Raw genomic sequence first — 57,671 nt, forward strand, 5'->3', positions numbered from 1 at the left:
CCCCGCGAGCAACAAGCCGAGATTGATGAGCGAGACAGCGACCAGCTGTGCGAAGCCCTGTCTGGCATAATCGGCATAGGCCGCCCCTTCGGGTAGTAAGCCCGATGCAGCTCCGAACAGATAAGAGAACTGAATGATGGCGAACACCACATAGACGAAATTAAAGCTCATGAGCAGTGTTGTCGCTGTAATCGAATCGAGTCTTTTGCCAGATCGAACGGATGGCGTCTGTATCTGAACCTCCGTCCTGAGGAACAGCAGCGTCCATAAGTAGCAGAAAGCGTACAGCCCGATCGCAATTGCGAAGATTAGTCTCACGATTCCGTTCCCGATGGAGACATCGCCAAACAAGCTCGGTATCCTGTTCAGTAAACTTTGGAAGATTGTATCAGCAGACGCAAGCAGCAGGATGACAACAAGCAGCAGCGGTGCAGCGAGCAGCAGCCCGAGCATGACACGTCTGAACTTGCTCGCAGCAGGACTGTTCCCTCCTTGAGTGACGAATTCAGGCAAGAATCGTGCAGCTAACAGTCCGAACGGAACTGACATATACGTAATCGGTTTAAACAAAGCCACGTATAAGACATCATGGTAAAAGGCCGTTCTATACCATGGTTTCGTGCTGCTTCTGGTGAGCAGCACGGTCTGGGCAGCTGCAAGTGCCGGAAGAATGAGGATGTTAAGCTTTTGAAACATCGAATTCGCGAAGAGCACATAGGAAAGTGACAATAGCGCGATTGGCAGGCAGAGCAGCCAGCCGGATTTCGACTGGCCACGCCACTTATCGAACCCGCCGATCCTCCCTTTCACGGCATAGAAGAATAATCCGTAGAACAGAGCCGTAAACAGAGCTACATTGAGGCCAAATGAATGCCCGACTAATAAATATTGACTAATTAAGCCAAACAACAAGGACAGCAGAGCGATTCGCTCGTATCTTCGCTGCCATGGTGCCGGATCTCTCATGCTCTCACTCCTAAAGGTTCGCTGCGCTCGCAGCAAATTGTAATTTACTCCCTTTTATTGTAGCCTATAAAATAAGAACAAAAAGTGTAAGATTTTCATAAGAAATTTCGTATTTTAGGCACTTGCTTGGTTAGGAGGAAAAAAATGAAGATTCGGCAGCATTATCTAGCGCTCCGAAATTACTATTCTCAATATAAAGAGCAGGAGCCGCTTGAGATTACAACGCTTGAGCTTGCTGAGGCGCTGGATTGCACGCACCGCAATATGGTCCTACTGCTCAAGCGGATGCAGCAGGAACAGTGGCTGAGCTGGGAATCAAGGCGCGGGCGCGGCAATCGCTCGGTGCTCCAATTTCTCGCGCGCAAGGAAGATATCGCGCTGCAAGAAGCGCAGGAAATCGTCGAGAAGCAGGATTTGCAATCTGCGATCTCTTACTTGCAGACGATGGATGAAGGTACGCATGGCCTGCGGCAGCAATTTCAGGAGTGGCTGTCAGGACGGTTCGGCTTTCATTCTGAGCTGCAAGGTGAGCGACGCTTGGATATTTTGCGGTTCCCGCTGCCCCAGACGATTCACTCGCTTGATCCGGCTAGCATCCATTATTCCGGTGAGAGCCATCTGGCGAATCAGCTTTATGACGGGCTTGTCCGGATGAGCGCTGCCGGGGATGCCATTCAGCCGCATCTGGCACATGCATGGGAAGTGGACGAGAGCCGCACGGTATGGACCTTCTATCTCCGCAAAGGCGTCTTGTTTCACCATGGTGCAGAGATGCTCGCAGGCGATGTGAAATACGCGCTGGAACGGCTGCAGGCTCTCGCTCCTAAAGGCTTATTCAACTGGGTCTACATGAAGATTATTCGCATCGAAACCCCGGATGAGCGAACGGTGCGCATGACGTTGTCCGAGCCGAATGAGCTCTTTCTCGCCTTCCTGACGACGAATCGCGCCTCCATTGTTCCGGCGCCAACTCGCATTGAAGACGATGCCAAGCAGTCATACAGCAGTATCGGAATGAATCCGATAGGCACGGGCCCGTTCCGGCTTATTGAGCAAGTAAACGGTGTATTCGTGCTCGAAGCATTCCCCTCTTACTTCCAAGGTCGCGGCTTCCTCGACCGGGTTGAAGTGTGGACGGAGCCTGAGGGCAAGCCGCTGGACGAAGCCGCGGAACTGGGGGCCTCGTTCCAAGTGATGCACAATGTCCGGCTGTCGAAGTCTGCCGCAAGCCGGTGGCAGCAGGTTAGGCAATCCGGCATGACCTGTAAATTCATTACCGTCAACGAGCTGCGCGACGGGCCGCTCTCGAACGCTGCTGTTCGCGAAGCGCTTGATCTCGCGCTAGATCGTTCAGAGCTCATCACTCGCCTCTCAGGCGATGTCATTGAGCGAGCGGACAGCTTCTGGCCGCTAGCCGATGAGAAGAAGAATGAAGAGCCGGCGAGCAGTGACGCTATTGCGATCACCATCGCAGATACAGCGATCATACGAGAGCGAGTAAGCAGCTCTGGCTACCAAGGTGAGCCCATTGTTCTCGCTACCATTCCGCAGTATGAGACCGATGCTCTCATGGTGCAGCAAGTCTGCGAGGACGCTGGTATCACCATTGCGATTAAGCTCATCGCAGCGGAGCAGTTCAAAGGCGAAGAACGCTTAAGCGCCGATCTGCTTCTGTTCGCCATCATGCTCGATGAGCATCGTGAGCTGCGGCTCATTGATCTGTATACAAGCATGCAGCATCACAGGAAGCCGCAGATGCAGCTGCTGCTGCAGAAGCAGATCGCGGACATCTTGACCGAGCGCTCGCCTTCAAGCCGAGCAGCTGCCTTCCTGGAGCTTGAGAAACAGCTATTGGAGTCGCATAGCCTGCTCTTTCTTTACCGGAAGCATCTGAAGACCGCGTTCCATCCGTCGATCCGCGGCATTTCGCTTGAATCGCTCGGCTGGGTAAGATTCCGCGATCTATGGTTTACGCGCTAAACAAAGAAGCAAGAAGCGTTAACCTCCTCTCAGGCGAGAGTGAGGCCAAGCTTCTTGCTTTTTTTTTCATTATTTAAGCACTATCCACGCTGAAGCACGTACCGCTCACCCGCTGCAGTATCAAACGCGATACGGTTTGCGTCAACAGCTCGTGTCAACAATTCTCCAGCTGTACCTGTTACCTTCAGCCGTGCTGACACAACAGTTGCAACAGAATCGTCCGCATTCCATGCAATTACGCATGGTTCACCGCTAAGCGAGACAATTTCCACTTCGCTCCATGCCCCATCCTGCCACTGCAGATTAACTTCGAATCCGCCGCGTGCGCGCAGCCCCCGCACGGAGCCGGTACTCCATGCGCTCGGAAGCGCAGGAAGCAGCTGCAAGGCTCCTTGATGCGATTGCAGCAGCATCTCCGCAATACCCGCCGTCGCTGCGAAATTGCCGTCGATCTGGAACGGCGGATGCGCATCGAATAGATTCGGATAAACGCCGCCGCCATGATAGCGAAGCGGGTCGTTCTCACGAACGACAGTAAGCAAATTCGAGATCAACCGCAGTGCGCGGTCTCCATCGCCGAAGCGCGCCCATAGCGAGATTTTCCAGCCTAAGCTCCACCCTGTCCCATTATCGCCGCGGCGCTCAAGCGACCGCTTCGCAGCTTCGAACAGCTCCGGCTCACCTTGCTGCGTCAGCTGCCGTCCTGGGTAAACGCCGAACAGATGGGACACATGACGATGATGGACGTCCTCATCCTCGAAGTCGCCGCTCGTCCACTCCTGCAGCTGCCCATGCCGCCCGATCTGAAGCGGCATCATGCGCTCTTTCGCTTCAGCCAGCTGCGCGCTGAATTCGGCTTCGATGCCTAGAACTGCCGCTGCTTCCTGACAGTTCGTGAACAAGTCCCAGATGATCTCCAGATCCATCGCTGTGCCTGCACTAACGGCAGCCAGCCCGTCTGCTGTCTGGAACTTATGCTCAGGAGAAGTCGAAGGGCTTGTAACGAGCCGTCCCTCGCCATTATCGATCAGCCAATCGAGGAAGAACAGGGCCGCACCCTTCATAATCGGGTAGGCTTGGTCGCGCAAATAATCAACATCTTGTCCATATGCGTAATGCTCCCATAGATGCTGGGCGAGCCAAGCGCCGCCCAGCGGCCAGCTCACCCAGATCGGGTCGCCATGCCCGAAGTCTCCTACCGGGTCGGCGCCTGCCCATAGGTCCGAATTGTGATGCGCTGTCCAGCCGCGCGCGCCATAATTGACTGAAGCTGTCCGCGCACCGTTCTCGGCTAGATGGCTGACAAAGGAGAGCAGCGGCTCATGGCATTCCGCAAGATTACAGCTTTCTGCAGGCCAATAGTTCATCTGCGTATTAATATTGATCGTATAATTGCTGCTCCATGGCGCCCGCGTTTCCTTATTCCAGATACCCTGCAAATTCGAAGGCTGCGTTCCTTCCCGCGAGCTTGCGATCATTAAGTATCGTCCATACTGGAAGAGCAATTCCACTAAAGCAGGATCTTGCGCTCCATACGCTTCAATTTGCTCATCTGTCGCCATACCGGACGGTGCGGCTGCTGGACCAAGCTTCAGCTCCACGCGATCGTAAAGCGCCTGATAATCGGCAACATGCCGTGCTCGAAGCTCCTCATAAGTCATCGCAGCTGCCGCATCTAAAGCAGCAGCAACAATAGGTCCAGGCCGGCGACCGCCACTGCCTGGCACAAGATTGAACCGTTCAAAGCTCGTCGCCGCGCTCCAATACAGCGTGACCGTCGTTGCTCCTAGGACATGAAGTCCGTTCGCATCAATCGACCACTGACCGCCACCGTTGCCAAGACTGACGCTTAGTCCGCCTTCCCAAGCGACCGCCCGAGACGAAGCGGGATCTTCCGCATAGACAATCGGATGATCGACGGGATAATAGCTTGGCGCAACATGCTCCGGCGCTACGCCTGCTATCACATAACGGTCGCCGTCCCGCTTCGTTTCGTATCGCAGCAGGCTGTCTAGCCGCGCATGGAAGTGCAAGCGACCAGGCTCGCTTACCTCTAATCGCATCACGATGACGCCATCCGGATTCGATGCGAATATTTCGCGCGTATATTGGACTGATCCGATTGAATAACGAACGCGCGAAATGCCTTCCTCGAGCTCTAACGAACGCTCATATGAGGTCCAGCAATGTCCATGCTCGAACGCAAGGCGCAATGACCCCAGCGGCAAATACGACTGCGTATAAGGACCCATCATTTCTTTGGTTAGCTGATCTGCCTCTTCATAACGTCCTTCGGCAATCAACCTACGCACCTCAGGAAGCACCTCAAGCGCACGCGGATTCGTCCCGTCCTTCGGATACCCGGACCATAACGTGTCTTCATTCAACTGCAATTCTTCCTGCTCGACACCGCCATAGATCATCGCGCCGAGACGGCCGTTTCCGACTGGAAGCGCTTCCGTCCAGACGTTCGCTGGCCTGCCATATTGTAGCTTCAAGTCACTCATCCCCTCTCCATATAATGACAATGTAGCTTTTTGCTCAATGGACCGTCAAGATAATCAACAAAAAAAGCTCCGAAAAACCCAGCCATTCGGGCCAGGTTATCGGAGCTGCTGCTGCTTGCTTCAAATTTAGAATGCCTTCGTCGTCCAAGATTCGCAGTTCCACACCTCAGTGACAACTTCACGATAGAATTCCGGTTCATGGGAAATCATCAGGATGCTGCCTTTGTACGCCTTAAGCGCGCGCTTCAGCTCATCTTTCGCATCAACGTCCAAGTGGTTCGTCGGCTCATCGAGCACAAGCAGATTCGTCTCGCGGTTGATCAGCTTGCAGAGGCGCACTTTCGCCTTCTCGCCACCGCTCAGAACCGCGATTTTGCTCTCGATATGTTTGGTCGTCAGACCGCACTTCGCGAGTGCCGCACGAACTTCGAACTGATTGAAGGATGGGAACTCGTTCCAAATCTCGTCAATACATGTATTGTAATTCGCATCCTTCGCTTCCTGCTCGAAGTAACCGATGTGCAGCGTCTCGCCTAGTTGTACCGTACCCGAGAGCGCCTTGATCTCGCCGAGGATACTGCGAAGCAAAGTCGTCTTACCGATACCGTTGGCACCGACAAGGGCAATCTTCTGTCCGCGCTCCATACGCAGGTTGAGCTGATTGGATAGCGGCGAATCGTAGCCGATTACAAGATCATTCGTCTCGAAGATCAAGCGGCCGGAAGTCCGCGCATCCTTGAAGTTGAACTGCGGCTTCGGCTTTTCTTTGGCGAGCTCGATAACATCCATCTTATCAAGCTTCTTCTGGCGGGACATTGCCATATTACGCGTCGCTACGCTCGCTTTGTTGCGGGCAACGAAGTCTTTCAGATCGGCGATTTCCTGCTGCTGGCGCTTGAACGCGGACTCCAGCTGCTGCTTCTTCATATCATGTACGTTCATGAAGTGGTCGTAATCGCCTACGTATCGGTTCAACTCTTGATTCTCCATATGGTAGATCAAGTTAATTACGCTGTTAAGGAAAGGAATATCGTGAGAGATCAGAATGAACGCATTCTCATACTCGTTCAGATAACGCTTCAACCACTCGATATGCTGCTCATCGAGATAGTTCGTAGGCTCATCGAGAAGAAGAATATCCGGTTTCTCAAGAAGAAGCTTCGCAAGCAATACTTTCGTCCGCTGACCGCCTGAGAGGTCATGCACGTCACGGTCAAGTCCGATATCAGTGAGGCCGAGACCGCGCGCCGTCTCTTCGATCTTCGCATCGATCATATAGAAATCCTGGTTCGTCAGCGTATCTTGAATGGTACCGACATCCTCAAGCATCTGCTCAAGCTCTTCCGGCGTTACTTCGCCCATGCGGCCGTACATGTCGTTCATCTCTTGTTCCATGTCGAACAAATATTGGAAAGCGCCTTTGAGCACATCGCGGATCGTCATTCCTTTGTTCAGAACCGCGTGCTGATCGAGGTAGCCGACACGCATCCGTTTGGACCATTCGACCTTGCCGTCATCCGGCTGAAGCTTGCCTGTGATAATGTTCATGAAAGTGGACTTTCCTTCGCCGTTTGCTCCGATCAGTCCGATATGCTCACCCTTCAACAGACGGAACGAGACGTCATTGAAGATCGCCCGATCGCCGAAGCCGTGGCTGAGTCGTTCTACGTTTAATATGCTCATAATTGCACCTTTTCTGCTTAGACTTTTTAGAAATTCACCCTTTTTCTCGTACTATTATAGCGTCATGTGCTTGGCAACTCAATAATGAGAATCGCGATCTATGTCGAAAATACGGCCCAAACCGCACAGATCCCCTCTGCTGCGTATTTTGGACCGTTTGCTGACTATTTAATCTCACCATAATCTTTAATACTCGTGTGAACGCGCACCTCTATCTTTGCTTTCGCGAAAGCTTCTGGCCAATCGTTCTGGACCTTCTTCCAATTGCGGTATTGATACGCCCGAGCGAAGATCCCTAGTCCAATCGGGTCCACTTTGTTCTTCTGCAGCTTGTTCACCAGCATCGTCATTCTTTCATTCAACTGTACATTAATCATCTTCTCCAGCTTCTCCGGCGCATCTTGAACATTATAATCAAATAACCGCTCCGTAATATGAATCGGCAGGTTAAAGTCAAATTGGAATTGGAACTGTCCGTCCTTGTGAGACGTCTTGATCTTGCGATTTACTTTCTTGATGTAGAAGCTCAGCGTCCCCATATGAAATACAGTCCCCGGTTTGTCTTTCTCCGGAAGAACGACTGTCAAGGTCAAGTCTTGGAATTTCTCATCCTGCAAAATTTGCAGCAGCTCGTTCTCCGCCAGACTGAGGCTTGTGACGTACTTCCCTTGATTATCGAGCAGCGCCGTACCTATTAATCGAATTTCTTTCGGTTCTTTGCGCAGCTCTGTAAGATAAGGGGTAACTCCTTTCTCATAGATCAGCTTCTGCATCGTGAATAACGTCGTTACTTCAACAAGATTGCGCATATGGGCCGTATCGAGCAATTTCGCGATATGAAGCGGGAGCCTGCGTTTGTCCTCGGGCTCGAAGAACATGACGTCTTTCACGTCGCCGTCCACCATAATGATTCTTGCATTCGCCCGCACTTTCGCGTCACGGAATAAGACGTCAAGCAGCTTATACCAGTACGGATTCTGCAGCAGCTTCTTGCTAACGAGCAAGTTCTGAAGCTTCCCGGTGCTGACTAATGCAGATACTTTCGCTTCGAAGAAGCCGCGAGCGTCGCGTGGCGACATCGCTTTAACAACGGTGTTCTCATTCTTCTTCTTCGCTTCCTTGCTAAAGACTGGGCTAGACATATAGATAAGCAGGTTATTGTCTCTATCAAGGTCGATTCCTTCCATGAGGATTAGCGTTACATTCTCTAGATCCAGACGATCTTTGCAGCTCGTTAGCAGTAAGCTAATTGAAATAAGCATCAATAGCGTTCGCATCACGCGGCTCAATTCTGCCACCTCTTGAATTGCGACATGGTAACGATGATGAGCCATAGAAATACTGGGGTGATAAAAGCAACCCAAAGTCCGATTTTGCTAAACATCGCTGCTACTTCAATACTCTCCACCCAACCATCGTCCCAAATGTAGTTAAACACCACCATTGCGAACATGAGAATGGCAGCGTGGATATAGAACTTTCCGATGAATAGCCTGCTCGTACAATAAACCGACATATACAGAGCTGGAATCCATGTCTTGGCGATTACGATCAAGTAACAAGACAAAATCACGAGATCGAACCGTTCAATGAATCGGAATTCAATTATCTTCACAGCAGAGATAACCGTATCATTGAAGAAGGTAATCTCATCTGGGCTGAACACGATAAAACAAATAATGGTAATAAAAAGGTAGATTAACATCGTGAACGTATTGGCTGCGATAACGCCCATGGTTGCTGACTGCTTCTTCTCGAGATATGGATAGATGAAGAACACGCACTCGAAGCCGAGAAAAGAGATGATTGTCGTGTTGATCGAACGAATGACCGGCATCCAGCCTTCCTTGAGCACAGGCAGCAAATACAGCCAATTGCCATCATTAAACAAAGTAGCTACGACGAGCACCATCCAAATTGAAGCAAGAAATGTTATCTCCGAGAAACGACCGATATCTCGAACGCCGCCTTTGATTAGCATATAAGCAGGTATCACGAATAGAAGCATGATGACCCAAGTCTGGGTCTGCTGCATAATCCAGCTCTGTGTCAGCAGTGCCATGCGACTATAGATTAAGTATGCATAGAAGAGGAAATAGAAGCCGTACGCGAGCATTGCTAGCTTGCCGATCCATTTGCCAAAATAATGCGTAATGAGCTCAATGATTGTGCCATTGGGATACTTCTTCATAATCTGCACGATGATTAAGCTGCCTGTGGTGGACAGTAACCATCCCAGAATAATGGCTATCCAGCCGTCTGTACCGCTAATATCAGCAAGGTCCTTTGGCATAGAGATGACGCCGACCCCGAGCTGCACGCTGTGAATGATGAGTATAAACTGCAGCGTCGTAATTTGAGCGCTTTTGCCCGGTTTCAGTACTGCCTCCATCTATTCATCATCACCTTTAAGCTGATGTTTTGGACCAATTCTCGTTTTTTGCAGCGAACGGACACTTTCCGGTCGTTTCTTCATGCTCCATAGCGGCAAGCGGATGAACACGTCCTTCCAGTCCTTGATGCGCATTGGCGCAATTGGCGCACTGTAGGATTCGCCAAGCGATCGCATCTGGACGAGATGGATAAGAAGCGTCATAAAGCAGACAACAATCCCAATAATTCCGAACAAAGAGGCTAATAACATGACTGGAAAACGGATGAGCCGAATGGAAGCAGCCATATCATAGTTCGGCAAGATAAAGGATGCTACCGCGGTTGACGCTACGATGACGACCATCAAGTTGCTTACGATTCCTGCTTGAACAGCTGCTTGTCCAATGACGATACCGCCGACAATGCCGACGGTTTGACCGACAGGCGCTGGCAGCCGTATACCTGCTTCGCGAAGCATCTCCAGCATAAGCTCCATTAATAGCGCTTCAATGAACGGCGGGAATGGAACAGCTGCCCTGAACTGGCCGATCGACAAGATCAGGTCAAGCGGGATGACCTCCACATTGAAAGAGATACAAGCGATATAGATCCCAGGCAGGAAAGCCGCGACGAAACAGGCGATGAATCGCAATAATCGCATGAAGGTCGCTACCGGCCAGCGCGTGCTGTAGTCGTCAATCCCTTGGAAGAAAGCGGCGATGCCGACCGGTGCGATCATCACGCTCGATGAACGGTCAACGACAACGCATATCCGCCCTTGAAGCAGCTGCGATGCCGCGGTATCTGGCCGCTCCGTTGTTATGAATTGCGGCAGCAGCGAGAATGGATTGTCTTCCAGATATTCGGCAAGCTCGCCGGTATTGATGATGCAATCGACGTTTAATGCCATTAATCGTTTTTGAAGCTCCTCTATGAGCCGCGGCTGGGTTACGTCCTCCAGATACAGGATCGTTACTTTGCTGCGTACCCTGCTGCCGACGTAGAGCTCCAGCATCTTTAGTTCTCTTGTACTGATGATGCGGCGCAGCAAGGCGACGTTCTGCCACCCGGACTCGATGAAGCCCTGATGCGCGCCTTTAAGCGACGCTTCAATCTGAGAGTCGGTAATGGCGCGCTGCGGCCAGCCTTGCGTATCGAGTGAGTAAGCTAAGTCACTGCCTTCCAGAAACAGAATGCTATGCCCTTCCAGCAGCATGAGTTCAATGTTGCTCCAATGCTGCGTCGATTTCAGATCGCCGACCGTGATAGGCAGATTGCTCATTTGCTCGTTGTCTGCCATAGGCTCGAACATCAGCTGATAGAGCACATTGTTGTTGATTGAATTCTTATCCACGAGGCCGCACAGATAGACGAGCGCCGCCTTCTGCCCGGTTTGCTTATAAATAAACGTTCGGATAATCAAATCTGGCGCTTTGCTGAAGATGGCCTGCAATTCAGCCAGATTCGCCTTTAAGCTTGTTTCAACGGTGCCACGCTCAGGCGTATGATCTTCTTTGGATTGTCTCATCATGATGATCTGGCGGTGAGTGAGTAACTTAAATAAACGAAATAATAATTCCACTTGTACCTCCACCGGCTTTCATGTTGGATCATTCGATTCGTTTCCTCATTGTGCCAATTGGAGCTGGAAATTATTCTTAAAATGAGATGCGGAAAATTAACGCGGTGACGTGGTAAAATCGTTAGACATTAAAAAGGCTGTCGAGAATTTCTCGACAGCCTTGACGATAACGATGGCAGAGCTGTGAGTACAAAATTCGAAATCTCAGAAAGAAAATCGGCAGACTGCTGCTCTTGAACTATTCATGCATAAACCGAGCGTAGAGCTGCTCAAAGGTTTCGAAGCGCTCTACCTCTCTGCCGACTTTCACATACTCCTCTAGATATTCATCCATAATCCCGAGGAACTTCTCTTCCATAACTTGCAAATGACTCGCATCAAAATACTGCATCAGATCAAACTTTGGCGTCCCTCGATCCGCAGCCATTTCATCGAGATAATCTTGAGCTCCTGCAGCCGCGAGAAAAGCATACGAAGGATCGTTAGTCTCAACACTGTTCAAGATTTTGTTCCGACAGTTGCACCATAACTCCTCGAATGTGCCTCTAAGGTTATCGAAAGTCGGAGTTGGTTTCACGATGAGGCGATCACACATTGAACGGTGCAACTCGGTAACGCTTCTCAGAATCGCTAAAGAGGATTGCCGAATCTCTTCCGCGGTATTTGCTTCGATAACTGACATGTAGAGGGTCTCAAAATCCTCCGGCATATACGGATACGTTCTGATCTCATCCAAATACCGCTTGATCCCCCGCTTGATGCAAGCGTTATTCATGCTGACCAAGGCATTGACCAGATTGTACAGAACACCTGCAGATGCATGGCGCACTGAACCGATATCATCACTCAGCATCGTATTGCTATATTCTTGCTTTGCAGTATCGATCCATTTTCTAGCTCGATTCAAGCTCTCTTCTCCGATTGGGCTCGCAAGCGCATCAAGAGCTTTTTGCCTGAATGCGTTAAGCTTCTCCAAATCCTCCGGCTTTGCGTAATACAGAATCTGCAGCTCGGTTAGGCTCGAAACGCCAGGACTTTCCAAGGTCGATTGTGCTTGTATTCTCGTATCCCAAGGGGTGCAATAGATATCATAGCCGACATCATCTAGTATAAAAGAAGAGGAGATTCCCCAAGCACGGTCCGTGTTATTAATGATGATTAAATCAAGATCGCTCTTCTCGTGAAAGTCTCCGGTACGCATAGAACCAGTAAGCCCAATGATGGCAATATCGTCCGGAAAATCTCTCTTCGCGCGTTCAATCACCATGTTGATTAGCCGTTCATTCTTCTCCATCAGCTGCTTCTTTATCTGCTCGTTCATTCGTTACCCCCACCTTTTAAGTGATCCGTCTTTCTGAGGCACAAAACTACTTCAACTTCGAGTCTAACGATTCAGTGGTTCGGTTGCTATGTAAAAGTTGGTTTAATTCATCTTCTGCACAAAAATCCGCCAAACCGTTTGCTGCACGGTTCGACGGATTCGATTGAACGGGCATTATTACCCCGATTTCTTGTTGTTTAACTGTTTGTGCACCATGTCTCTCATAGCGGATACGGTTGTTCTCTTATATTGAAGTCCGAGCCGAAGCACCTGCAGCTGCTCCCTGCGTGAGAGACTCTTGAACCGCGGCTCCTGCTTCATGAATCTCCGGATGATCGCCCAGCTGCTTGCCGGTGTCCGTTCCTTCTTGATGTACGGCACCTCATACGGTAAATTCGGTTTGCGTATGCGGTGAATCCATGCATTCAGCTTCGCTGACGCTTTAGACTCATCTACAAGACAAGGCACGGACGTTTTCCTCGTATGCTTCTTGAAGTAATCATAGTGACTGTTGCCGCTCACCAGGACGTATCCGCCAGCCTTCTTGCTCTTGCGGACAATCATGAGCTGCATGCAATCCTGCGCGGTTCGTTTAAGATCCTTGATCCGATTCGTTAGCGCAGTCGTTAATCCGGGCTTGATCTTGCTAAGGGGGATATATTGTACTGTATATCTCATAGCAGTCACCCCTTCAAGTTTTTCTTATTTATATGCAAGACGATCCGCTCGAGCCACCTTTGCGCCCAAAAAACAACGGAATCCATCGGCTGCCATGGATTCCGTTGTTGGTTCAGTACTTTATTTGGCGGTCATGCTGGCACCCGAGCTTACTTTAATGTTTCTACGAGAGATTCGACCGGCAGCTAAGAAAGCAGCAGTCGTAGCGCCTAGCCCAGCAGCTACAGCTAGGAACACGCTGCGCGTCGAATCCGTCTGCAGCAGAAGTTCAACTCCTCTTATGAAGAGCGGGCTTAGAAATTGACAGATATACACGCATGCCAGCAGCAGAGAAATAGCCGAGGTCAACCTTGCCTTCGGCGCCACTATCGCTGTCTTGACGAATGATAGAGGGAAGAGCATTCCCTCAGCGAAGCCGATCAAAAACACGCCTGATGCGAGTGTCCACACCGAGTGTGCGGATCCGACGAGTAGGAACCCGATGGCCATCACGGCCAGATTCAATGGTGTTAGCATTTTTTTGAACATCTCGGCCATTCGAGTAATCAAGACGCCGCCGACAAATACGCCGATCAAGGCGAAAGCGATTAAGTAGCCTACAGATGCCACGTTTCCGATCCCGTATTGGGCCATGAACAACGAAAGGTTCGTCGGAAGCAATGCGAACATCATGGTGTGCAGTCCTCCCGCTATGGCAATCGCGTAGAAGAACGTTGGAAGCTTGACCCTTACCTTAGAAGCCGCTTGATCTAGTTTGAGCGGCGGGAATTTCGGAAGCCACAAGATAACCAGTATCAATAAAATGACCGCATATAAATACGTTAAGAAGATTTCTCTCCACCCGAGCGTAGCAATGATGCCACCGATGGATAGGAAGATCGCTCCGCCGATGCCGTTAATCGAAGTTTGGTAACCATTCATCCTTGAACGTGCCTGACCTTGGAAATTCTCCGCAATCAACGAGTTAAACGTGGGCGAGATAAGTCCGATGCTGAGCCCCAATATGGCCCGGCAAACTAATATCATCGTGAACGACTGCATGAAAGCCGGACCGACTCCTCCGACCAGATACAAAAGCAAACCGAAGATCAGTATGCTTTTCCGGTTAAAGCGTCTTCCGAGTTTCTCGGCCATAAACAACGTCGGCAATATAAACAAGGATGAGAGCGTAACGACCCATTGCACCAATAACGCGTTCGTGTCCGGGAAGGCGACCGCCAGCAGCTTAACTGCCGGCGCCGCCATCATTGTGCCGAAGGTTGTACTTACAGCCAATGATAAAAGCGTGACGTTAGCGCTTGTTTTCAAGGTCGCACCTCAATGTCGGTCGATCGGCTAAGTGCTTCCCAGCGCTTCGTTTCTTCCAGCTTGCTGTTGTCCATCGCGTTCGCGAGTTCGACGGCATCACTGCCGAGCAGCAAGCGAAGCGGTGGATTAGATTCATTGGCGATCGTAAGGATCGCTTGCGCGGCTTTGGCCGGATCTCCTTTTTCATTGCCGGTGTTTTCTCGGAAATAATTCGCCATGTAGCCGACCGTATTCTTATAAGGCTCGCTAGGCTCTGCTTGCTGCATGGAGGAACCAGCCCAATCGGTTCTGAAGCCGCCCGGCTCGATCAGCGTTACCTTGATGCCAAGCGGAGCCACTTCCTTGTTCAGCACTTCGGAGAAGCCTTCCACTGCCCATTTGGCCGCTTGATATGGGGCCAAGCCTGGAGCGCCGATGCGTCCTCCGATGGAAGAGAATTGAATGATATGGCCGCTTCCTTGTTCTCTGAGCAATGGCAGCGCGGCTTTCGTTACATTGATGACGCCCCACAGATTCGTTTCCACTTGCGCTCGGAAATCTTCCATGGACGTATCTTCGATAGCGGAAACGTTGCCGTATCCCGCATTGTTCACGAGTACGTCTAATCGTCCGAATGTTTCGAACGCGACTTTAACAGCGGCTTCCGCCTGCTCGTAGCGATTGACGTCGAGCTGTACGATCTGGACTTGTTCGCCATACCGCTGTTTGAGATCGGCAATTTGCTCTGTGTTACGGGCAGTTGCGACTAGGCGGTCGCCATTAGCCAGTACTGCTTCTGCAAGCTTGCGGCCGAAACCGCGGGAGCTGCCGGTAATGAACCATACTTTAGACTTAGACATGTTATTGTCCTCCTAATATCATGTGATTATGATGCGCGAAACAAAGTAAGATTGGAATATATATTCCATGTTAATCAAAATAGAGCGTGCGGGTTGCGGAGTGTATTGGAACAATCATTCCATAAAACTCTGCTTAACCAGTCACAATTCATCTACGTGAGCGTTTGTTATGCGTGATGGCCGTTATGATTATTATTCTTTCGTATGCTCAAATGTTTTGACGACTTCATACATCCCCGATTCGAATGTAGCTATAGTGAGTGCTTCTTGGAAGTAAGGGAGCGGTCTAGGATCGTCTCTCATCGCTTGGTAATGATCCATGCTTTGCCACTGTGCGTACATCGTGACCATTTTTCCGTCAATGCTTTTGTGCAGTGCGCATGAAATAAACCCTGGCGCGTATTTAACCGATACATCCGTGGCTTGAGTAAGCAGCTCGACAACGCGATCCTGGTTTTCGGGTTCGTTGACTTTAAACACATTGATAAATGTCAGAATAGAGTCATTTGCATTAATTTGTGTCATTAGGTTTCTCTCCTCCAAGTGTAATTGATTATAGGTTAATCCCTTTTAGCTCGAGATATGCAGACAATCCTGCAGCGCCGAATTCACGGCCGATGCCGCTCGCTTTGTAGCCGCCGAAAGGCGCTTCGTACGAAGCCATCGCACCGTTCACAACGAGGTAACCGGAACGGATTTGCCGCGCAATCTCGAGGCCATGCTCGCGAGATCCGGACCAAACGCCGCCGCCGAGACCATAAGGGGAATCGTTCGCGATACGCACAGCATCAGCTTCATCTTCGTAAGGAATGACGACGAGTACCGGGCCAAAGATCTCCTCCTGCGCGATACGCATGCTGTTATCGACATCTGCGAAGACGGTAGGCTTGACGTAATATCCGCCCTCCAGCCCTGCAGGCACTTCCGCACCGCCGGTTACTAGGCGCGCGCCTTCTTGAATTCCAAGCTCGATATATGATTGAACCCGTTTTTGTTGATCGGCTCTCACCATTGGACCGATAAATGTCGCAGGATCCGCAGGGTTGCTGACAACTAAGCTTTCCGTCATTGTTCTGATCAAGGCAACCGCTTCTTCATAACGATTCTTGGAGACAAGCACGCGGGTATGGGCAACGCAGCTCTCTCCGTTATTCACGAAGGACGAATACTTCAAGCCCTGAACTGCGGCTTCCAGATCCGCGTCGTCGAGTATGATTGTCGCGGATTTGCCGCCAAGCTCCAGACTCACGCGTTTGAGCTGTTCGCCCGCAATCGATGCAATGCGTCGCCCAGCACCGGTTGATCCCGTAAACGCGATTTTGTCGACACCTGAATGGGAGACGAGGTATTCGCTCGTTTCGCGACCTGCCGGCACGATGCTGACGACGCCTTGCGGAAAACCGGCTTCGGCGAATATCTCGCCGAGCAGCAGCGCGTCAAGGGATGTTTCCGGCGATGCTTTCAGAATGACCGCACACCCTGCCAGCAAGGCAGGAATCAATTTGGCGAGTGCCGACTGGTTGGGCGCATTCCATGGAATGACAGCGGCAACGACGCCGACCGCTTCTCGACGAATGATTGGTCCCTTGCCATCGTTTAGCGTTTCTTCCCATTGCAGTTTCTCAGCCGAACGAATATAAGCGTTCGTTTGCTCCGCCAAGGAATGCTGCAAGCCGTTCGTGAACCAGTTTGGCGTGCCATTCTCGGACGTAATCAAAGCCGCGATCTCGTCTGCTCGCGCCGCGTGCAATTCATTAAAACGTTTGACGATAGCTTGACGCTCACCCGGTGTCATTCGCGGCCATGGACCTTGATCGAAAGCAGTTCTTGCCTCCGCAACAGCGGCATCAATATCAGCCGCTGTCGCTTGAGCCGCGCGCCCGACGATCGACAGGTCGTGTGGTGAACGAATGTTTAGCAATTCCTGCGACGATGGTGTTTTCCACTGACCGCCGATAAACAATTTATCATATATCTTCATGAGTTATTCTCTCCTTCGTGGTTTGGAATGTTTGTTTCATAGTCAGTATAGATCCAATCACAATCGCGGTCAATACAATTTGGAATGTATATTCCAACCAATTGAAGATAAGAGCCCATGGATCACATATGCGTCCTATGGACTCCTTGTTACACGAGTATCGCTTTCCAGGATGCCTCGATCATTTGCTGAATTTGCATTTCGCTCAAAGGATATTTATTTACATAGTAACCCTTCAAGATGGATGAGATGATGCCGTGAATGAGCTGATGGCACAGATGCGAGTCCATTTCTTTGATAACGCCTTGCTTCTGCCCTTCAACAATTAGATCCTTCACGACTTTACTGGAATTATAGCTATCCTCTGTACTTCGCAGCTCGGGCGATATATACGGCGAGAAGGAATAGCTGTCAATAAACAGAAACCGCTTCGGAAAGTGCATGCCGAACCGCAGCCGGTTCATCTGGAGACATTTAAACCGTTCGTACAAGCTCGCGCCGGGATCGTAACCTTGCAGGAGGTATTCCCCCATTTGGTTGCGCGACTCTTTATATACTTCATTCACCAAGTCTTCTTTGTTCGCGAAGTAATTATAGATCGTGCCCGACCCGACATTCGCTCGCTTGAATAATTTGGCGAAAGTAACCGACTGTAGTCCCTCTTCGTGTATCAAGTCGAGCGTCGCCATCATGATGTCTTGCTTCTTGCTCATATCCCCACCTCTACCCCTTATTGTACACTCCTTTTCCCGATTTCGTACAAACAAAAAAAAGTAACCCGCTGCGTGAGCGGGTTCAAGGTCTTGCTATATGTTAAATGGGGGGTCATTGAAACCAAGTATACGCGTGCAACCTTAAATCAATCTGAAATCTATCTTATTCTATCATTAAGATTGTTCACGCATAGTTTGACGCAATCGTCTCCAGATATTGCTCGATCGGAACCGAATTCCGAAGCGCCAAAAGGTTTCTTCCCGCCTCGCCGACCACTGTCCGGAATTGATTGCTCTCACCCGTTGCTTGCGCCGCAATAGCATCGACAATCGTTTGCGGATCATCGAGTTGATCCTCGGGCCGGCTTGCCATTAAGCTCGATACTTTGTTGGTCAGGTCATCGTAGTCCTTGATATTCTCATCCTTATTCCAGATGATGCTGTCGACGAAATTGTTCCCCTTGGAGCCGCCTTGCTCGATCAGCCGAAGCTCGATATTGAGCGGTTTAAGCTCGTAATAGAGCCCTTCCGTCAAGCCTTCCAAAGCAAATTTGGACATATTATATAGAGAGCCAAGCGGGACGGCCGTGGTTACGCCCATGAAGGAACTGATATTGATAAACATCCCGCCGTCTTGCGCTCTGAAGTGAGGCAGGAATTGACGAATTACGTTAATCGGACCGCGGACATTCACGGCAAACTGCCAATCAATCGTATTCTCCGCGGCTAATTCCAATGCGCCATACGAACCCATTCCGGCATTGTTAACGACAACATCGATCTTCCCGAAAGCTGCAATCGCATCATTAACAGCTGAATGCACTTCGTCCGCTTTCGTAACGTCCAGCTTGAAGATCTTGATATTCTCATACGCTGTGAGTTCGCTTTCTTTCTCGGGGCTGCGCATCGTTGCTGCTACATTCCAGCCGAGCTTTGCAAAATGTATCGCCGTTAATTTTCCCAAGCCTGAGCTTGTTCCTGTTATAAAAATCGTTTTTGTTGTCATGATTGAATTCCCTCCAGTTCTATATTAAACCGAACGTTCGATCTAATCGATGCAAAAGAAGCGGTTAGAACCTGCTCGTTCTAACCTTGTCGCTATCCTTGACTCACTGCGCTCCAGCAGAAGTGAATGGCTTGCTCTGCCACATCTTCCGTCAATTCCAGCATGTTCTGCTGGTGACTCTTCAAGAGATAGACGAGGGAGCCGTAATGCATCTGCACCATCATGTGCGGATCGAGCCGGACGAACAAGCCTTCGTCGACTGCCTGACGGTACAGCTCCTCCATCGGACCACACCAGCCGCCTTTATAAGCTTCCAGCTTGGACTGCTCATAGATATACGGCGAGAATGAATACTGTTCAATAAACCTGAAGCCCTTAGGATACTGCTTCCCCAGCTCAATCACGCTTCGCCAAGCTTGTCGGAATCTCTCTTGCAATGAGGAGGCTTCCTTCATGCTCTTCGTCACGTATTCGCCGTTGAACTGGACGATCGCTTTGTACAGCTCATTGATGATCTCTTCCTTGCTGCTGAAGTAGTGATAAATGTTTCCGGTTGAAACCTTGGATTCCTTCGCAATGAGCGACATGGACGTCGCCTGTAGTTCCTTGTCGATAATCAAGTTCAGTGTTGTCTCGAGGACGGCTTTCTGCATCTTGTTGTATTGCTCAAACACGCTCCCACCTCCTTTTCCGATTAGATCGAACGATCATTCTATTCCATCATAAAGTCAGAAGCATTCGTTGTCAACAGCCGTCATTATAGCAAATGTTGCTCCAATTGCAGCACTTTTCGCTAGCGACCATACTCTCTTCCCCCGCTATACTGAAAAAAATGAAAAGGGGGATCCATTTCATGAATCAAACCGCCGCTTTACAGGTACAGCGCAATCCGGCCATCTGGATGCTGTTTGGCGTAAGCTTCGCTCATCTGCTGAATGATGCTATGCAGACCGCAGTGCCGTCCGCTTTTCCGTTGTTCCAATCCGAAATCGCTGCTCGTATCCGGCTCTCTTATCGGCGTAGGCTCATCCGTCCTGCATCCGGAATCCTCCCGTGTCGCCCGGATGGCCGCTTCCAGTGGGAAAGGCATGGCCCAATTGCTTTTCTCCAAGTTTGTCTACATTGCGGGAATGACGGGCTATTACTCGTTTTATTTTATAGACCATTACGGCTTGTCCTTCTCCCGCTCGCAAATCTGCCTGTTCGCTTTGCAATTCGCCGGTATGGTGGGCACGCTGCTTGGCGGACCACTTGCCGACAAATTTGGCCGCAAGACGATGATCTGGATTTCCATTGCCGGAACCGCGCCATTCTCGCTTCCGCTTCCTTATTCGAGCCCTGGCATTGCCCTTGTCCTGTGCTGTGCGATTGGCCTCATCCTTATGTCTGTCTTCTCCGTCATTATTGTTTATGCGCAGGAGCTTATGCCCCGGCATATTGGCACGGTATCCGGCTTGTTCTTCGGACTGGCGTTCGGCATGGGCGGACTGGGATCCGTTCTCCTCGGTTGGCTGACGGACGTGAAAACGATCGCTTTTACAATCGAAATCTGCTCCTTCCTTCCCCTGCTTGGACTTTGCGCATTGCTGCTGCCGAGAGATTCGAAGCTGATGGACAGGCTGTAAGGAAGATTTACAGCAATCTCGTCTAGACAGCAATCGACCGTTTTCTTTGCTGAGAGTTGGATAATTTTTCATATTGATTCAGGCTCGGATTTATTTCACTTCGGGCACAAGCTATGCCCCAATTATCTACGAATTCGAAGTTTACCAGTAAATGAACGAGTATCACAATCGTTCAATTGAATAGCTGGATCGCAGGTTGGTTCATAAAAAAGAGACTTAGCTTTTGCGCTAGGTCTCTTTTCTAATTTCACTCACGAAATCCATTATTTTACCTTCTAATAGATAGTTAATGGTTTTAAATAAAGATTTGTCTTTATCTCGCAGCTGCAGGTTTTGACTCAACGTGAACCCCATCTGCCTGCTTATTCCTAAATTGTCGATACGCAGCGGTTATGCACATGAGTCCTCCTGTCGTAATAAAAACGCCAACCGGAAATCCCCATGTTCCCCAAGCCGGATAAATTAATGGCATTAATGATACGCCGAACGCGACAGGCACAGGAGTTTTAAACAACTTGCAGAGTAGGAATGTAATCACGACATTAAGGATACCGACTCCTAGGATCGCCCCTGCTAACCAATGATAAACGCCGACTGCAAGTATTGCCGAAATCGTCAATACGGCTAAGCGTGACGGGATCGCTCTCCAAGCAAATTTCTCTGCATGAAACACTTCAAAAATAAGAGCAAATACTGGTGGAACGACGATGACTTCAAGATTGGTTACGAATGCGAATCCAATCCACAGGCATAAGACAATGCTAATGATGAGCGTATCTGACTTCTTCCGAAATCTCTGAGGACCATTAGGTACCGCCTTCTCTTGCTTCCGCATTCTATATGCAGCCAGCATAATCACGAACGTAAAGATCGCAGTCGAGATTGCGAATACATAATCATGTAACCCTAGAAAGATTGGCAGCAATCCGGCAGGAATCGTGGGTCCGAAATTCACCCGAAATACGTGCATCAGTACGACAATAATGACGAAGCCAAGCCACAGTTTGAGCAGTGGCGATAAGGTCAAATCATTTAAAGTAGTACCCAAGAAAGCCGCTATACTCGGCGAAAGCCACAGGTGAATCGGTTTCTTGATCCAATGTGATACATGGTACACCATAACTCCCATTGCCATACCTGCAATTTCAGGGAAGAGAATATCCCTTTGTCCGAAGACGATAGAACCAACAAGCATAACAACAATTAATACCAACGCTGCGACGAACTGAATGGACTTAGTCAAATTCCAGTACATGATTGAAATTCTCCTTTGAAGTATTCAATCTGAATTTCTGTTCTCGTTTGGTTTCATCGGAATGTCAATCATCATCTCAGGCGGAGGCAGTTGAATGAATGATGACTGCTTTCTAACGTATTGTTCCCCATTAATCCAAACATGATCGTTGTCATACCGTTCTAACAAACCTCCGCCTGCCATCTTCCCATCCTTAACAACCATAATATATTGAGCGAAGATAATCGCATTGTCGAAATCGACGTCGTATTGAAGTTTCGAATACATGGAAGTTCATCCTCTCTATCGTATCGTTTGCCAATTCGTGTCGCTGCTTAACCTCTAAGCAAATCCCCATTAACTAGCATCTTCAAGGTTCGAATAAACAGGAAGCCAATAACCAAACTTAGTAATGCCAGAATGATTGCAGCAATGTCGATTAAGAGCCACGAATCCTTGAACATCGCGTATTTGAGAGCTGCATTGCTAAGAGCTGCAATCGGGAAGCTTACTCCCCACCAGGAAACACCAAACGGATTCGATTTCTTGAATACTTTGAAGAACAAGACGATGAACAAGAACAAGCCAAAGTAAAACAGCATGGACGCGAACGGATCTATTCGCTGCACGAAATTCGTATATCCAAGAAAACCAACTTCAAACGGTGCGATCATAATGATCATCGAAGGCGTCATGCCTGTTGGCATTGGTGCGTGATGAATCAATCTGGAGATTATCAGTGTAAAGAATACTAGCGCCACGACTCCCCCGATCGAGAGGCACATCAGATTAACTTCATTCGCCCACGGGAATGGGATTGTGCCGCCTGCGACTGGGATATCAAGTGTCCCTACTACAGGAACAAGCACAGCAGGCACCTTGTTCACCGGCTCGAGATTTCCATTCAGCAAGCGTGAAACAAAAACATAACAAGCGGCTAATGCAAGAACCATTCCAATAACCCAAATCACTTGTCCTGATCGCGCGCTATACGTTCCGATAACGGAGGAAAGCAACAGGATCGCAATCGGAATCGTACCGAAGAAATTCCCGATGATCGGATTCTTGAATTCCGCTTGGACTTGCTTTGGATATAGCGTCCATTTGGACAGATATCCGATGCCTAACACGATAAATAACAATACGGCAATAAGTCCGATGATATCAGCGATGATGGTAGAAACACCGAACAACTTGCTTGCTTGTCTCCAAGCTAATGACAAACCCGATATTCCCATTACCGCCGCGAATAAATTTACGGGTAAGAATTGAACGGAGCCGATGGTTCTTGGTTTCTCAGCGGCAGCTATGGTTTGCATGCAATGTATCCCTCCTCTTCAGTTCGGAATTGTTCCGATGCCTTATTCTAAGTAATCCACAATCATTGATCAATGCCATTGTTTCTATGCAAATGATAGACAGAAACTATCATTATTGATCGGGATCACATCCGTCGCTGCTTGAATCACGCTTCAGGACCTTCACATGTGCGGTCAACAGATCAATGAAGCCTTGCGTTGCTTTGCCCATATACTTATCACGGTGGTACACGATCCCCACTTCACGGCACAGGGTCGGATTTTCAATCGGAATCGGAAGCAAGTCTTCATAGTTGTACATTTCTAATAACGTCTTGGATAATACGGTCCCTCCTGCGCCTGAACGAACGAGTCCGAATAACGAATCGATCGTTGTCGTCTCGATAAGAGGCTGGAACGTGAAACCGGCCGTGGAACAAGTCATATCGACTAACTGCCGGCAGCGGTGGGTTTCCGGAAACATGACGATAGGCACATTCATTATTTCCTCGAAGTTTATAGAAGTGCGTCCTGCGTAAGGATGATTCATCGTTGCGACAAAATAAAATTTCTCCTGATAGAGCGGAATGGTATGAATCCTCTCGTTCTCGATCGGCAGAATGGTAATGGCCACATCCAGCTCGTTCTGCAATACACGCTCAACGACATCCTCGACGCCAAAGATTTTAATTCGGACCTTCGGATAATCGCGATGAAATTCAAGCAGCAAGGATGAGACCAATTGGTTCAGCTCGCCTGGCAGCGCTCCAATTGATAATGTGCCGCGTTCGATTAGCTGAAGCTCCCCAATTTGCTCTTTGGCGCTCGCTAAATTACCGAATGCCAACTTGCTCTGCCGATAAAGGATCATACCAGCCTCGGTAATCGCGATTTTTTTCCCGATACGGTCGAATAGAGGCACGCCAAGCTCGTCTTCAAGCGCCTTGATTTGATGACTCAAAGAAGGCTGGGTAATGCCCAGCTTGACCGATGCTCTTGTGAAATGCAATTCCTCGCATGTCGCAATAAAGTACTCTAACTGTCTTAACTCCATATAAGCCGGCACATCCCTTCACATTACGCTTACTATCCCACATTCGGTTTGGCTTCACTCGCGGAACTCCTGTAACGACTGGGCATACTTCCTCCAGACTTCAGGTATGTCCTCGCTGCGATTGCAATATATCGCCTGCAAGTACCTGGACATGTTGGTTACTTTTCCTTGTATAAGAATCTCAAGGATTTCGGAGGGTTTGGTAGGTAAGAAACGCTCCTGAACCGTTTCGAATCGCTCCATTGGCAAGAACATTCGCAGGCTCTTCTTATACGAAGTACGAGCTGGATACCGAGGCGAGCTTCCGGAATCGTACTTGGACAATTTAACAAGTGCAAAGAAGTCGCTAAGCAATGCGTGCGCATCCAGTTGGAACACGGCAAAAGCTTCATTCGGCTCCCTTCTGGAATACATCTCCAGCATCTTCAGGCAGCTGCTTCTGGTCGGCCAGAAGAAGACGTGCTGATCCAGATACTGCTGAAATTGCCGCTGAGTCGTACCCGCTTCCATCACTTGATCAACAATGCGCAGATGGGCATTTGCTATAAATGCTCGTCCATGTAATTGGATCTCTGCATGGCTGCTGCGACTTTCATTGGCTAATGCAGGATCAGCCTCTATACAGGAGTATAAAGCATCGACATGCGCAATCGAAGGCAAGTTGCGGACTCTCGTGAAGTGAAATAACGACTTCCGCTTCTCGCTCTTCGTGATTTTGTTAACGATTCCTTCATTCATACGAGGATTCCAACCTTTCAACGATTCATAGCGGTTAGTCCAGTACGCGTCAGCTCCAGGATACCGTATGGTTTCAGGAGCTCAACGAACGAATTGATCTTATCTTGATTGCCGACGACTTGAATGATCAAGCTATCTGATCCAATGTGTACGAGAGATGCACGGAAGGTCTTGGCGAGACTTGTTACCGTCGGAATGACGTTAAATGCTGAATTCACTTTAATAAGCGCAAGCTCGCGTTCAACGAGCGGATTCGCGGATAATACAATGATTTGTATGACATCAATGATCTTGTATAGCTGCTTGGTCACTTGCTCGAGCGTTTGATCGTCACCGACTGTTACGATAGTCATTCGGGACAGCCCTGGTTCCTCGGTCTCGCCCACAGTGATGCTGTTGATATTGAATCCGCGACGACCAAATAATCCAGCTACTCGCTGTAAAACTCCGGGTTGGTCATTTACGAGTACAGAGATGGTATGACGTTTCATGCTTCATCCCCCATAATCATGTCATCAATCGTGGAGCCCGGGGTAACCATAGGATAAACATTCTCGTCCTGACTGATTACAAAATCGATGAGTACAGGGCCAGGGTGGTCCATTGCTTGTTGCCACACCTCGCGAGCTTCGTCTTTGTTCGTTGCCCTTAGCCCTGTAACGCCATAGGCTTCAGCGAGTTTAACGAAGTCGGGGCTTCCTGAGAGATCCATATGACTAAAGCGATCATCATAAATGAGTTCCTGCCATTGTCTGATCATACCAAGAACCTGATTATTCAGAATGACAATCTTCACAGGGAGGTTATGAATCGCACAGATCGCAAGCTCTTGCGCACACATTTGAAAACCGCCATCACCGTTGACGGACACCACCATTCGGTCTGGGTTACCAACCTGTGCGCCGATGGCAGATGGGAATCCAAATCCCATCGTTCCGAGCCCTCCCGAAGTAATGAGCGAACGCGGATGCTTAAACGGATAGAACTGAGCCGCCCACATTTGATTCTGGCCAACGTCTGTCGTCACGATGGCTTCGCCCTTTGTCGTTTCCCCAATCATTTCAATGACGAATTGCGGTTTCAAAGGTGCTTCCGAATCTGTATAACGAAGCGGGAAATCAAGTTTATTCTCTTGTATTTCGCTTATCCATGCTTCCGACTTTCCTGGTTTCGCATTCACGTTAGCTATCCGAAGGACGGCTTGTACGTCGCCAATGCAGGGAATTGCCGTTTGGACGATCTTCCCGATTTCCGCCGGATCGATGTCGATATGGACAATTGTAGTTGCTTTCGGCGCGAATCCGCTAGTCTTCATCGTGACTCTGTCGTCAAAACGAGCGCCGATACTGATTAGTAGGTCACAATTCTGCAACGCTTTATTGGCTGTGTAAGTTCCGTGCATCCCTGGCATCCCCATCCACAATTCATGCGCACTTGGGAATCCGCCCAGACCAAGCAATGTCGTCGTAACAGGTATACGGGTCTTCTCCGCAAATTCGATTAATTCCTTGGAAGCATCCGAGTAGATTACGCCTCCGCCGGCTAGAATGACAGGTCGCTCTGCTTCTTCGATCGCCTTCAGCAGTTTATCAATTTGTGTCTCGCTTGGTTGGTTGTGCGGCTGGTATCCCCGGATTGTTGGCGTATCTGATGGATATTGAAACATCATCATCTGGGTTGAGATATCCTTTGGAATATCAACGATGACTGGCCCCTTGCGTCCAGTGGAAGCAATATAGAACGCCTCGTGTATAATTCTCGGCAGCTCATAGACATCTCGAACCAAGAAGTTGTGTTTCGAGATCGGCATCGTAATGCCTGTAATATCCGCTTCCTGAAACGCATCCGTACCGAGTAAAGCCGTCGAGACATTGCCAGTAATGACAACGAGTGGTACCGAGTCCATATTCGCAGTGGCGATTCCCGTAACGAGATTCGTCGCTCCAGGACCGGATGTTGCGAAACAAACGCCGACTTTGCCAGTGGCGCGTGCATATCCATCCGCAGCATGAATGGCCCCCTGCTCATGTCGAGTTAAGATATGTTCAAATGCAGGAGCTTCATGAATGGCGTCATAAATGTTCAAGACGCTTCCCCCTGGAATCCCAAATACGCATTCCACGCCTTCAATAAGCAAACTTCGGATAAGCGCCTCGGAGCCAGTGACCATATCGTTCTTATATAGATGCCTCATTCCTTTGCCCTCCCAATGTATAACGCCTTACAACGTTTGCCTCATTCTATGAAATTCAAAATTATTGATCAATATCGTTGTTCCTATCATAACGATAGACCAAATCAATCATTGGCAATATCTGCATAAGCGCATGCACCTTTATCCATAATACTGGAGGAAGGTTGGGTAAAGGAGTTGATCATGCTTGGGTTCCATAAGCAGCAATCTCACAGTGAATGAAGCTTACCTGCGAGAACAATTCACGAATTGCTCCGATATTATTTTCCGTACATTCACGTCAGAAGACGAAACGCTATTATTGCTTGTTTACTTGGATGGCATGACTCGAACGCAAGGCGTTGAGGATAACATTCTGAAACCGCTGCTATTTGGCGGATTACCACATGGCATAGATCGTATCCATTCGCTCGCCGAGATGGTCAGACGCGAATGGTTTGCGTTATCCAATGTGAAGATGGTCGATTGTGCAGAGGATCTGCTTCAGCATATTCTTCAAGGGAATCTTGCCATAATCGTGGATGGCGAAGCATCGGCAATCATCGCGCAGGTCCAGGAATACGAGAAAAGAAGCATTCAAGAGCCGAAGAAGGAATCCACCTTGCGCGGCGCCAAGGAAGGATTCGTCGAGAATCTTCGCACCAATACGTCCTTAATCAGACGGAGAATTATACATACTGGGTTGAAAATGGAATCTTATACGATAGGCAAATACACGCAAACCGGAGTGGTCCTTGCTTATATGGAAGGCATTGCGGACGAGAAAGTCTTAGCGAATGTAAGGCGAAAACTCGATAAAATCGAATTAGATGGCGTCATTGATTCTTCCTATCTCGAGGAATGGCTGGAGGATAACTCCTACTCCATGTTTCCGCAAATCATGAACACCGAACGCCCGGATATCGTGACCGCTAGTCTATTAGAAGGAAAGATCGCATTAATCGTGAATGGTACTCCGTTCGTACTCGTGCTTCCCATTACCTTCTGGTCTGGCCTTCAATCCGCAGACGATTATTTCGAGAGGTTCATATTCGTCATATGCATACGGACGATCCGTTATATCATGGCGTTAATTGCATTTTCCTTGCCTGCGATCTACGTTGCTCTATCGACGTTTCATTCCGAGATGGTCCCGATGAATCTCATGCTTGGAATCGCGACGGCTAGGGAGAGCACCCCTTTTCCAACCGTTATTGAAATGTTCCTCATGATGGTGGTCTTCGACGGCTTGCAAGAAGCAGGCGTTCATCTCCCTACCCAGCTTGGGCCAATCATTAGCATTATTGGAGCGCTAATTATCGGGCAAGCGGCTGTTGAAGCGGGGATCATATCCACGCCGATCATCATCGTCATTTCCTTGACAGGCGTTGCGGCTTACACGATTCCAAAATACAGTTCTACCCTTCCTTTTCGCATTATTCGGTACATCTTGATGTTCATATCAAGTCTACTCGGTTTTGTCGGCTTCTCGTTTGGTGTCATCTTCTTACTCATCAATCTGGTGATGCTGGAATCATTCGGAACTCCGTACATGAGCCCGGTAGCTCCTTTCGATGGCAAACGGATCAAAGACATGATTATTCGATTCGGTACCCCTTCTGGATGAAGAACGGCCGAGACAAGAAAGGGAATTAGCGATGATCAGGCTCGCGTTGCTTTCATTCGTCTCCCTTACGGTCATTATGTTCTCATCTGGCTGTACGGACTTTGTTGAACCGAATCAATTAGCTTTTGTCATAGGGACAGCGGTTGATTATGCCGAGAACGGGGAGATTGAAGTTAGTCATCAAATCGTCATCACCTCTCAGAAGAACTCCATGGGCAAAAGCGGAACATTCAGCGGCGCTGATCACTTCATTGTGGTGTCGGCCAAGGGCAAAGATATCTTCGATGCCCAGCAGAAGATTCAAAGAGAAACATCTCGGAGGCTAGTGATGAACCATCGCATCATGATTGCCATCAGCGAAACATATTTCGCAAAGAGGGATGCCACGATGCTGTTCGATAAAATGGGCCGAGATCCCGCGAATAACCTCAGAGATGTCATTGTTCTTATTAAAGGATCAAGCGCCAAGCAATTCCTGACGATGAAGCATCCGCTCGAACCGAACACAAGCATAGGCGCTGAGAAGAGACTTCATATTAATGAAATCAGAAACTATTCATCCAGGGTTCTCATTATCGATAATCTCTCGGATGGCACTCGTCCTATGCTGCCGGTTATTCAGCTTAAGGAGCCGCTGAAGAACGATAGCGAGCTGAACATGAATAACGCCACATCCAAGTTTGCGGTCTTGGACAAGCAGCTCAAGGTCAAAGGAATTCTGGACGACGCCGAAGGCGCCAGAGCGGGCTGGATGTCAGGGAATGAAACGGGGCAAGGATTAACGATTCCGTGGAAGGACGGCGTAAGCCACTTATCGTTTCGAATGAGCCATCTGAAACGCCGCTTGCATGCGGTGGACGATAAGAATACCAAACGTATAATTGTAACCGTTAAAGCACAAGCGTATCTGCTTGAGAACACGGCCAATCTAGATTTGTCCGAGGTCGATAACATGATCCTTCTCCAGAACTACGTGAGCGCGCAAGTCGAGAAGGAATTACAGCAAACGATGAACAAAGTCCAGAATTGGGGAACCGACGTCTTCGGCATTGGCGAATACCTGCACCGTAATGATCCTTATTGGTGGAAGTCGGAGCGAGACGATTGGGATACGAACTTCAAGGAGCTTAAAGTGACCGTTAAGGCGCATATCGAGCTCAAATCAATTGGCATGATCGGAAAGTTATAAAACAGCGGGAGGTCATCAGCAGGATGAAAATAGGAAGTTATCCAATGTTCTGGATGGTCAGCATTTCCTCTATCATCGTGACCTCCTACCTCCCTATCCGATTAGCCATGGCGGAAGCAAAGCAGGATAGCTGGATATCCATGCTTCTTGGAGGCTTGCTCATGTTGGTTACCACATGGATCATACTCCGGGTCTGCATGCAGAATAAAGATAAAACATTAGTCACATTCATGAAGGACTTGTTAGGCACCTTGCTTGGCAAAACGCTCGTTCTCGTTTATTTCCTCCATTGGCTTTCGCAGTTATCATTGTTGACCATAGGCATGGTGGAATTTCAGAACCTGATTCTGCTTCATAACACGCCAACGATCGTTCTCATTGTGTGCACATTGTTTCTCGCTGCATATGCGGTGTATAGAGGCGGAATAATAGCAATCAGCCGCTGCGCGGAGGTCATTGGCCCTTTCTTTATTCTCTTCTGTTATTCCCATCTATTCCTAAACTTCAAGTATATCGATATGAAGAGAATGCTCCCCGTCTATGCGGATTCAGGCTGGTTCCACATCCTGAAGGGAACTTTATACGCATACAACTATATGCTAGATCCAACGATCATTCTCATGCTGTTCTTCTTCGCCGCGAATAAACAGGCAGCGTCGCGCGCCATTCTCTGGGGAACGGCTGCCGCTGCGCTATGGGGCGTAATGACCACGCTCGTTGTTCTGTTTGTGACCGGACCGGATATGGCGGCGCAATTGATTCACCCGACTTATTATCTGACGAAATTCGTAACGATTCTCAACTTCATCCAGAACATCGATTCCTTCTACGTCACCTTCTGGGTATTCGGCAATTTCATTAAATTATCCGTCTACCTGTTCATTCTTAGCTATGGTCTATCCCAGTGGACTGGCTTCAAGAACTGGAAGCTGATCGCATGTGTAATGACTTTAATCTGGCTCGCGATTGCAATTTATACTTCCCACCATGTACGAATATCACATATGTTCAAGAACATCTATCTCATTTGCTTCTACCCTCTCATCTACTTCGTCTTCCCTCTAATCTTATGGATGGTTGGAGGCATACGCAGAGCCGTGAGGCGATCGATTTAGTTCTCACTCGATCCGGCGAGTAAGCTTGGGTTGAATGCCTTGTTACTATCTTGTAACTATTTCGTTACCATTCTGTCACTCCTTTAGAGACAAGGTTAGTTACTATGAAGTTGTAAGTTAACCGTCCCTGAAGTCTCCACAAAACAGAAGAGGTGAGTGTAATGAAGAACACAACGACAAAATCGTATAAATTAGTAAATAAAATAGCTTTGACCGGATTGCTTGCAGTAAGCTCCATGGCGGCTCTGTCCAGCCATAATGTTAATGCGGCATCTGCACCAGCGCAGACAACGGCATCCGTAACCGCATCAGCATCTGCCGAGATGAGCCTTAGCTCTCAGAAGGGCAGCACGTTTATCAACAGCATCTATAAGCTTGCAAGCGTTGGGAAAATTCCAGGATTAAACGCCATCGCAGGCAAAACGCCGATCTCCGCTGTACATTACAAATGGGGCGATCCGGAAGTTGGCGGTGACCTGAAAGGGAACCATTACGAATTGTACAATTTCGGCATGGGACAAGGCGCATATGGCTTCGGTATTAACAAATCCGGCGTCATCTACGATTTGCGTAATTTCGGGCAGTCCATTGATCAGACAGTCGGCGTCAAGTCGCTGACCTTCGCATCCGTTATCAAAACGCTCGGTAAGCCTAAAGAGGTTCGCTTCTCCGGCACGGACAAAATTTATGTCTACCAACCTGCCAAAGCGTATGAACTGAAATTTGTCGGTCCTAGCAAAGTGGCCAGCGGCAAGGTCGCGCATATTGACCACATCAATGTTTATGCAGGCAAAGCGAATACTTAATGGAGTAATAATAGGACAGGCTGCCGAGATTATCGGCAGCCTGTTTTATTGAACAATCACAATCGAACATAATCTATATTATGTAAACCAATCGCAACCACTACTTATTTCTGCAAGCTCGCCTTAAACCAGAACACATTGTAGGGGTTCCAGAGCGACAAGGTGAAATAGATGGTTTGGCCTCCGTCAGCCGTATATCGGCTGTTCATAAACGGAGCATATAGCCCGGGCTGCTCGAAAGGGGTAACAAGATTAATCGTTTCGCCCCACGGCCCCCAAGGAGACAGTCCTTCGCGAAGGACAACTCCTTCCCCTTCCTTGAGATACGTCATTAACCAGCGGTCCAGATAAGGGTTCCATACAACCGACAGCTCGCCTACCGTGTCGTCAATTATCGTCTTTGCTTTCAATGGATCCTTACCCCAGATTGGTTTGCCCTGATCATCGTCTCCAGAATAATACAAATAGGCATCTGGTTTCTCTATCTCCGGTTCAGCGACCTTCATCAGCTGCACGCCGCCGAAACGTCCTGAAGGAATACACCAGAAATAAATGTCAGAGCTATCGTCACCGTTCGCCACTTTGAACGGGCTAACTTGAATGAAGTTGCCCTCACCAGGCCATTTTAGCTGATTCAGCAATGTCCAATTCTGGCCTTTATCCGTCGATTTCGCCACGCTTGCGAAGTTGGCATCCCAATTGCCAGGTGCTCCCCAGTGATTGACCGACATATAGTACAGGTATAGCGCACCGTTCGCCGCCACCCCGTGCGTCGGAATCGTCGTCATCTCTTCATTGTCGACCTTCTTGGATGGGAGCAGTTCTTTCGCAAGCCCCGTTTCATCCGTAATCATGCCGTCCAGTTTGATACCGTCTACTGGGTTATCATCGGTCGTATAGCCAATGGTATTGGAGCGCCAGAAACTGCCTCCTGCGCCGATCTGATCTGCGTCTCGTTCACCAAATGTATCACCGAATACCAGATACGTTCTATCCCCATCATTGATCATGGAACCGAGATCCGTGCCTTGAACCCCGAAACGTTCTGTTTTATTGGGCGAATCCTTGCCTGTAATCTGCATCACTTGCTTAACATCCGTTACTTCTTTCAAGATAAATGATTTCCCACTTGAATCCAACATAGGATTCGTGTTGTCTTCCATACAGCCAGTCGTTAATAGGAATGCGGTCATCGTAGCAGCCATGCCTAGAGCTGCGATCCAAACATTTGCTTTCAATGCGTCACTGCCCTTCCGTATTTTCTGTGTGGGTATTAGGATGAACCCTCATTATTACTTCAAGATTTTTCCACGATTACCTGCCAATTAGGTGTGGGAGCTGAATATGTAAAAAGGAGGCTGGCGCATTCGCCAGCCTCCTATATCATCCGAACTTATTTTATGGCATTAAATTTGATCGCGCCAAGCATGTTTGGGTTGCCAATTCAGCAGCTGCTTTGCTTTTTCATTGCTTAGCAGCGTTTCGTGCCCCTGAAGCGAACTTCTGAAATCCGTTACGTCTTGATATCTGGCTGCCATAAGATCTCTGCTAGGAATGTCCATGCTCGTATCGTCAGCCGCTAGATTAAGAGCTACGCTGCCCAGCCCATCTGCTTCAATCGCCAGCTGGAATGCTGCTGCCGCATCCCTTGTATCGATATAGCTCCATAATATGCGATCGCGCTCAGCGGGATCGTGAATGAATTGCGGGAATCGCTTATAAGCGTCCGGAGCGATTACATTGCCGAGACGGAACGAGACAATCTGCATGCCGGTACGTCTGTGGAACATATCCGCTGTCTGTTCGTTTACAACCTTCGATAAACCATAGCTATCCTGCGGAAGCTGAGGGTGTTCCTCATCCACCGGAACGTATAGCGGACTGAAGCGTTCTACTGCAAATACCAATCCATACGACGATTCGCTCGACGCGATGACGGCTTTGCGAATCCCGAGCCCTGCTGCAGCTTCCAATATATTATAAGTGGACATTACATTGTTGTTGAACGTGACTTCGTTCGGGTGCGAATAGGCGACTGGAATCGCGGCCAAATGTACAACGGCGTCAGCTCCAGCCAATACGCCATATACTTCACCCAAATTGTTAAGATCTACAATTACAGTTCTGCACAAGGCTTGTCTCGGCTGTTTGATATCGGCATTGATGACTTCATAGCCTTGTTCGACAAAGTGCTTCACCGCCCATTCTCCAAGCATTCCGCTTCCGCCGGTAATGACTACTTTAGGCATGTTTGATTTCTCCTCTATCGGTTGTTAAGCCAGAATATTCTCGATGCGCTCGATCAAGTCAGAGCTAAGCTGGGTGCCGGCTGCCTTGACGTTCTCTTCTACTTGCTCTGGCCGGCTTGCGCCTACCAGGGCACTGCTTACGTTGGACTGACGCAGAATCCAAGCTAGAGCCAATTGTCCGACTGTCAGATCAACCTCAGAAGCAGCACTGCTCAGCTGTTGCACCTTGGCGATTTTTTCTTCGGTAATCCCATTACGCATCCCCTCCAGCTTGGACGCCCGGCTATTCTCAGGAAGGTCCTGTATAGACAGGTATTTGCCCGTTAGCAAACCTTGAGCGAGTGGCGAGAAGACAACTTGTCCGATTCCTCCGCGCTCTCCGTAAGGAATGACTTCTTTCTCAATGTAGCGATTGAACATATTGTAGATCGGTTGATTCGCAACAATACGGTCTAGCAGGTAACGATCGGCGATAGCGTGAGCCTCAGCCATCTGCGATGCTGTCCACTCGCTGACCCCCACATACAATACTTTGCCCTGACGCACCAAATCGTCCAATGCGCGAAGTGTTTCTTCCATCGGCGTGTTTGGATCAAAGCGGTGGCAATAATACAGATCAATATAGTCGGCGCCTAACCGCTTCAAGCTTGCATGACATTGTTCAACAATGTGTTTGCGTGAAAGCCCACGATCGTTAGGACCATCGCCCATCTGACCGAACACCTTAGTCGCTAGTACGTACGACTCGCGAGAGTATGCACGCAGCGTTTCACCCATGAGTTTCTCTGCTGCCCCACGTTCGTAAACGTTTGCCGTATCGAAGAAATTGATGCCTAGGTCATAGGCGGTTTCAATGGACTTCACTGCGTTTTCCCGCTCGACATAACCTCCATATGTCAGCCAACTGCCCAAACTAATCTCGCTAACTTTCACTCCACTCTTTCCCAATCTCCGATATTGCATACAGGCTCATCTCACTTTCGATTCGAATTTGCCCTATAGTGGACACGCTTACTATTATAAGTAAGCAGATTACAAAGTGTAAGAAGTGAAAATATTATCACTATATTATACATATTATATCTACTATACTTGACGTAAGTGACTTCGCAGCCTGTTGCTGAGCTGAAGAAAAGAAGGCTGGCGCATTACGCCAGCCTCCTGTTACATTGTGCGCCTGTTCGGCATCTATCTCTTCACTGGATTCTCAGCCTTGGCCGATCCAATCCGCTTGTGCATTCGCCTTCCACTGCGCGCGAATGGCCTCGTAAATCTCTTCCGGCAGCAAGCCCTGTGCCAGAAGACGGGCATTCTCGATCCAGCGGTCAGGCTTCGTCGTGCCCACAATTGCGGCATTCACGCCTGGAACGGACAATGTGAAACGAAGCGCTGTGCCGATCGATTCATTCAGATCACTCTGCAGGAAGTCGTAACCGAGCGTCTGCAGCCGATCCCAATATGTATGATGATACCCGGATACCGGCTTCTCACCTGTCTTCCAAGCTGCATTCGCGATCGGTCGCTTAGCAACGACGCCAATTCCTCGACTCTGCGCCTCCGGAATCGTCAATGTTATCGCCTCCTGATCGGCGATGTTGACGGATGTCTCCAGCGAGTCGAATGCACCGCATTGCACGGCATAGAGCGCGGCTTTATGGTCTCCGCTGTAGCCGATATAGCGGGTTTTGCCTTTCTCTTTCGCCCGTTGCAGCACCTCGATGACATCGCCTTGGCGCAGCAATTCCTCCGAACAGCTGTGCAGATGCACGACATCGACGTAGTCCGTCTGCAGCCTCTTCAAGCTGCGGTCGATGCTCGCTTCCAGCATGGCTGGATCCCAGTCAGGTTTGTCGAAGCCGGACGCGTGACCGCATTTGGTGAACAGATAATAATCCCCGCGACGCCGCGCGATGGTCTTGCCAATCAGTTCCTCGCTAGTGGCGTAGCATTCCGCCGTGTCGATAACGTTCAGCCCCGCGTCAAGCGCGCTGCTGAGCAGCTTGTCCGCTTGCTCGACGCTAACGCCCTCGAAGCCGATCTCCGCGCCGCCAAAGCCAAGAATACTCACGTTCATATCGGTGCTGCCGTACTGCCTTTTTTCCATCCTGCATGCCGCCTCGCTTTCGTCGATTGGACTAGGTTTGACTTCTCTCATTATAGGCTGTCCGCTAAATATTTGAAAGAAGTGAAAAAATTGTCAGCAGGTAACCTAGCGTATAGTAACTAAACGAGGTGGCGGAGTCAATGAAACCGTGTTTGCGTCATAGTGTGCTAGAGGCTTGTTTGACTAATTGGGTTAGACTTGCGTCATCGATTTGTCCGCCATTGCGGAACTTGATCGTCTTGCGCTCCGGAGGACCGTCGAACAGCCCCTCTGGCAACTCAAGTCCGGTCGCGTTGAAGATCGTGAAGCTTACGGCTTCCTTGGAAGTCGAAATTACAGCGGCATATTTTTTGTTAAGCAGAAAGTGAGGCTTGTTGTACTGTATGCGCTCTTGAACATCTGGAATAGCATTATGAACGACTTGGCGCAGTTCCTGGCACAGCTGCGCTTGCCAAGACTCTTTCACTTTTTCTATGAAATCTGTCACTTCTTGATTCATTTCATGGTCTCCTCGATATATAGAGCGACTAAAGCCCGCATTCGCATGCGGACTTCAATCAATGACTCTATTTATAATTTGATCGTTACTTCCGTGCCGTCTGAAGCCTGAATATCAACAAGAACAGTCCCTTTGCAGCGTTGCAGCTCCTTGATGAGCTGCCTAATCGCTTTCTTCGTTGGTTGGTTTTCGAGAATCGACAGTAGCTGATCAATCCCCTTGCGCTTGTTCAGCCAATCCCTCATCTTGCGATGGACTAACTTGGAAGTCAAGATACCGCTCCCCATGCGCAACACGGTATAAGGAACCGGAATCGTGAAAGCATGCTCATTGTTCTTCACCTTCACAATGACCATGGCCCGTTACTCAATCACGACGGTGATGGTATCATTCTCACCAGAGCGGATATCAATGATCTGTCCATCTAGCTCATTCTCGATGGCATCAATCAGCAAGTTGATATCGATATCCTTCACATATTGCGCAGCCTGCGGAATATTGGACGCGATGCTATGCCCTGCTCCGAGAACAGCCTTCACCAGCTTAATCGGCAAATTAATGTTCACATTATCGTTGTCTTGCGATTTTATGCGTATCTTTAACGTCTTGGCTAAATAACCGCCGGATGATGATGAGTATCTCTTCGAATAATCGGGTCTCCCTAACACCTGTACCGCTTGCGTGGGTTGCTTTTCCTTAAGGGCATTAATCAATTCTGAAGCCTGGTCTGAATTAATCTTGCCTTCTTGCATCATGGATAGCACTTTGCCGATTTCTTCTTTCATCGTTTCATCCTCCTTATTCATGCTTCAACAATTTGACCGCTTCATCCGCTGTGATTTCGCCATTCTCCAGCATTGTAATGACCTTCTTCTCATCGAACTCCGATTTCTTCCGCGTCTCGTATCCGAGGGCCGTGATGATATCGTTCAGCTTGCCGCGCACCGTCGGGTAAGATATGCCTAGCTCTTTCTCCACTTCCTTGATATTGCCTCTGTTCACCAGAAAGGTAACTGCAAAATGGAGCTGTTCGGATGAGAGATGAGCCAGCGCTGATAATTCAAACGTGTTCTCAATCTTCGTCCGGCAATGTCCACATTCCAGCTTGACGGCGTACAGCGTATTGTCACATACAGGACACTGAGTGAGGATAGGATATTTCATATCCGACTCCTTCCCTTTTTCTTAAAGTATAATTCAACATATTCAGTTTGTAAACGGTTAGAATAAATAAAATTAATTTCGTTATTAATTATATTGATTTTGACGAGTGAATCTTGTGAGATCTTAAAGTGGTTTGTTATCAAAATCAACATCCTCCGAACAACACTTTCTTACCAAGCACAAGAGCCCCTCAATGATGAGGGGCTCTTGTACGCTCATTATTAGTTGAATCCGCCGGTCGAATGAAGCACTTGGCCAGTCATCCACTCTGCATCATCGGAGGCTAGGAAAGCAACTAATCGAGCAGCATCAGTGGGCATGCCCACTCTGCCAGCTGCAAATTGTTGTGCCAGCTGTATTCGAAGCTCGCCTGTCATCCAACCCGTGTCCGTTGGGCCTGGATTAACGGCATTAACCGTGATTGCCTTCGGCCCCACTTCTGCAGCGAAGGTGCGCGTGAAGGAGTCAACAGCTCCTTTAGTCGTGGTATAGGAGATTTCACCCCTCATAGGGCCAAGCGATTGGCCAGATGTCATATTGATAATTCGGCCACCTGACTGAGCTGTGAATCGTCTAGCAAATTCCACGCTAAGCAGCACGACCGCCCTAACATTAATAGCATAGTGAGCATCTAGAGACTGAGCTGTAATCGTTGTTGGATCATCATTAACGGAGTAGCAGGCATTGTTTACAAGGATGCAAGGCGCTCCTAATCTGTCATGGAGATGATTCAATAATTCTACCGTATTCTCAGGCAAGGATAGATCTAATTGTAGATGTTCGCAACGGACACCCATGGAGCGTATCTCCTCTTGAAGCTGATCTGCTTCCACCCGAGCACTTCCCCAAGGCATCTGTTCATCGTAGCTGCCCCAATGTGTAAAAAACACATCAGCACCGTGCCCGGCCAACTCCTTGCACACCGCTGCTCCGATGCCTGCTGCACGACTTGCGCCTGTAACAATCGCGATTCGGCCTGATAATTTCCCCATAATAGAGCCTACACCAACTTCCTGCGAATCGGATATAACATCGTAAAGTGAAATGTCTCGATCTCCGAGTAAGGAACCGTAAGCGCGTTGAATGGCTCAAGCGGTACTGTTTCCATTCCGAGAACACCTTCACTCGTATCGATCTCATACTCAGATGATTGCTGGAGCCAAGCGAATATCGCATCATATACACGCCACATATGAGCTTCATCCCCGTTTACTTTGGCACTCACGCAGAGTCCACCGCTTACTTCCAACGTCTCGATTCCATCTTGTACATCCCCAAACTCGCGAACAGCCAATCCAACCCACAGCGTATCGACTTCCGTGCTCCATTGCGCTTGCGGAATGAACACATACGCAGTTGGACCATCTGACAGCCTTGTATCATCAAGTGGAATCTGCGATGTAAGCTTGCTCCAAGCTGCCCGGGTTCCGCTCTTGTCCGGCGTCAATCCCGTTCTTACTGCCAATGCTTTGAAAGGCGCCACTTCGACCAAATCAATGATGATGGTTTCTTGCAATTCGATTCACTCCTCTTCTAATCATTTATACAACCGATTTAACCTGAACGAACATGCTAAATTCACTGTCCCACTCTTCGCCTTTATATCTCTCGTCATATACCTCGAAGCACACGATGTCGAATGGATCGTAATGGTTTGTTCCGAGCCAGTTCATGAGTTGTTCGAACGTTTCATTGATTCTGCTGATTGGACCCCGATGAACAACTTCCGCATAGGAGCCAGCCGGAATTGTATAGGAATGCATTCCTTCTGGAATTCCACTTGATGCTCTAGTCTCAACGCCTGCCATGTAGCCATGTTCATTTCGTTTGATTAATCCGATCGTTTCAAGCGGATTGACCCTATCACTAACTTCCTCGATTCTCTTAAACAACACAGGCCAAGCATCCCCTGGACTGCAAGGTTCCCCAATCCGTCCGATTCCGACAATCTTGCGTGCTTCATAATCAACTAGCTTCGGTGTAATAGTCACCATAATCGTCGTCTCCCTCTATATCACCTGAATTAGTTAACCCAAGTTTCGGACCAATACCCCTTCATGAAATCTAGCAACCGTTCCAAGACCTCTACCCCGAGCGTCTCGGATTCCTTGGCTAACCGAAGGAGTTGTACCGACTGGTCTGCCGTGGTCGGATCGTCCGGTTGTCCGCCTTGAGGGAACGGGAATAAGTCGCGCATCTGGGCAAGAGCTTCAGCTGCCCTTGCATAGTGTGCAGCCGCTTCTGCAGCGAATTTCCGTACTGTGCGTTCAACCACATTATCGCCGTTCCAACGAATCACGAGCTCTCTCAGGAATTGCGCTGCATATTCGCGAGCATCGCTTACTACGGCAATGTTATACGCGTTGCCGAACGGGTCTGCTCCTCTACGTTCCATACAAGCAATCCAGGCATCGTAACCGGCAAGGCCGATCTGATATTTGCCATCGAAAATATGCTGCCACTCCCGCCCTCGCGCATGATCCACGATCATATCTAGCGCCATCCGCAGCGTCTCGTATTTGGAGTGCGGAAGGCTTTCGCTAATGGCTGTTACCCAGAGCATGTTACGCTTCTCCACGAAGTCGGTATATGGAATGGTGCCTTCCCGAGAGACATCCTTCGCATGAAAGATCTGCTGCTCATCGTCGTACCCGTAGATGAGCCCGAATTCCGGAATGAACAGGTCAAAACTGATAACCGGCACTCCTTTATCAATAGATTGCTGGATGAGAACGAGCACCTTCTCCACTTTCTCCGGCGTAAACGGCTTCTCTGTATCGGAGAGACTGCTAATAAACCCTAAATTACATAGATTCCGCCTGACTAGGTAACCGCCCGGAAACATGGTGGGACCTGCCACGTCAATATGCACAGGATCAATGTTAATCCGGAAGGCATGGCCTGTAATGCCCATCACATCGACTAAGGAATAATGCTTCTTGTCCGTATACGCAGTAGCTCCGTGAATCGCAGCTGCTGCGCTCGTCCATGTCTTCGTCCAGTCCTTCTGAATCGTGGTGTTTACTCCGTTCATCTCGTTTCCCCCAACTATCAAATTTGTGGACTACGCAAAATATGAACTCGTTTCTGCCCCGTTTCCGCGCGTTGCTTAACATAGGTCCGAATCGCAACACGGATCCGTTCTTTCTGGACCTTCGCCCGCGAACGAGACAGCAGATTGTAAACATTCGCCGTCGTCATATCGTACAGCTGTGCAATTTCTCCCGGCGGGAGCTCACGGAAGAAGTGAGCCTCGAAGATTTGGCGCTCACGAATGCTTAAGCAGTGAAGCAGTGATCGCAGCTGCCCCATTAAATCCATTCTAAGCAAGCCTCTGGCAAGGTCACCGCTTCGATACGCCTCCTCGGCTGCGGATCTGGACATCCGAAACAGGATTCGGTCGATATCCCCCCAGTCCATGGAATCGCGATCTCCTGCGTAATCATCAGCGGAATAGCCGCTTTGCGTCCCGAAGCTCGCGAAAGGCTGTTCTCTCCCGAATGGCCCGCCTCGGCGCAGCTTCATATACGCTTGATTGCGGATGATGGTCTGAAGCCATGGCAAGAATCGGCGGGCATCGGTCAAGGTCCCAATGTGCAGGAAGGCGCGAATGAGCGCATCCTGCACGATATCATCGGCCATATGCGCATCCCTCGTCATGGTGGTCGCCCAACCATAAGCTTGTGCCCGATGTGCTCGAACCAACTCACTGAAAGCATCTTGATCCCCTTCGCGAGCACGCTCGACAAGCGTTCGGTCGGCCTCCTTCTTGGCTGCAGTCTCGGCTTCGGCCATCCGCGCAGCTGCGATCACACTGTTCAACTCTTCATGTAGCATCATACTCCTCCTACCCCCGATAAAGATTAGATGCCAGAAGAAGAGCGTATCTATCACATGATGGATATATAGTTAAAAATAAAAAGGCCGCTAAGGCGGCTTCTTGGTCAATTCGGGCAAAGGCGATTAAACGCAATTATCTCTGTAAAGTATATCATGATGTACCAGAATTAGACAATTAATGACATTAAGGATAGAGCCAAGAGCGAACCTGTACAGGCGGCACTCTTGGCTCTATGGGCTTAATCTTACTACTTGATGCTCGCTCCTCTGCTTGCTCGGCTTTGTTCATACCTAATCAGGTTCATAAACAGCTTGTCCGCTGTAGGGTTAATGCCAAGATTGGCGATAATCCGGAACGAGTTAAGCACGATGCGCCCTTCGCCAATATTGTAAATACCTAGTAGCGTGCCAGTTGCAACGCCTGTCTTGCACGGATATCCAACGGCGAAAGCAGCTGCCATTACTTCATCAGGAGTATCTTGCCCGTCAAACAGAAAGTCAGGGATAACTTGACCGTAATAATCAATGTCCATGATCCCTTTTATTTGAAGGCCTTCGAAGTAAGGATGCTCCTTCGCGACGCAATCCTTATGATATAGCCAATCTATGAATTTATAACAGCGTCCTTTCTTGGAGAATGGGAACCAACCCATACTCTCTTCCTCGCGTTTCCAAACATGCGGTGAGAGGAAAATGACCGTACTGCCCGACTCTGCTTTGCTCATAAGCGTCTTCCAGTTCTCAGCCGTCATCTCGCTTCCGGCAAAGTCGCCGACCAGAATGACGCCAGCGTTCTCCGAAGTGCTATCTGTTAGCGGCTTCTTCGATATGCCCTTTGCTTCAAGCCATGCTTCTGCTTTGGAATCGAAGCCGAATATAGTGACTGGCTCAGAAGTGATCGCCTGACGTGATTGGCTCTCCGCCACATGAAACGTCAGTCTGCCTCCCGATGGCGCACCGCCGTGCTCCATGAATGCCGATAGCTATCTTCGCCGCTCAAGGTTTCCGGAATACGGACAGTGGCGCGTTTCTCCCACACGACTCCGCTCTTGCCTGCAATTCGGAAACAGACCGGATACTCACCTGCCAGAAGGACGTCTTCATTAGCGAGAACCGCCTCAGTTCGGAATGGAGTTCCTGCATAGACGTGCATCGGTTCCACGAACAGACACCATCGAAGCGGAGCCCAACCGTCCTGCAAGGCTTCCATGATGCCCGGCTTTCATTCTCGGAAGAAACTCCACAATCCTTCGCCGGAATAGCCATGGTCTAACATTCCTGTTAAGTTATATCCGCAGAACCTCGGATTCGAGCGTACATGATCGAACACTCTCTTCCTCTGTTTGCTGTGCAGCTGGTTGCTGTCGTGAAGCATGTGCTGCGGGAAAGCATAAACCTCCTGCATGCCATAACGGTTCCATTCCGATTCGAATCTCTCCGCCATAGATCGGAACAATGCGACATCATGAAGATCGCTCCGAGCTCCGAACTGCTCGAAGAATCTCGTTGCCCGAATGACATCAAGCAGACTGCCATAGCCCCACTCTGACAAAAAGACAGGCTTGGTCTCTTGTCCCAGTGTCCGCACAAGCTCATTGATCGGGGCTGTTCGAGGCTCGACCGGATAGAAATGAGCATCTCCCATCCCTTCATATAATCCTGTCGGATAGCCCCACTCCCAAGTAAACGGCGATCTGTTCGGTATTTCTGCCGCACCGGCTTCTTCAGCTCCCCATTCGAACTGCCATTGCACCTCTCCCGGATTGCAGATGGTGCCAATGCCAAGCTGGCGATCCCAACGTCCGCTTCCAAGCAGCACAAGCCTTGTGTCATCGTTGGCTCTCAATCGAGGCAAGATGGTTGATGCGTGCCGGAATATCGGATCATCCATCGTTTCATTCAATAGCCCCCAGATTACGACGCAAGGGTGATTGCGATCCCGTCTGACTAGCCCTAGCGTTGAGTTGTCGAATCGCTCACTCATCAACGGCGAATCTTCCATCCCCCAGGAAGCGGCGCATTCATTGTAGACCATCAGTCCAATCTCGTCACAGAAATCCAATTGTTCTTGCAGAGGAGCGGTGGCGATGAAGCGGATCATATTAAATCCGCTCGCTTTGGCATAGATGAGATCCTGCCTGATGAGATAAGGATCGGTTGTCGCAACCGCGGTTCCGACTGGATAGTGGTTTCCCGTATGCGTAGATCGAACAAAGATACGCTTTCCGTTCAAGCGAAAGAACCCCTTCTCGACTCGGAAATCACGAAACCCGCATCTCACGGTAGTCTGATGATTCTGTATCCGGTCATGCAAGGAGCTTTCTAATCGAGTCGTTACTCTGTATAGGTAAGGAACTTCCAAGCTCCATAGGCGAGGCTTGTCGATCGCGACTACCGTTTCGAACACGGATTCCCCGGGAGCAAATTCAATCTCGCCACTCGTAATGATCAGAACCTCTCCGGATTCGCTCGGACTTACGTCAATCGACCATTTACTTTTCGATAGGGAGGAAGATTCGTTCACGATTGCTAGTCGAATATGAATTTCTCCGGTTGCGATAAGAGGTCTTACAAACATATCCGATATTCGGACTTGCGGCATTTCAACCAGCAGAATATCCGAATAAATACCGCCAAAATTATAACCGGTTCCAGGTGTTAGCTCACGTGTACTCTTATGTCGATTAGCTGTTTGCTTAAGCAGAAGACCATCAATCTCAGTATCCGTTGGATTAACAATACGGATGGCCAAGAGGTTCTCTCTTCCTCTAATCAAATCATCCGTAACATCAAATTCAAAAGGCATTTCTCCGCCCTCATGACTGCCTATGTAACTTCCATTGAGCCAAATCTCCGCAAAATAATCCACGAATTCGAATTTCAACACTTGTTGATAGTCGAGGACAAACGGAACCTTCGGGATAAAGCGATGCCAGTACCATGCCACGCCATGATAGTTGGGATAAACTTGTTGAATGAGTCCGGGAACCGGTGCGAGCTCCGATTCTTTCACAATATTGGATTCAAACCACTTCTCTTGTTTGCCGATGTTCTCTGGATCTCTTGCAATGCACCACGCCCCCGACAGGACTTGGCGGTTATTCAAACGAACGGATGCAGCAATTGCGTTTCTCTCTAAATCATCTTTCATGCAGAGTCCCCTCTCTTCTAATTGAAACGCTTTCAGGATATTTTTGGTCTTATCTTACTCTCCGCTCGAATTAATTGTCAACAAATTTGAATGAACGTTTACAATAGATTAGATTTGATTTCAAAATAAGAGTATTGTTTGCAAGTCTAGCGATGTTCGTTATAATAGAAAACAAAATAACCCCTTGGCAAATGATATAGTGAAAAGAGGGCAATTGATGATCAAGAAGACGATAGCTGAACCACATGCACGAACTCCGCAAACGAAAGACGTGTTGAATAAAATTCGTACGGACATTATTTTGGGCGTGCTCGCTCCCGATTCGTACCTTATAGAGAATCAAATCGCAGCTGAACTCGGTGTCAGCCGCGGCCCCGTTCGAACCGCACTGCAGAATCTTGAGCAGGAAGGTCATGTACGCTCGCTCTCTAATGGCCGAACAGTCGTGGTCGGATTCTCAATGAAAGCTGCCGAGGATACATTCGACTTACGGCTCATGCTGGAATACAAAGCGCTCGACATTATCATCAAGAACGAGATGGTTGATTTCTATCCCCTATTCTCCGTCATTGATCAAATGAGGGAGATCGACTCCAAAGTAATTGATAACAAAGAACCCGTTGAAGACTGGGCTCAAGCGATTACGGCAGTAGATATTCAGTTTCATCGCGCAATTATGATCATGAGCGAGAACATTCCGATGCTCCAAGCTTGGAATCTAATGGCAAACACGATGTATACGGCACTTACGATTTCGAACAGCAGCAATTACAATAGCTTTCATGAATATTTCAGAGAGCACAAGAGCTTCTCCGATCTCATCATTCAGCGCAACCCCATCGTATTGGAGAAAATCGTGGAGCATATCTCGAATGCCAAAAGACTTGTTCTTGAACGGTTGAAGAATCGCTGATTCTATTCAGATAAAGGGGACTATCGGATGAACGATCTTGCGGGGAAAGTCGCATTGGTCACGGGTGCAGGCCGAGGTATTGGCAAAACCATTGCATTAAAGCTTGCCGAACATGGCGCGGATGTCGTCGTGAATTACGCGAACAGTGAACATGGAGCGAACGAAATTGTTAACGAAATTGCTAAGCTAGGGCGGCGGAGCTACGCACACAAAGCAGATGTATCGGACGTAAGTCAGATTCACGAGATGGTGGAGAAAACGATTGGTGCATTCGGCAAAATCGATATTCTCGTCAACAATGCTGCCATCGATCCGATGATCGACTTTTTTGAAGTGACCGAGAGCTTCTGGGATCGCGTTGTCGATACGAATTTGAAAGGTGCTTTCTTCTGCGCGCAAGCCTGTGCCGAGGAGATGAGAAAGACCGGCAAAGGCAAGATCATTAATATCAGCTCCGTTCACGGCAGCCTGACGATGCCGCGATACGCTGTTTATGCCTCGACGAAGGGCGGCATGAATGCAATGACGAGACAGCTCGCTCTCGATCTGGCTTCCTATAATATCACTGTCAACGCAGTTGCTCCAGGTGCGACGGAAGTCGAGAAGTTCTCGGAAAATCCCCATCATGATAAGCATGCGGTTGGCAAGCAGATTCCCCTGGGACGAATCGGATACCCAGAGGACGTCGCTAATGCCGTTGCTTTCCTATCGAGTTCAGGGGCGGACTTCATTACCGGACAGGTCCTTACCGTGGATGGCGGATCAAGCACAAGGTTCTTCCTACAATAACTTCATACCTTCATAGCATGCATAAGCCTCATCGTTGTACTATTTATGGTTTCAAGCCTATACATTATGCGTGTAACAGCCCACCTGATCTTACATCAGGTGGGCTGATTGCAGTGGTATATTTTTCTAATGTTTGTACACAATACAATCTGATGGAAACCCGAAACGTATGGATGAAGCCTCTGGCTTCGTCTTTTAGGCCGTTTCCTCTCCGTGAATCTTCGGAAATGGATGACTAATGATGGAGGGTTCAATAGTGGTGCCTAAACTTTCCGTTACCGAGCCGATGCAGGAGCAAATCAGAAATCGTATGGAGGGTGCCCCTGATTTCGTCATTCGGCCGTTCCTTCTCCGCGGATCTTCGGCTTTCACCTGCCTCTACCTATCCTCGATTGTGGAATCGGCTCTCGTAGATGAGTTTGTCGTTAAACCCATTCTGGCTGCCGTTCCTCTCCAAGAGGAATACACTATGGACGAGCTGGAATGGTTTAACAACCACATCCCCTTCGTCCAAAACAAGGAATGGACAGATGCCGATGAGGGCATCCGCCTGCTGCTGGAAGGCCAGTGTCTGCTGATTCCAATGCACGTCAACCTTTTCCTAAGCTTTGATGTCAAACGCAGTGATTATCGGAGCGTAACCGAACCCCAGTCGGAAACCACTGTACGCGGACCACGGGAAGGTTTCGTAGAGGACATCGGTCGGAACGTAGCTCTTATCCGTAAACGGCTCAAAAGTGAGCATTTAGTATTTGAACAGATGACAATCGGAACGAAGACGAAGACCACCGTGTATTTGACCTATTTGCCCGACGTAGCTCCCTCTGGCGTCGTAGAAGAATTTCGCCGCCGATTGCAGGCCATTCAAGCTGATAGCATTCTGGAAAGCTCTTATTTGGAAGATTGGATCCAGGACAAGACATTATCGCCATTCCCGCAACTTATCGGGACGGAACGGCCGGACGCGGTGACGGGCAAACTGTTGGACGGGCAAGTAGCGCTTCTCACCGACGGCACTCCGATTGCGTTGATCGGTCCAGTGACTTTTTTTCAACTGTTCTCTTCGCCAGAAGATTACTACCAGAGGCCGGATATCGCGACACTTTCTCGATGGCTGCGTTTGTTCGCTTTCATGCTTTCGATATTCATCCCTCCATTATATATCGCTGTGGTCACCTTTCACCAAGAGCTGCTGCCGACTTCGCTCCTGATCAACCTGGCCGCGCAGCGGGAAGCAGTGCCTTTCCCAGCGTTCATAGAAGCAATGATCATGATGGTCACGTTCGAGATATTGCGTGAAGCTGGCTTGCGGATGCCTCGAATTGCCGGTCAATCGATCTCCATCGTCGGCGCGCTCGTACTCGGCATGACCACGGTCGAAGCGGGACTCGTCTCTGCAGCAATGGTTATTGTCGTTTCAATCACGGCGATCTCCAATTTCGTCTCGCCAATTTACGGCTTTGGCATTGCGCAGCGAATCCTCCAGTTCGTGTTCATGTTATTAGCCGGCTTTATGGGGTTATACGGTATTCTGTGCGGAACATTGTTTGTACTGATCCATCTCGTCTCCTTGCGTTCCTTCGGCGTGAAGTACATGTCTCCTATAGCGCCGTTGATCCTGTCAGACTTCAAAGACACGATCCTGCGCGTTCCGCGGTTCTGGATGAAACGATCACCTGAGATGTTCTCTAGGAAAAAATAGGGGGCCTAACATTGCGAAAATTATGGCTCTTGATCATTCTATTCGCCTTCCTTCTCTGCTCAGGCTGCTGGGACAAGAAGGAAATCAACGAACTTGCAATCGTCACCACTGTCGGTATCGACCGGGAACCATCGACTGACATGTTTATTGCTTATTACCAAGTCATCAACCCACCGGCTCTATCCTCGAGGCAAGGTGGAGGATCCAAGGCATCCGTGTACACATATCGATTCAAGGAATATAGCTTAGGCCGGTTCATGCAGAAAACGAGTACGATGATGCCGCGGTTGCTTTTCACCTCACATTTGCAATGCTATATCTTATCTGAAGAGGTGGCCCGTCAGGGAATCATTGATATTCTCAACTACTTGGAAACGACGCCCGAATGGCGCATGAACGTTTATTTATTCGTGACGGATTCCCCTCTACAGACCGTAATGAACAGCTTTACGACACTTGAAAAGGTGCCTGGGCGCCATGCCACCTCGCTTGTTCGCATCTTATCGCGCGGGTCCTTCACGGGTGGCGTAGAGCCGATCCGTGTTAAAGACATTGTGACAAGCATGGAATTCCAATTGCCGACGCTCATACCGATGATTCACTACCACGGCAAACCTGCGGAGACTACGGAGAGAATGGAACAGATTGACGTCAGCGAACAAGCACCGTCCTTCTTCGCAGACAGCGCGGTGTTCTACAAAGGACGCATGGTAGGACGCTTGGACAGTGAAGAAAAATACTATTATCACATCCTGAACACGAAATATCGGAAATTCACAGAAACGGTTAAAGTAGGTGGAAGCTACGTCGACGTTGAGACGAATGATGTCCAAGTGAAACGTAAATGGGACAGATCCGCCAACCGTCTCGATATCCGCATTCATGCGAATCTCCGAATATTGAACAACACGCAGAATACCAATTTAACCTTGCAAAACCTGCACATGATCGAAAAAGCTTTTAATCGCGTCGTAGCAGACAAATCCGAGAAGTTGGTTGCGACCGGAAAGCTAAATAACTGGGATCTGTTAGGCTTGCAAGATGAAGGGGCTACTGCGGATTCATGGCGGCGGACATCTGTGAATTTCTCGGTCACTTCCGACGTTACGACGACCGGCAATAAGAGTGATCCCTATACCAAGGAAGGCAAGGAAGGATGAAGAGCATATGGAATCCGTCCGGCTCAGTGCGTGGCAGTTTCACTTGTTGACGCAAGTTTATGTCATCGGTACTGCATTTATATTGCTCCCAGGTCCAATCATCTCGAGCGCCAAACAGTATGGTTGGGTTGTCGTCATTTGGGCGATCTTGTATGGGCTTATGCTTGCTTTTGGCTACTTGTACCTTGTCAAGCTGTATCCAGGAAAGACCCTTGTCGAGATCGCTCTGCAGGCATTCGGCAAGTGGGCCGGAGGCTTCGTTTCGTTATTGTATATCGTCTTTTTCATCCAAATTGCATCGTGGGTAACCCGCAATCTTGGCGATTTCATGCATATTAACCTCATGCCGCGCACACCTATTTCTTTATTCCACATCATGATCTTGCTCGTCAGTGCGTATGCTGTGTCCAAGGGGATCGAATCAATCGCCCTGGTGAACGAACTACTGGTGCCTTACCTCTATTTAGCTTTCTGGGTTCCGATCGTCATCATGATGCGGGAGTGGAATTGGCGTTATTTTCACGTCTCCTACCCATTCCATCTGAGTGAAGTCGTTATTCAAACGAGGTATGTATTGGCGTTTCCCTTTATGGAGACAGTGGCGTTCTTGATGTTTATTCCGTTCGTGCAGAGGAAAGTGAACATCGCGTTTATTACGGGAATCGCTGTCTCCGGCGCTATGTTAACGGCTTGCGTCTTTATATCAATTGGGGTTCTAGGGGTGTATCGCGGCCAGAAACTGGTTTACCCCATCTTCTCGATATTCCGCGAAATGAGGTTTACCGGCTTCATCGAGCATTTGGAAGCGATATTGGCTGTGAATATCGTGCTGGTCGTGTGCATCAAGCTTTGTATCCTATTCTATTGTGCCGTATTAGGCGTCTGCCAGCTGTTCAAGATTGAGAGACGAATCATCGTCATCTATCCGATGGTGTGGATCATTTCAGCCTATTCGCTTCTATTTATCAATATCGTCGAAAATCTCGATTGGATCAAAAATTACTTGTTCGAATATTACTTCTTATTCGCTGTGGCATTTCCCATTCTCTTCATCCTCGCGGCCAAATGGAGAAATATCCGTTGGCTGAAGAAGGACGGCGGCGCAGCATGACGATTCTAGCCGCCGTCTATGCCCTAACCATCGGAATCGCTATTGCGATGCGAAAGTTCGGTAACTATACCGGCAAAGAGATTACCGTTTTACTCGCAATGACAACGATCGGAGCTGGTTTATGGCTTAGTATTCTTCTGCGTCATCCGTTAGATTTGAATGATGCGATTGCCTTCGTCATCGAACGGTTCCTGCGTTAAATCCACATTATCGCCTGGATGTTAGCGCAGCACCCTGAATGCATTTCGCATCTCATTTACAAAGAGTTCTGGCTGCTCCCACGCCGCAAAATGTCCGCCTTTGTCGAGCTTGTTGTAATAGATCAGATTCGGATAGGCCTTCTGTGTCCAGCTCTTCGGCGCTTCATAAACCTCGTCCGGAAAGACGCTCACGGCAACGGGAAGCTTAACGCCATAGATGCCAAAGAACGGGTATTTATTCTCCCAGTAGAGGCGAGCCGCAGAGATCGGCGTATTCGTCAACCAGTAGAGCGTGATGTTGTCAAGGACATCGTCTCTCGTCAGCCCCTCCGCTTGTCCCTCGAATACCCTTGTGATCATCGCGAGGCTCTTCGCATCATGGTCCAGCATAAAAGCGGCCATGCCTATAGGCGAATCCGCGAGCCCCGTCAGGGTCTGCGGCCGCGATCCCATCATTAAGGCGTAAGCAACATGCTTGTAGAAGAACTCCAGCTGCTCGCATGCGCGTTTTTCTTCGCCTGTCAGACCAGGCGGGCAGCCTTTACCTGCCTGAATCGCCTTCTCAAGTTCGGATGGAACTACAAAAGGCAAGTTGGTGTGAATGCCAATCAGTCCGCTAGGCTGTTGGACACCCATTATTTCTGCTATAATGGCTCCCCAATCTCCGCCTTGCGCCACATACTTCTTGTAACCAAGACGATTCATCAACTCTCCATAGGCACGAGCTATGCGGTCTGGACCCCAACCGGTCGCGGTCGGTTTTCCCGAAAAGCCATAACCAGGCATCGACGGAATGACGACATCGAACGCGTCCAATGCCTTCCCGCCATAGGCTGTGGGATTGGTCAGTGGTTCGATTAGCTTCAGCTTCTCGACAATCGAGCCGGGCCATCCGTGCATGATGATGACTGGCATCGCACCTTCATGCTTCGACCTTACGTGGATGAATTGAATGTCCTCCCCATCGATATTGGTGACGAACATCGGCAGAGCGTTTAATTTGGCCTCAAATTTGCGCCAGTCGTAATCGCTTGCCCAATAATCGGCTAGGTTCTTCATTGTTGCGAGCTGCGTACCTTGTGATTGATCAGGCACCGTTTCTTTGTCAGGCCATCTTGTCGCGAGTATACGCCTTCGCAAATCGGAAAGTTCTGCTTCTGGAATATGTACCTGAAACGGTCGAATGGCTGTCGAATCCGCTTCGGATTCTTGTGGCGCTCCATACGAATTCGCGCTAACCGTCTGGGCTATCGCGCCGAACGTCGTCATCTCTAAGGTTAAGCCTACAATGATAGCCAAACGAAACCAGAACTTGATGCTGTTTGCATTCATTCGTTATTACGCTCCTGACAAAGTTATTGGGGCATCCTTATCACTTAAGTTCCTTCAAATTCGTTATAGTTATCCCACTTTGCCAAATAAACAAAAAAGCCTGTGCTGGAATCAGCCACAGGCAATAAAACGACTTGCTATTAGCGTATCAGACGATGAACGTGTTGATATGCGCGATCATGGCGTCTAATACCGCTTCGAGCGGACTCGTCTCCTTGCGAACCTGTGTAAGAAGAAGACCTCCCTGTAGCGCGGACAGCAGCGCCAACGCGAGATTATTCGGATCCGCATCTGCTCTCAATTCTCCTCTGTCATACATAGAGCGAAGTCCTTTGCGGATAGCGAGCTCCCACTGCATAAATCCGGCTACAAGCTCGCTACGAGCCGCCGGATCTGTATCCGCCAGCGCACTGGCAAGCGAACCAATTGAACATCCTCCCTGGTATTGCCGTTCAATCTGCAGCTTCACAACCGCATTGCGCCATGCTCGAAGTGCCTCCAAGCTGTCCAGATGGCTCAGCAATGGCTCTTGGGCATCCAGCACCTGTTCAGTCTGATACACAATGACCGCCAATACGAGATCGCGCTTCTCCTTGAAATAGTGGTACAACTGGGAGGAGCTGATTTTGGCCCCCCTCTGCACGTCTTCCACGCTCGTACCCGCAACGCCGCGATCAAACATCAGTTTGGCCGCGACGGCGACGATACGAGCTCGAGTCTCTTTTCCCTTCTTCGTCAAGCGCTGCTCTTGTTTTTTGACATCCAATGTATTTTCCATGCATGTAGTATATCAATAATGGATTACTTAATCCATAAATAAACGTCAAAATTAAACTGCCGTTTGTCCACCATCCACGGCAAGGTTAGCACCGTGTATGAAGCTAGCGCGATCCGTCGCAAGGAAAACGACAGCCTCGGCAATCTCATCCGCAGAAGCAGGACGGCCAGCCGGTGCTTGGGCAGCAAGTTGATCAAGACCTTCGCCCATTGCGTCAGTGCCTTCCGTGCGCGTGGGTCCTGGACTGACGGTATTGACACGTACACCGCTTGGACCGTACTCAGCCGCCCATGCTTTGCTAAGCAGATTGATTGCCGCCTTGCTCGAACCGTAAAGACTCATGCCAGTCATTCCGTAATCGGCGAGCATCGTTGATATGTTAACGATTGCCCCCTTGCCACTTTCCGCCATCAGCGGCGCCAGCTCGGCGACTAGAAAATACGGTGCTTTGACGTTCAGAGCGTATACCTTGTCAAAATCATCTTCCGTCGTTTCATGTGTCGGTCCAAACGGGAAGACACCCGCATTGTTGACTAGAATGTCGACTCGTCCGTTACCCAATTCGACCGCGCGTTTTGCCAGGCTTCTTGCGCTCGACGCATCACGAAGATCCGTCTGCACGAAATCTGCCTTACCTCCTGCTGCGCGGATAGCCGCGACAGTCTGATCACCACGGTCTACATTGCGCCCCGCAACCACGACGTGGACACCTTGTGCCGCGAGCTGATTCGCAACTGCCCGACCAATACCGCTTGTTCCTCCAGTAATAAGTGCTATAGGTTGATTCGTTTTCATGTTCATCTATCTCCTCTTTATTTTTTTGGAGTGTTCAATCCAAATTACAAAACTCATACTAACAAACCATTTTTGGATTGTCAAATCCAAAAAATAATTAGAAATAAAAAAACCGATGAAAGTAAATTCATCGGAGTTTGATTTTAAGCCTCATCATTGAGCCATTTTTCTATTACAGAGATGTTGGCAGCATAACTATTAATGGCATTAATAGTTGCAATTACTTGCTCCGTACCCATCAGCTGTTCATTCTCGTCTGTACATTCAATCCATAAAGACCGTCGCAAGTTATATTCAAGCCATCCTAATTTACCAAGGAAACCATTCTCTAAGACAGCCTTCCAGTTCGCATGAAGTGCACCGATTTTCTTGCGATATCCGCTTATAAAAGCTAAGAACCTTTCTTTCTCAACGCCTCCGGTTTCATTCTCAGACCAATAAATAGCCGTTTCAATCATGTTCTGCATCGGATTGATGTAGCCTGAAGCTTCCCAATCAATAAGTACAGGACTACCTTGATTCCACATCACATTCTTAGCATCTAGATCACAGTGGCTGATTACCATATTTGTTGAAAGGGATTCCGCGGCGTGGTTTGCTTGTGCTTCCCATTTGTAGAGCTGATCTACACTTTCATTCAGTAGATTAGCCCATATCGCATTGCTTTGTTGACCTTGCTGCACATACTGACTCCAATCCGTCAGTTGTGTTGAAACGGACTCAAGATTTGGAATACAGAGCTCTGAAAAATCAATCTGATGGATAGCAGCAACAATTCCACCCATTGCCTCGCAGTGAGCAGTTTGAATCTCATTAAGCTTCAGGCTTCTGCCTTCTATCCAGTCGAATACAAGGTAGAATTGATTCTCTACTTCTTGTACTGAAGCTCCATTGAATTGTTTAGCTGGAAGCACAGAAACATGTGCTGCTGCAATATTGGCAATTTGCTCTGAATATATGAAGTTCTGCATGGCTGTAGGCCGAGACATAATTTGAGGATTAAGTGCTTTGATTGCATAGCGTCCTTGATCGGTTTCAAGCCTATACATTCTATGTAACAGGCCCCCTGTTATCGCTTCGGGAGTGCTGATTACTTTACCAAGCTGTAAAGCATGACATAACTTATCGAATTGCAGGTTGTACAGATCGTTACTCATTGATATAGCTCCTAACTCTACCCAATCTGGATAATCGTTAATACATTGCCGTCGTGATCAAAGAAGTCAAACCTGCGTGGCTCGCCATCGCGATAGCCCGTCATTTTGACGCCTCGCTCCTCCAGCTTTGTCCTTACTGCGTCCAAGTCTGAAGCGGCAAAGTTGAAAGGACAATAATTCTGATTCGCGACATAGTCCTTCACCTCGACAAGATGGAATCCGACATTGTCGCCAACAGCCAAACCTGCAAATCTTTGATTCCTCCAACGAACCTCAAGCCCAAATATCTCGCTATACCAATCAATTGCTTTTCCTAAATCACGTACAGGCAAAAACACTGCGTCTATTCGCTCAACCAATTTCTCATTGTGCAGTTCTGACATGGAATCCACCTCATCCTTAAGATTGGAATTATTAACCATAACCAGAATAGCGAATATATGTTCGCTTGTAAATAGATCTTTTAAACATGAACCTCCAAACAGGTCAGCCAGCTGTTACTGGTTGAGCTCTATTAGTTCTGTTACTGTGCGACGATCTGCAGCGATACCAAACACTTGAACTTTGAGTTCTTGCATTAATCGGAATAAATTTCCCCGTTTACCCTCTCGAATCTCCCGTACCTCTTCATATTGAGGCGATCCTTCCATTATTAACACGGCTTTCTTTAGTGACGAATTGGGAAGCATAATCTTATAACTCTCTAATAATTTAGCCTTGGATACGAGCTGATAGTAGGTAGCTATTTCGAGTACACACCGTAATAATGTTTCTTTGTTCTCGTCAATTTTTAACTCAATAATGAATACGGAATCGTCGTGCTTTGACAGTAAATCGATCTTTCCTACCCCTTTGTCTAGATTGCTGCTCTTAAGTGGAATTTGATAATCTAACACTTTACCAAGTCTTCCAAAACGGACGTTCTCCAATCGGCTCCAATTAAATAGCTCAATTGCCAATCGTTCCTCCTTACGATTAGAGTCAATCTGAGGAAGGCTCCCATCATGCGTAGCTACTCGGTAACCTTGTGTACGTTCAATTTCTTGCACACCAGCAAGCACTTGTTTGATTCCCAAGTTTAACAACGTTTCAGAGATAATTTCGGTAAAATGTTCATTGGAATCAGATGACTTACCTCTGTAATTAATGAGTTTGCACTTGTAGAGTTCGTTCACATGGTCTTGAAAGGATAGAATTTCATTCACGATATGAGTCCTGTTGTACATTGAATGAGCTCCTTTATGATTAAATTTCCACTCTGCTTCCTTCACCTAAAAATGCCTCCACGTCATGTAGACTTGGAGGCATCTTGTTGTCATTTCGTATTAAGCTCATATCTCCGTTACTTCACATCACATATACACGTGCCTCGTAAGGCTTTAACGTGCAATTCCGCAGCGCCTCGAACTCTCCTTCTTCGACCGGATAGTTATGCAGCATCAGCAGCGGCTTATCACCGCCGGTGATCTCCGGTGGTAGCTTCAGCTCTGCACTGTCCGCAGAGAAGTTGCAGATCACGAGTGCCTTGCCACTCTCATCGCTGCGAGTATACGCGAAGATCTGCTTGTCGTCCTCGAGCAGCAGCTCATATGCGCCATATACGAATTGCGGATATTCCTTGCGTAAGCGAATCATATCCTTATAGAAATTCAGCACCGAGCTTGGATCCTCCTGCTCGCGCTCCACATTAATCTCCGTGTAGTTCGGATTGACGCCCATCCACGGCTTTCCTGTGGAGAAGCCCGCATTCGGCGCATCCGACCATTGCATTGGCGTTCTCGAATTGTCGCGTCCGCGTGTCCAGACGACCTCCATCACATCCTCGTGCGATCGTCCTTTTGCCGTTTCGATGCGGTAATAGTTCTTCATGCCAACATCATCGTAATCGTCGATGGATTCGAATTTGACATTGGTCATGCCAAGCTCCTGGCCCTGATAAATATATGGCGTGCCTTGCATGAAGAAGTAGCAGACTCCGAGCATCTTGGCGCTTTGCTCCCAATATTCGGCATCATTGCCCCATGTGGATACCGAGCGGGGCTGATCGTGATTCTCGAAGAACAGGGCGTTCCAGCCGCGGTTCTCGAGCCCCTTCTGCCATTTGGAGAGCGTCTCCTTGAGCGCGAGCACGTCAACGCTGCTGCCCTGCCCTTTATCCCACAGCCCCAAATGCTCGAATTGAAAAATCATATTGAACTTGCCATTCTGCTCGTCTACCCACTCATCTGCCTGCTCAATGCTGACGCCGTTCGCTTCGCCAACCGTCATGATATCGTATTTATCGAATGTCCTCTCCTTCAATTCCTTCAGATACGTCTGAATGCCCTCGCGATTCATATGACCTTCGAATGAAGGCACGTAGTCAAGCCCTTCCGGGTTGGGCATATCCGTCAGCCCCGGAATCTTCTTGATATGGCTGATTGCATCCACGCGGAAGCCATCAATGCCTTTGTCGAGCCACCAATTCACCGTATCATACAGCGCATCGCGCACTTCGGGGTTCTCCCAATTCAAATCCGGCTGCCTCACGGAGAAAATATGCAAGTAATACTGCTCCGTCTTCTCGTCATACTGCCATGCGGAACCGCTGAATATGCTCTCCCAGTTATTCGGCTCATGGCCATTCTTAGCGTCTCGCCAGATATACCAATCCCGCTTAGAGCTATCCTTGGATGAGCGGGATTCAATAAACCACGGATGCTCATCACTCGTGTGATTGATGACCAGATCAAGAATGAGCTTCATGCCCCGCGCATGCGTCTCCTTCAATAACTGATCAAAATCGTCCATCGTGCCGAACTCTTCCATAATGTCCTGATAATCGGATATATCATAGCCATTATCGTCATTCGGTGATTTGAAGAATGGGCACACCCACAGCACATCGACGCCAAGGTCCTTCAAATAATCGAGCTTCGAGATGATCCCTTG

Annotated in this window: 58 protein-coding genes (2 of these 58 running past the window's edge); 12 read left to right on the forward strand and 46 right to left on the reverse strand. The window is 48.8% G+C overall.

Going from position 1 to position 57,671, the window contains the following annotated elements; all coding sequences use genetic code 11:
* Nucleotides 1-966: the 5' portion of a DUF4153 domain-containing protein gene (locus tag AC0YNX_RS06710; protein ID WP_475814846.1), read on the reverse strand. The gene continues 543 nt to the left of window position 1, outside the view; the window shows 966 of its 1,509 coding nt (coding positions 1-966); it begins with the start codon at nucleotides 964-966; its stop codon lies beyond the left edge, outside the window.
* 144 nt (nucleotides 967-1,110) lie between these two features.
* Between AC0YNX_RS06710 and AC0YNX_RS06715 the strand changes: the two genes are divergently transcribed.
* A complete protein-coding gene (locus AC0YNX_RS06715) occupies nucleotides 1,111-2,946 on the forward strand; it encodes an ABC transporter substrate-binding protein (protein ID WP_475814847.1) in 1,836 nt (611 codons plus the stop codon).
* Between the two features lie 80 nt (nucleotides 2,947-3,026).
* Here the strand turns inward: AC0YNX_RS06715 and AC0YNX_RS06720 are convergent, their stop codons facing one another.
* From AC0YNX_RS06720 to AC0YNX_RS06790, 15 genes are all read right to left on the reverse strand, one after another.
* Nucleotides 3,027-5,444 carry a glycoside hydrolase family 95 protein gene (locus AC0YNX_RS06720; protein ID WP_475814848.1) on the reverse strand — a complete coding sequence of 806 codons (2,418 nt, stop codon included), beginning with the start codon at nucleotides 5,442-5,444 and terminating at the stop codon, nucleotides 3,027-3,029.
* A gap of 135 nt (nucleotides 5,445-5,579) precedes the next feature.
* Nucleotides 5,580-7,136: an ABC-F family ATP-binding cassette domain-containing protein gene (locus AC0YNX_RS06725; protein ID WP_475814849.1), complete on the reverse strand. Its 1,557-nt coding sequence runs from the start codon at nucleotides 7,134-7,136 to the stop codon at nucleotides 5,580-5,582.
* Between the two features lie 164 nt (nucleotides 7,137-7,300).
* On the reverse strand, nucleotides 7,301-8,413 hold the full coding sequence (locus AC0YNX_RS06730; protein WP_475814850.1) for a Ger(x)C family spore germination protein: 1,113 nt from the start codon (nucleotides 8,411-8,413) through the stop codon (nucleotides 7,301-7,303).
* A gap of 8 nt (nucleotides 8,414-8,421) precedes the next feature.
* Nucleotides 8,422-9,528 carry a GerAB/ArcD/ProY family transporter gene (locus AC0YNX_RS06735; protein WP_475814851.1) on the reverse strand — a complete coding sequence of 369 codons (1,107 nt, stop codon included), beginning with the start codon at nucleotides 9,526-9,528 and terminating at the stop codon, nucleotides 8,422-8,424.
* Nucleotides 9,529-11,040: a spore germination protein gene (locus AC0YNX_RS06740; RefSeq protein WP_475815200.1), complete on the reverse strand. Its 1,512-nt coding sequence runs from the start codon at nucleotides 11,038-11,040 to the stop codon at nucleotides 9,529-9,531.
* Nucleotides 11,041-11,329: 289 nt separating this feature from the next.
* Nucleotides 11,330-12,412, reverse strand: a complete 1,083-nt coding sequence (locus AC0YNX_RS06745; protein ID WP_475814852.1) for a nucleotidyltransferase domain-containing protein — start codon at nucleotides 12,410-12,412, stop codon at nucleotides 11,330-11,332.
* A gap of 177 nt (nucleotides 12,413-12,589) precedes the next feature.
* Entirely contained in the window at nucleotides 12,590-13,090 is a 501-nt protein-coding gene (locus tag AC0YNX_RS06750) for a hypothetical protein (protein ID WP_475814853.1), read from the reverse strand.
* A 120-nt stretch (nucleotides 13,091-13,210) separates the two neighbouring features.
* Nucleotides 13,211-14,365 carry an MFS transporter gene (locus AC0YNX_RS06755; protein ID WP_475814854.1) on the reverse strand — a complete coding sequence of 385 codons (1,155 nt, stop codon included), beginning with the start codon at nucleotides 14,363-14,365 and terminating at the stop codon, nucleotides 13,211-13,213.
* A gap of 29 nt (nucleotides 14,366-14,394) precedes the next feature.
* A complete protein-coding gene (locus tag AC0YNX_RS06760; protein WP_475814855.1) occupies nucleotides 14,395-15,237 on the reverse strand; it encodes an oxidoreductase in 843 nt (280 codons plus the stop codon).
* A gap of 192 nt (nucleotides 15,238-15,429) precedes the next feature.
* The gene (locus AC0YNX_RS06765) at nucleotides 15,430-15,762 is read right to left on the reverse strand and encodes an antibiotic biosynthesis monooxygenase family protein (RefSeq protein WP_475814856.1); all 333 of its coding nucleotides are present in this window, start codon (nucleotides 15,760-15,762) and stop codon (nucleotides 15,430-15,432) included.
* Nucleotides 15,763-15,790: 28 nt separating this feature from the next.
* A complete protein-coding gene (locus AC0YNX_RS06770; RefSeq protein WP_475814857.1) occupies nucleotides 15,791-17,218 on the reverse strand; it encodes an aldehyde dehydrogenase in 1,428 nt (475 codons plus the stop codon).
* A gap of 149 nt (nucleotides 17,219-17,367) precedes the next feature.
* Nucleotides 17,368-17,931, reverse strand: a complete 564-nt coding sequence (locus tag AC0YNX_RS06775) for a TetR/AcrR family transcriptional regulator (protein ID WP_475814858.1) — start codon at nucleotides 17,929-17,931, stop codon at nucleotides 17,368-17,370.
* Between the two features lie 184 nt (nucleotides 17,932-18,115).
* Nucleotides 18,116-18,937, reverse strand: a complete 822-nt coding sequence (locus tag AC0YNX_RS06780; RefSeq protein ID WP_475814859.1) for an SDR family oxidoreductase — start codon at nucleotides 18,935-18,937, stop codon at nucleotides 18,116-18,118.
* 92 nt (nucleotides 18,938-19,029) lie between these two features.
* The gene (locus tag AC0YNX_RS06785; protein WP_475814860.1) at nucleotides 19,030-19,611 is read right to left on the reverse strand and encodes a TetR/AcrR family transcriptional regulator; all 582 of its coding nucleotides are present in this window, start codon (nucleotides 19,609-19,611) and stop codon (nucleotides 19,030-19,032) included.
* A 197-nt stretch (nucleotides 19,612-19,808) separates the two neighbouring features.
* Complete coding sequence (locus tag AC0YNX_RS06790; protein ID WP_475814861.1) at nucleotides 19,809-20,027, reverse strand: hypothetical protein; 219 nt, start codon at nucleotides 20,025-20,027, stop codon at nucleotides 19,809-19,811.
* Between AC0YNX_RS06790 and AC0YNX_RS06795 the strand changes: the two genes are divergently transcribed.
* Nucleotides 20,026-20,562 carry an MFS transporter gene (locus AC0YNX_RS06795; RefSeq protein WP_475814862.1) on the forward strand — a complete coding sequence of 179 codons (537 nt, stop codon included), beginning with the start codon at nucleotides 20,026-20,028 and terminating at the stop codon, nucleotides 20,560-20,562. The two genes, AC0YNX_RS06790 and AC0YNX_RS06795, sit on opposite strands and share 2 nt — an antisense overlap.
* A gap of 313 nt (nucleotides 20,563-20,875) precedes the next feature.
* Here AC0YNX_RS06795 and AC0YNX_RS06800 read toward each other — a convergent pair whose 3' ends face one another.
* The 7 genes from AC0YNX_RS06800 to ilvB form a co-directional block, all read right to left on the reverse strand.
* A complete protein-coding gene (locus AC0YNX_RS06800; protein WP_475814863.1) occupies nucleotides 20,876-21,817 on the reverse strand; it encodes a hypothetical protein in 942 nt (313 codons plus the stop codon).
* A 24-nt stretch (nucleotides 21,818-21,841) separates the two neighbouring features.
* Nucleotides 21,842-22,084 (reverse strand): hypothetical protein, encoded by a 243-nt coding sequence (locus tag AC0YNX_RS06805; RefSeq protein WP_475814864.1) that lies wholly within the window; start codon nucleotides 22,082-22,084, stop codon nucleotides 21,842-21,844.
* Between the two features lie 47 nt (nucleotides 22,085-22,131).
* Complete coding sequence (locus tag AC0YNX_RS06810) at nucleotides 22,132-23,115, reverse strand: SLAC1 anion channel family protein (RefSeq protein WP_475814865.1); 984 nt, start codon at nucleotides 23,113-23,115, stop codon at nucleotides 22,132-22,134.
* A gap of 112 nt (nucleotides 23,116-23,227) precedes the next feature.
* A complete protein-coding gene (locus tag AC0YNX_RS06815) occupies nucleotides 23,228-24,148 on the reverse strand; it encodes a LysR family transcriptional regulator (protein WP_475814866.1) in 921 nt (306 codons plus the stop codon).
* 54 nt (nucleotides 24,149-24,202) lie between these two features.
* Entirely contained in the window at nucleotides 24,203-24,886 is a 684-nt protein-coding gene (locus AC0YNX_RS06820) for a DUF7002 family protein (RefSeq protein WP_475814867.1), read from the reverse strand.
* Between the two features lie 17 nt (nucleotides 24,887-24,903).
* Complete coding sequence (ilvN, locus tag AC0YNX_RS06825; protein ID WP_475814868.1) at nucleotides 24,904-25,377, reverse strand: acetolactate synthase small subunit; 474 nt, start codon at nucleotides 25,375-25,377, stop codon at nucleotides 24,904-24,906.
* Nucleotides 25,374-27,080, reverse strand: coding sequence for a biosynthetic-type acetolactate synthase large subunit (gene ilvB / locus AC0YNX_RS06830; protein WP_475814869.1), 1,707 nt, complete (start codon nucleotides 27,078-27,080; stop codon nucleotides 25,374-25,376). Before ilvB ends, ilvN begins: the two co-directional genes overlap by 4 nt.
* A 187-nt stretch (nucleotides 27,081-27,267) precedes the next feature.
* On the opposite strand from ilvB, the gene AC0YNX_RS06835 reads away from it, so the two are divergent.
* The 4 genes from AC0YNX_RS06835 to AC0YNX_RS06850 all read left to right on the forward strand — a co-directional run bounded on the left by AC0YNX_RS06835 (nucleotide 27,268) and on the right by AC0YNX_RS06850 (nucleotide 31,796).
* Complete coding sequence (locus AC0YNX_RS06835) at nucleotides 27,268-28,686, forward strand: spore germination protein (RefSeq protein ID WP_475814870.1); 1,419 nt, start codon at nucleotides 27,268-27,270, stop codon at nucleotides 28,684-28,686.
* A 31-nt stretch (nucleotides 28,687-28,717) separates the two neighbouring features.
* Complete coding sequence (locus AC0YNX_RS06840; protein ID WP_475814871.1) at nucleotides 28,718-29,875, forward strand: Ger(x)C family spore germination protein; 1,158 nt, start codon at nucleotides 28,718-28,720, stop codon at nucleotides 29,873-29,875.
* Between the two features lie 23 nt (nucleotides 29,876-29,898).
* On the forward strand, nucleotides 29,899-30,990 hold the full coding sequence (locus AC0YNX_RS06845; RefSeq protein WP_475814872.1) for a GerAB/ArcD/ProY family transporter: 1,092 nt from the start codon (nucleotides 29,899-29,901) through the stop codon (nucleotides 30,988-30,990).
* Between the two features lie 161 nt (nucleotides 30,991-31,151).
* Nucleotides 31,152-31,796, forward strand: coding sequence for a YjgB family protein (locus AC0YNX_RS06850; RefSeq protein WP_475814873.1), 645 nt, complete (start codon nucleotides 31,152-31,154; stop codon nucleotides 31,794-31,796).
* A gap of 104 nt (nucleotides 31,797-31,900) precedes the next feature.
* On the opposite strand, the gene AC0YNX_RS06855 is transcribed toward AC0YNX_RS06850, so the two are convergent.
* The 16 genes from AC0YNX_RS06855 to AC0YNX_RS06930 form a co-directional block, all read right to left on the reverse strand.
* Nucleotides 31,901-33,034, reverse strand: a complete 1,134-nt coding sequence (locus AC0YNX_RS06855) for a DUF4185 domain-containing protein (protein WP_475814874.1) — start codon at nucleotides 33,032-33,034, stop codon at nucleotides 31,901-31,903.
* Nucleotides 33,035-33,202: 168 nt separating this feature from the next.
* Nucleotides 33,203-34,045 carry an NAD-dependent epimerase/dehydratase family protein gene (locus AC0YNX_RS06860; RefSeq protein WP_475814875.1) on the reverse strand — a complete coding sequence of 281 codons (843 nt, stop codon included), beginning with the start codon at nucleotides 34,043-34,045 and terminating at the stop codon, nucleotides 33,203-33,205.
* Between the two features lie 24 nt (nucleotides 34,046-34,069).
* A complete protein-coding gene (locus AC0YNX_RS06865; RefSeq protein WP_475814876.1) occupies nucleotides 34,070-35,008 on the reverse strand; it encodes an aldo/keto reductase family protein in 939 nt (312 codons plus the stop codon).
* Nucleotides 35,009-35,252: 244 nt separating this feature from the next.
* Nucleotides 35,253-36,149: an aldo/keto reductase gene (locus tag AC0YNX_RS06870; protein ID WP_475814877.1), complete on the reverse strand. Its 897-nt coding sequence runs from the start codon at nucleotides 36,147-36,149 to the stop codon at nucleotides 35,253-35,255.
* Nucleotides 36,150-36,306: 157 nt separating this feature from the next.
* Nucleotides 36,307-36,648, reverse strand: a complete 342-nt coding sequence (locus AC0YNX_RS06875; protein WP_475814878.1) for a DUF1801 domain-containing protein — start codon at nucleotides 36,646-36,648, stop codon at nucleotides 36,307-36,309.
* Between the two features lie 71 nt (nucleotides 36,649-36,719).
* Complete coding sequence (locus tag AC0YNX_RS06880) at nucleotides 36,720-37,004, reverse strand: hypothetical protein (protein WP_475814879.1); 285 nt, start codon at nucleotides 37,002-37,004, stop codon at nucleotides 36,720-36,722.
* Between the two features lie 6 nt (nucleotides 37,005-37,010).
* On the reverse strand, nucleotides 37,011-37,433 hold the full coding sequence (locus tag AC0YNX_RS06885) for an SHOCT-like domain-containing protein (protein ID WP_475814880.1): 423 nt from the start codon (nucleotides 37,431-37,433) through the stop codon (nucleotides 37,011-37,013).
* Nucleotides 37,434-37,446: 13 nt separating this feature from the next.
* Complete coding sequence (locus AC0YNX_RS06890) at nucleotides 37,447-37,812, reverse strand: DUF2089 family protein (RefSeq protein ID WP_475814881.1); 366 nt, start codon at nucleotides 37,810-37,812, stop codon at nucleotides 37,447-37,449.
* Nucleotides 37,813-38,033: 221 nt separating this feature from the next.
* Nucleotides 38,034-38,807, reverse strand: coding sequence for an SDR family oxidoreductase (locus AC0YNX_RS06895; protein WP_475815201.1), 774 nt, complete (start codon nucleotides 38,805-38,807; stop codon nucleotides 38,034-38,036).
* A gap of 5 nt (nucleotides 38,808-38,812) precedes the next feature.
* On the reverse strand, nucleotides 38,813-39,328 hold the full coding sequence (locus AC0YNX_RS06900) for a GyrI-like domain-containing protein (RefSeq protein WP_475814882.1): 516 nt from the start codon (nucleotides 39,326-39,328) through the stop codon (nucleotides 38,813-38,815).
* 25 nt (nucleotides 39,329-39,353) lie between these two features.
* The gene (locus AC0YNX_RS06905) at nucleotides 39,354-39,806 is read right to left on the reverse strand and encodes a GyrI-like domain-containing protein (RefSeq protein ID WP_475814883.1); all 453 of its coding nucleotides are present in this window, start codon (nucleotides 39,804-39,806) and stop codon (nucleotides 39,354-39,356) included.
* Nucleotides 39,807-39,835: 29 nt separating this feature from the next.
* Complete coding sequence (locus tag AC0YNX_RS06910) at nucleotides 39,836-40,846, reverse strand: hypothetical protein (RefSeq protein ID WP_475814884.1); 1,011 nt, start codon at nucleotides 40,844-40,846, stop codon at nucleotides 39,836-39,838.
* A gap of 17 nt (nucleotides 40,847-40,863) precedes the next feature.
* Nucleotides 40,864-41,652 (reverse strand): RNA polymerase sigma factor, encoded by a 789-nt coding sequence (locus tag AC0YNX_RS06915; RefSeq protein ID WP_475814885.1) that lies wholly within the window; start codon nucleotides 41,650-41,652, stop codon nucleotides 40,864-40,866.
* Nucleotides 41,653-41,900: 248 nt separating this feature from the next.
* Nucleotides 41,901-42,623: a hypothetical protein gene (locus AC0YNX_RS06920; protein WP_475814886.1), complete on the reverse strand. Its 723-nt coding sequence runs from the start codon at nucleotides 42,621-42,623 to the stop codon at nucleotides 41,901-41,903.
* The gene (locus tag AC0YNX_RS06925; RefSeq protein ID WP_475814887.1) at nucleotides 42,587-42,862 is read right to left on the reverse strand and encodes a hypothetical protein; all 276 of its coding nucleotides are present in this window, start codon (nucleotides 42,860-42,862) and stop codon (nucleotides 42,587-42,589) included. Before AC0YNX_RS06925 ends, AC0YNX_RS06920 begins: the two co-directional genes overlap by 37 nt.
* A 12-nt stretch (nucleotides 42,863-42,874) precedes the next feature.
* Nucleotides 42,875-44,803 (reverse strand): glycoside hydrolase family 2 protein, encoded by a 1,929-nt coding sequence (locus tag AC0YNX_RS06930; protein WP_475814888.1) that lies wholly within the window; start codon nucleotides 44,801-44,803, stop codon nucleotides 42,875-42,877.
* 217 nt (nucleotides 44,804-45,020) lie between these two features.
* Here AC0YNX_RS06930 and AC0YNX_RS06935 point away from each other — a divergent pair, with 217 nt between their 5' ends.
* From AC0YNX_RS06935 to AC0YNX_RS06960, 6 genes are all read left to right on the forward strand, one after another.
* Nucleotides 45,021-45,716: a GntR family transcriptional regulator gene (locus AC0YNX_RS06935; RefSeq protein WP_475814889.1), complete on the forward strand. Its 696-nt coding sequence runs from the start codon at nucleotides 45,021-45,023 to the stop codon at nucleotides 45,714-45,716.
* A 27-nt stretch (nucleotides 45,717-45,743) separates the two neighbouring features.
* Complete coding sequence (locus AC0YNX_RS06940; protein WP_475814890.1) at nucleotides 45,744-46,505, forward strand: SDR family NAD(P)-dependent oxidoreductase; 762 nt, start codon at nucleotides 45,744-45,746, stop codon at nucleotides 46,503-46,505.
* 256 nt (nucleotides 46,506-46,761) lie between these two features.
* Entirely contained in the window at nucleotides 46,762-48,207 is a 1,446-nt protein-coding gene (locus AC0YNX_RS06945; protein ID WP_475814891.1) for a spore germination protein, read from the forward strand.
* Between the two features lie 11 nt (nucleotides 48,208-48,218).
* Complete coding sequence (locus AC0YNX_RS06950) at nucleotides 48,219-49,367, forward strand: Ger(x)C family spore germination protein (RefSeq protein ID WP_475814892.1); 1,149 nt, start codon at nucleotides 48,219-48,221, stop codon at nucleotides 49,365-49,367.
* A 7-nt stretch (nucleotides 49,368-49,374) separates the two neighbouring features.
* Nucleotides 49,375-50,478: a GerAB/ArcD/ProY family transporter gene (locus tag AC0YNX_RS06955; RefSeq protein WP_475814893.1), complete on the forward strand. Its 1,104-nt coding sequence runs from the start codon at nucleotides 49,375-49,377 to the stop codon at nucleotides 50,476-50,478.
* Nucleotides 50,448-50,678 (forward strand): hypothetical protein, encoded by a 231-nt coding sequence (locus AC0YNX_RS06960; protein ID WP_475814894.1) that lies wholly within the window; start codon nucleotides 50,448-50,450, stop codon nucleotides 50,676-50,678. The genes AC0YNX_RS06955 and AC0YNX_RS06960 overlap by 31 nt, the downstream gene beginning before the upstream one ends.
* Before the next feature lie 21 nt (nucleotides 50,679-50,699).
* Here AC0YNX_RS06960 and AC0YNX_RS06965 read toward each other — a convergent pair whose 3' ends face one another.
* From AC0YNX_RS06965 to AC0YNX_RS06995, 7 genes are all read right to left on the reverse strand, one after another.
* On the reverse strand, nucleotides 50,700-52,010 hold the full coding sequence (locus AC0YNX_RS06965; RefSeq protein WP_475814895.1) for an epoxide hydrolase family protein: 1,311 nt from the start codon (nucleotides 52,008-52,010) through the stop codon (nucleotides 50,700-50,702).
* Nucleotides 52,011-52,158: 148 nt separating this feature from the next.
* Complete coding sequence (locus tag AC0YNX_RS06970) at nucleotides 52,159-52,788, reverse strand: TetR/AcrR family transcriptional regulator (protein ID WP_475814896.1); 630 nt, start codon at nucleotides 52,786-52,788, stop codon at nucleotides 52,159-52,161.
* Between the two features lie 51 nt (nucleotides 52,789-52,839).
* Nucleotides 52,840-53,583, reverse strand: a complete 744-nt coding sequence (locus tag AC0YNX_RS06975; RefSeq protein WP_475814897.1) for an SDR family NAD(P)-dependent oxidoreductase — start codon at nucleotides 53,581-53,583, stop codon at nucleotides 52,840-52,842.
* Between the two features lie 143 nt (nucleotides 53,584-53,726).
* Nucleotides 53,727-54,740 (reverse strand): phosphotransferase, encoded by a 1,014-nt coding sequence (locus AC0YNX_RS06980; protein WP_475814898.1) that lies wholly within the window; start codon nucleotides 54,738-54,740, stop codon nucleotides 53,727-53,729.
* Nucleotides 54,741-54,757: 17 nt separating this feature from the next.
* The gene (locus AC0YNX_RS06985; protein WP_475814899.1) at nucleotides 54,758-55,123 is read right to left on the reverse strand and encodes a VOC family protein; all 366 of its coding nucleotides are present in this window, start codon (nucleotides 55,121-55,123) and stop codon (nucleotides 54,758-54,760) included.
* 114 nt (nucleotides 55,124-55,237) lie between these two features.
* On the reverse strand, nucleotides 55,238-56,011 hold the full coding sequence (locus AC0YNX_RS06990; RefSeq protein ID WP_475814900.1) for a hypothetical protein: 774 nt from the start codon (nucleotides 56,009-56,011) through the stop codon (nucleotides 55,238-55,240).
* A 76-nt stretch (nucleotides 56,012-56,087) separates the two neighbouring features.
* On the reverse strand, nucleotides 56,088-57,671 hold the 3' portion of the coding sequence (locus AC0YNX_RS06995) for a glycoside hydrolase family 13 protein (RefSeq protein ID WP_475814901.1). It continues 90 nt past the right edge of the window; the window shows 1,584 of its 1,674 coding nt (coding positions 91-1,674); its start codon lies beyond the right edge, outside the window — the gene reads right to left on this strand; its stop codon occupies nucleotides 56,088-56,090.

Source organism: Paenibacillus sp. J31R98, assembly GCF_056269245.1.

Coding starts and splice junctions, on each gene's coding strand:
- AC0YNX_RS06715 (WP_475814847.1), top strand. CDS start 1,111: ATGAAGATTCGGCAGCATTATCTAGCGCTCCGAAATTACTATTCTCAA.
- AC0YNX_RS06725 (WP_475814849.1), bottom strand. CDS start 7,136: ATGAGCATATTAAACGTAGAACGACTCAGCCACGGCTTCGGCGATCGG.
- AC0YNX_RS06730 (WP_475814850.1), bottom strand. CDS start 8,413: ATGCGAACGCTATTGATGCTTATTTCAATTAGCTTACTGCTAACGAGC.
- AC0YNX_RS06735 (WP_475814851.1), bottom strand. CDS start 9,528: ATGGAGGCAGTACTGAAACCGGGCAAAAGCGCTCAAATTACGACGCTG.
- AC0YNX_RS06740 (WP_475815200.1), bottom strand. CDS start 11,040: ATGATGAGACAATCCAAAGAAGATCATACGCCTGAGCGTGGCACCGTT.
- AC0YNX_RS06745 (WP_475814852.1), bottom strand. CDS start 12,412: ATGAACGAGCAGATAAAGAAGCAGCTGATGGAGAAGAATGAACGGCTA.
- AC0YNX_RS06750 (WP_475814853.1), bottom strand. CDS start 13,090: ATGAGATATACAGTACAATATATCCCCCTTAGCAAGATCAAGCCCGGA.
- AC0YNX_RS06760 (WP_475814855.1), bottom strand. CDS start 15,237: ATGTCTAAGTCTAAAGTATGGTTCATTACCGGCAGCTCCCGCGGTTTC.
- AC0YNX_RS06765 (WP_475814856.1), bottom strand. CDS start 15,762: ATGACACAAATTAATGCAAATGACTCTATTCTGACATTTATCAATGTG.
- AC0YNX_RS06770 (WP_475814857.1), bottom strand. CDS start 17,218: ATGAAGATATATGATAAATTGTTTATCGGCGGTCAGTGGAAAACACCA.
- AC0YNX_RS06775 (WP_475814858.1), bottom strand. CDS start 17,931: ATGAGCAAGAAGCAAGACATCATGATGGCGACGCTCGACTTGATACAC.
- AC0YNX_RS06780 (WP_475814859.1), bottom strand. CDS start 18,937: ATGACAACAAAAACGATTTTTATAACAGGAACAAGCTCAGGCTTGGGA.
- AC0YNX_RS06795 (WP_475814862.1), top strand. CDS start 20,026: ATGGCCCAATTGCTTTTCTCCAAGTTTGTCTACATTGCGGGAATGACG.
- AC0YNX_RS06790 (WP_475814861.1), bottom strand. CDS start 20,027: ATGCCTTTCCCACTGGAAGCGGCCATCCGGGCGACACGGGAGGATTCC.
- AC0YNX_RS06800 (WP_475814863.1), bottom strand. CDS start 21,817: ATGTACTGGAATTTGACTAAGTCCATTCAGTTCGTCGCAGCGTTGGTA.
- AC0YNX_RS06805 (WP_475814864.1), bottom strand. CDS start 22,084: ATGTATTCGAAACTTCAATACGACGTCGATTTCGACAATGCGATTATC.
- AC0YNX_RS06810 (WP_475814865.1), bottom strand. CDS start 23,115: ATGCAAACCATAGCTGCCGCTGAGAAACCAAGAACCATCGGCTCCGTT.
- AC0YNX_RS06815 (WP_475814866.1), bottom strand. CDS start 24,148: ATGGAGTTAAGACAGTTAGAGTACTTTATTGCGACATGCGAGGAATTG.
- AC0YNX_RS06820 (WP_475814867.1), bottom strand. CDS start 24,886: ATGAATGAAGGAATCGTTAACAAAATCACGAAGAGCGAGAAGCGGAAG.
- ilvN (WP_475814868.1), bottom strand. CDS start 25,377: ATGAAACGTCATACCATCTCTGTACTCGTAAATGACCAACCCGGAGTT.
- ilvB (WP_475814869.1), bottom strand. CDS start 27,080: ATGAGGCATCTATATAAGAACGATATGGTCACTGGCTCCGAGGCGCTT.
- AC0YNX_RS06840 (WP_475814871.1), top strand. CDS start 28,718: ATGATCAGGCTCGCGTTGCTTTCATTCGTCTCCCTTACGGTCATTATG.
- AC0YNX_RS06845 (WP_475814872.1), top strand. CDS start 29,899: ATGAAAATAGGAAGTTATCCAATGTTCTGGATGGTCAGCATTTCCTCT.
- AC0YNX_RS06850 (WP_475814873.1), top strand. CDS start 31,152: ATGAAGAACACAACGACAAAATCGTATAAATTAGTAAATAAAATAGCT.
- AC0YNX_RS06860 (WP_475814875.1), bottom strand. CDS start 34,045: ATGCCTAAAGTAGTCATTACCGGCGGAAGCGGAATGCTTGGAGAATGG.
- AC0YNX_RS06865 (WP_475814876.1), bottom strand. CDS start 35,008: ATGCAATATCGGAGATTGGGAAAGAGTGGAGTGAAAGTTAGCGAGATT.
- AC0YNX_RS06870 (WP_475814877.1), bottom strand. CDS start 36,149: ATGGAAAAAAGGCAGTACGGCAGCACCGATATGAACGTGAGTATTCTT.
- AC0YNX_RS06875 (WP_475814878.1), bottom strand. CDS start 36,648: ATGAATCAAGAAGTGACAGATTTCATAGAAAAAGTGAAAGAGTCTTGG.
- AC0YNX_RS06880 (WP_475814879.1), bottom strand. CDS start 37,004: ATGGTCATTGTGAAGGTGAAGAACAATGAGCATGCTTTCACGATTCCG.
- AC0YNX_RS06885 (WP_475814880.1), bottom strand. CDS start 37,433: ATGAAAGAAGAAATCGGCAAAGTGCTATCCATGATGCAAGAAGGCAAG.
- AC0YNX_RS06890 (WP_475814881.1), bottom strand. CDS start 37,812: ATGAAATATCCTATCCTCACTCAGTGTCCTGTATGTGACAATACGCTG.
- AC0YNX_RS06905 (WP_475814883.1), bottom strand. CDS start 39,806: ATGGTGACTATTACACCGAAGCTAGTTGATTATGAAGCACGCAAGATT.
- AC0YNX_RS06910 (WP_475814884.1), bottom strand. CDS start 40,846: ATGAACGGAGTAAACACCACGATTCAGAAGGACTGGACGAAGACATGG.
- AC0YNX_RS06915 (WP_475814885.1), bottom strand. CDS start 41,652: ATGATGCTACATGAAGAGTTGAACAGTGTGATCGCAGCTGCGCGGATG.
- AC0YNX_RS06920 (WP_475814886.1), bottom strand. CDS start 42,623: ATGGAGCACGGCGGTGCGCCATCGGGAGGCAGACTGACGTTTCATGTG.
- AC0YNX_RS06925 (WP_475814887.1), bottom strand. CDS start 42,862: ATGGAAGCCTTGCAGGACGGTTGGGCTCCGCTTCGATGGTGTCTGTTC.
- AC0YNX_RS06930 (WP_475814888.1), bottom strand. CDS start 44,803: ATGAAAGATGATTTAGAGAGAAACGCAATTGCTGCATCCGTTCGTTTG.
- AC0YNX_RS06935 (WP_475814889.1), top strand. CDS start 45,021: ATGATCAAGAAGACGATAGCTGAACCACATGCACGAACTCCGCAAACG.
- AC0YNX_RS06940 (WP_475814890.1), top strand. CDS start 45,744: ATGAACGATCTTGCGGGGAAAGTCGCATTGGTCACGGGTGCAGGCCGA.
- AC0YNX_RS06955 (WP_475814893.1), top strand. CDS start 49,375: ATGGAATCCGTCCGGCTCAGTGCGTGGCAGTTTCACTTGTTGACGCAA.
- AC0YNX_RS06965 (WP_475814895.1), bottom strand. CDS start 52,010: ATGAATGCAAACAGCATCAAGTTCTGGTTTCGTTTGGCTATCATTGTA.
- AC0YNX_RS06970 (WP_475814896.1), bottom strand. CDS start 52,788: ATGGAAAATACATTGGATGTCAAAAAACAAGAGCAGCGCTTGACGAAG.
- AC0YNX_RS06975 (WP_475814897.1), bottom strand. CDS start 53,583: ATGAAAACGAATCAACCTATAGCACTTATTACTGGAGGAACAAGCGGT.
- AC0YNX_RS06980 (WP_475814898.1), bottom strand. CDS start 54,740: ATGAGTAACGATCTGTACAACCTGCAATTCGATAAGTTATGTCATGCT.
- AC0YNX_RS06985 (WP_475814899.1), bottom strand. CDS start 55,123: ATGTCAGAACTGCACAATGAGAAATTGGTTGAGCGAATAGACGCAGTG.